Below are 57671 nucleotides of genomic sequence, written 5' to 3' on the forward strand. Positions count from 1 at the left end.
GGACTGAACAAGTTCGAAAGTGAAATGAAATACGAATATGTACCGGGTGTGGCTGATTTTATGAAGGAACTTCGCAATAATGGTGTCAAGATAGCCATTGTGACAAGCTCAAACGAAAAGAAGATGGCGAATGTCTATTCAGCTCATCCGGAACTGAAGAGTCTGGTTGACAGGATCCTTACGGCAGAGATGTTTACCCGCTCTAAACCGGCACCTGACTGTTTCCTGCTTGGTGCGGAGGTTTTTGAAACAGTTCCTGCCAACTGTGTGGTTTTCGAAGATTCGTTCCATGGCTTGCAGGCAGGTACATCGGCACAAATGGCAGTTGTGGGATTGAGTACTACCAATCCTGCGGAAGCTATAAAGGACAAATGTAATCTGGTTATTCCTGACTTCACTGGTTTTACTTATCAGGACATGATTTCACTGCTTGAAAAGTGACATCAGCAAGTAAAATCACACTTAATTTGGTTAAATGATATAAAACATCTAATTTTGCCGAGTTTTTAAACTGACTTAAATTAAAAAGAAAGTATGGCAGGATATTTATCAGGTGATGTGCGTAAGGTTACCACACACCGTTTGACAGAAATGAAACAGAGAGGCGAGAAGATTTCTATGCTTACCTCATATGACTACACAATGGCACAGATTGTTGACGGTGCCGGAGTTGATGTTATCCTTGTGGGAGACTCTGCATCAAACGTAATGGCAGGAAACGTAACAACACTTCCTATCACAATAGAACAGATGATTTATCATGGCAAGTCTGTTATGAGAGGCGTAAAACGTGCCTTGGTGGTAGTGGATATGCCTTTCGGAACATATCAGGCAGATGCATACGACGGTGTGCGCAATGCTATCCGCATCATGAAGGAAACCCATGCTGATGCCTTGAAGCTGGAAGGTGGCGAAGAAATCATTGACACTGTAAAGAAGATTATCGGTGCCGGAATGCCAGTGATGGGACATCTGGGACTTATGCCTCAGTCTATCAACAAATACGGAACATATACAGTGCGTGCAAAGGAAGATGCAGAAGCTGAAAAGCTTATCCGCGACGCTCATCTTCTTGAAGAAGCAGGATGCTTCGCACTTGTACTTGAAAAAATTCCGGCTGAACTTGCCAAGAGAGTAGCTTCGGAACTTACAATTCCTGTAATCGGAATCGGTGCTGGAGGTGGAGTTGACGGACAGGTATTGGTAGTTACCGATATGCTTGGAATGACAAAAGGTTTCAGCCCTAAGTTCCTTCGCCGTTATGCCGACCTTCATACTGTCATGACAGATGCTATAGGTCAGTACGTAAGTGATGTGAAATCAAGTGATTTCCCTAATGAATCAGAACAATACTAATTCTAAAATATAAGAAAAGGACTAATAAATGAAGAACGTAAAGCCTTGTTTCAAAGGCCGGTATATCTTCATTTATTGGTCCTGTGTTTTTTCTATAAGATATAATGTATGTTTAGTACTTCTTACAATACTTCGGAACAGGTTTTCTGGAATAAGAACTTCATACTTCTTATTCTTTCCAATGTATTATTGTACATAAGCGTTTACATGCTCTTTCCGGTGTTGCAGACTTGGATTGTAGGCAAATGGGGATATTCTCCTACAGGTGCATCTTTGGTGTCATCTTTGTTCGGCATAGCATTGTTTTTACCAGGAGCAGTCAACAACTACCTTGTAGATACATTTAAGCGTAAAAGTGTATGTACAAGGAGCATAATGCTGTTTGCGCTTCTCGGATTGCTTTATCCGTACGCCAATCAGATATGGATGGTATATGCCTTGCGAGCCCTTCAGGGAGCATTGTTTGCCATAGCGCTTATGGTGACAGGAAGCACTCTGGTAATTGATGTCACACCTAGCTCGTTCAGAAGCAAGGCCAATTGGGTATTTGCCTTTTCGGGAGGAGTCGGTATGTTGCTGGGGTTGTCTGGAGGACTGTATCTGTCTTCCATTTTCTCGTTGAACAATATGATGTACATTTCGGCAGCCTTTGCCGGAGTGGCATTGTTTCTTGTGTCGATGATAGAAATCTGTTTCCGTGCCCCGCTTGAACCACCATTGTTTTCTTTCGACAGGTTTATCCTCTTCCGCAATATCCCTCCGGGAATAAATATGATGACTGTGCCTTTTGTTTTGGGAACGGTAGTTGCCGGTAAACCCGATTATTTTTTCTATCTTTGTATTGTTCTTGGGTTTGCAATCTTCTGGTTCATCCCCAAGCAGATAAAGAGGAAAGCCGATGATATAGTGCGGATTGTGACAGGATATATATTCATGACATTGTCAGTTTATCTGGTTTCGTCATATCAGCATCATATAGTCCTCTGTGCTGCCGGAGTAATGATGGGACTTGGTGTGGCTTCCGCCATGTGCCAGTACCTGAAGATAATGATAAAGTTGCCGAAACATTGCGAACGCGGTACGGGATATCACACATATCAGCTGATGTGGGAAATTGGCATAATGATGGGAGTAGCATTAGGATTTTTTGTATGCAGATATTATCAATCAGATCCGTTGACACTGGCAGGAGGAATATGTATGGCAGGTCTGTTAGGCTATCTTCTTTTTACACGCAGATATTATCAGAAAAGAACACTAAGCAATTCAACAATTAAATAAATAAAGAATATGGCAGACGACAAAAAAATTATCTTTTCAATGGTTGGAGTGAGCAAGTCATTCCAGAACAACAAGCAGGTATTGAAAGACATCTACCTATCCTTTTTCTATGGAGCCAAAATCGGTATCATAGGTTTGAACGGTTCCGGTAAGTCAACTTTGATGAAAATCATAGCCGGTATCGAGAAAAGCTACCAGGGCGAAGTGGTATTCTCTCCGGGATATTCAGTGGGATATCTTGCTCAGGAACCGCAGCTGGACGATACTAAGACAGTGAAAGAAGTAGTAATGGAAGGTGTTCAGCAGGTCGTAGATACACTGGCAGAGTATGAAGAAATCAACAATAAATTCGGTCTGCCGGAATATTACGAAGACCCTGAGAAGATGGATGCACTCTTTGCGCGCCAGGCAGAACTGCAGGATATTATCGATGCTACAGACGCATGGAACCTCGACAGCAAGCTGGAACGTGCCATGGACGCACTGCGCTGTCCACCTGAAGACCAGTTGGTGAAGAATCTCTCCGGAGGTGAACGCCGCCGTGTGGCATTGTGCCGTCTCCTTCTTCAGAAACCTGATATCCTCCTTCTTGACGAGCCTACCAACCACCTTGATGCTGAAAGTATCGACTGGTTGGAACAGCATTTGCAGCAGTATGAAGGTACTGTAATTGCCGTTACCCACGACCGTTACTTCCTCGACCACGTTGCAGGATGGATTCTGGAACTCGACCGTGGCGAAGGTATTCCATGGAAGGGTAACTATTCAAGCTGGCTTGAACAGAAGACAAAACGTATGGAGATGGAAGAAAAAACTGCCAGCAAGCGTCGCAAGACTCTAGAACGCGAGCTTGAATGGGTGCGCATGGCTCCTAAGGCACGTCAGGCCAAAGGTAAGGCACGTCTTAACTCATATGACAAGCTCCTCAACGAAGATGTCAAGGCTAAGGAAGAAAAACTTGAAATCTTCATACCTAACGGACCACGTCTCGGTAACAAGGTTATTGAAGCCAAGCACGTGGCTAAGGCATATGGCGACAAACTTCTGTTCGACGACCTCAACTTCATGCTTCCGCCTAACGGTATAGTAGGTGTCATCGGTCCTAACGGTGCCGGTAAGACAACCCTTTTCCGTCTGATTATGGGACTTGAAACTCCTGACAAGGGAGAATTCGAAGTAGGAGAGACTGTAAAAGTGGCATACGTTGACCAGCAGCACAAGGATATCGACCCTAACAAGACTGTATATCAGGTGATAAGCGGAGGAAACGAGCTTATCCGCATGGGTAACCGCGATGTCAATGCACGTGCATACCTAAGCCGCTTCAATTTCTCAGGTGCCGACCAGGAAAAACTATGCGGAATGCTTTCAGGTGGTGAGAGAAACCGTCTTCACCTTGCAATGGCACTGAAGGAAGAAGGCAACGTATTACTTCTCGACGAGCCTACCAACGATATCGACGTAAACACTCTTCGTGCCCTTGAAGAAGGTCTTGAGGATTTTGCAGGATGTGCCGTAGTAATCAGCCACGACCGTTGGTTCCTCGACCGTATCTGTACTCACATCCTTGCTTTCGAAGGTAATAGCGAAGTGTTCTACTTCGAAGGTTCATATACAGAATACGAAGAAAACAAGATGAAGCGCATGGGTAATGTAGAACCTAAGAGAGTACGTTACCGCAAGCTGATGGAAGATTGATAGATATAATGATAAATATGATTAAAGCCGTTGGAGATAGTTCTTCAGCGGCTTTAATTTTTTTATTTTGGTTTTAAGTTCAATAAAAGCTAATACTTTACAAGAGTCCTGCCATATAAACAGGAAGACATAATATATCTTTGTCTTTGCGTACATCTTTTGTATATAAAAGATAACGGTTCTTTATTCTGGACGAATATTTTTCCTGAAACTTATCTAATGATTTATGGGAATTGTAACCCGATGACTTGACTTCAATTGGGCAGATTTTATCTTTTCGGGATAATAAGAAATCTACTTCATAATTGCGTACAACAGGGTTGTCCTCTGCATTGACTTTTTCAACTTTTTCCTTAAAAGTATAATAGAATAATTCGTTTCCTGAACTTTTTAGGATTTGTGCAATAACATTTTCATAAACATATCCCAAATCTGTACTTAATTTATCGGAAAGTAATTTACGATATATGTCATTGTCGGTGTAGTCTTTATCCATAAATGCTAAAGTTACAAACAATCCTGTATCATTCAGGAACATCTTGAAACAATCATAGTCTGCATGAAGTGGTAAGCCTACACTTGGATCGTTAGCATGATATGCAAAATTCACAGTCATCGAATCCGCCATATCCATCAATAATTCTCCAAGGCGTGAAGCTGTGGCATTTTCTATTATGCTCCCGATCTTATAACGCATTGTGTTGCGTGATAATTCAGAAGGTATAGAAAGAAATAGTCGTGAGGCTTTACCTGTAGGGTCTATTTTTCGGAAATCATCCATATATAATTCCAGAATATTTCGTTTAATTGCATCTACAGTAGAGAAATCATTTGAGTTTAAATATTCATTCACAGCTTGTGGCATTCCTCCAATGAGCATGTATAAACGGAAATCTTTCATTAATTCCCTGTTTACAGCATCCCCCATTGATTTTAGATTGTTGAATGAATATTGTATAAGTTCGAATGTTGGAGCTTTATTTACTGCCCAAAGAAATTCCTCGTAATCCATTGGATACATTGATATTCTGGTTTCTTCGCTTGGTATCAGAATGCCTTTTACGTTCTTTTTGATTGAAAGTAGGGAACCGGTTTCTATATAATCGTATCTATGGTCTTTTACCAAGTGTTTTATTGCCTGTCTTGCCGGAGGGTAAAGTTGTACTTCATCAAAAATTATAACGGATTTTCTTTGATGCAAAGAGGTGTTGAATAGTGATTGTAGACGTAAAAAAAAGAAGTTAAGATCGGATAATTGATTAAACAATTCTTTTACGCTTTTGTCTGCTATTGAGAAATCAATCAGAATATATGATTCATATTCTTTGCGTGCAAATTCTTCAGCTATAGTTGATTTGCCGACACGTCGTGCTCCTTTTATTAAGAGAGCGGTATTACCATTGCTTTCTGCTTTCCATTTGATCATCCTATCATATATCTTTCTTTTGAATATTCTATCTACTGCCATGATAACTGATAATTATATTGTTATGTGTACTAAAATACTGTAAATTCATGATATGGCAAAATGTTTTAGCCCGTTTTTTGTCGTAAAATGGAAAATGTTTTAGACGTTTTTTGTCGTAAAATGGAAAATGTATGGTTGGCCTAATACCATATTTATAATAAAGATTCAAGTTACAAACCTGCAAATAACCTTACAAAATCTCTATCTACAACTTATATTTATAAAAACACAATTTGTATATATATAAATATAAGTTGTAGATACATATAAATAATCTATATTTATAGAAAATGTCGAATCAAAAATGTTTTATTTCATGCCCATGATAAGTTTTTCTTGAGTGTTTAATTCCTTCGATAACTTCCATAATAAATGTTAATCATTTTGTTTATTTGGAAAATAGTTGTTTCTTTACAAAAGTTTCCAATGGAAAATATTTAAAGCGGTGAATAAATAATAAAACAATAATACATTATGAAGTATCTTATAGTAGGAGGTGTGGCTGGAGGTGCTACTGCAGCGGCAAGAATTCGCAGAAATACGGAGAAGGCTGAGATTATCATGTTCGAGAAAGGGCAGTACATTTCGTATGCCAACTGTGGATTGCCATATTATATCGGCGGAGTGATAGACGACAGGAATAAACTTTTCGTTCAGACTCCGGAGGCTTTCGGCAAGAGATTCAATATCGACGTTAGAACAAATTCGGAAGTTGTATCGGTTGACGTGAAGAACAAAGCAGTTGCAGTACGTACCAAGGACGGCAGGGAATATACCGAGCAGTATGACAAACTTCTGTTGTCGCCGGGAGCATCGCCTGTGGTTCCGCCATTGCAGGGGATAGACAGCAAGGGTATATTCACACTGAGAAACGTAAACGATACTGACAAAATCAAAGAATATATCAGCAAGAACACTGTAAAGCGTGCCGTTATTGTTGGTGGCGGTTTTATCGGTCTTGAGATGGCTGAAAACCTCAAGCACGCCGGAATGGAAGTGGCTGTAGTGGAAATGGCAAATCAGGTGATGGGACCTATCGACTATTCCATGGCGGCACTCGTGCACGAACATCTGCAGCAGCAGGGCGTGAAGCTGTATCTTGAACAGGCTGTTGAGTCTTTCAAGGACAACGGCACTTCGCTAGATGTAAACTTCAAGTCCGGCATTTCGCTTACGGCCGAACTGGTGATACTCTCTATCGGTGTACGTGCTGAGACAAGACTTGCGGCAGAGGCAGGATTGAAACTGGGCGAGATGAAAGGTATTTATGTGAACGAGTATCTTCAAACATCGGATGCCGACGTATATGCGGTGGGCGATGCCATAGAGTTCCCTCATCCAGTAACAGGCAAGCCATGGCTTAACTTCCTTGCAGGACCGGCAAACCGTCAGGCAAGAATTGTGGCTGATAATATGGTGTTCGGCAACAAGGTGAAATACGAAGGTTCGATAGGAACAGCCATTGCCAAGGTGTTCGACCTTACTGTTGCTTCTACAGGCCTCCCTGCAAAGCGTCTGAAACAGATGGAGATACCGTATCTTTCGGCTACTATACATTCAGGTTCACACGCCGGTTATTATCCAGGAGCGTTGCAGATGGATATAAAGATTACTTTCTCTCCGGAGGACGGTCGTCTGTACGGAGCGCAGATTGTGGGTTATGATGGTGTGGACAAGCGTATAGACGAGTATGCTCTTGTAGTGAAGAACGGAGGTACGGTATATGACCTTACAAGACTGGAACATGCGTACGCTCCACCATTCTCGTCAGCCAAAGACCCTGTGGCTGTTTCAGGTTATGTGGCAGGAAACATCCTTTCGGGCAAGATGACTCCGCTTTACTGGCGTGAACTTCGTGATGCAGATCTTTCGAAAGTCACTCTTATAGACGTGAGAACTCCTGATGAATATTCTTTGGGCAATATCCACGGTTCGATAAATATCCCTCTTGACGATATGCGTGACAGAATGGGCGAGATACCGACAGACAAACCTGTGTTCCTCTATTGCGGAGTAGGGTTGAGAGGTTATCTTGCATCTAACATTCTGAAGGAAAACGGGTTCAAGGATGTGCGCAATCTGATAGGCGGTGTAAAGACATATAAGGCAGCCGTGACAAAAGTCTGCACTCCAGGTGATGATGCCATGAAGTGTGCTGCCGAAGCAAAAGAGGCATGTTCGTGTGTTGTGGAACAGAGCGAAGCAAAGACTATAAAAGTTGATGCCTGCGGTATGCAGTGCCCTGGTCCGATATTGAAACTGAAAAAGACAATGGAAGGACTTAAACCTGGAGAAAGACTTGAGATATCGGCTACAGATGCTGGTTTCCCTCGAGATACAGAATCATGGTGCCGCACTACGGGTAATAAGTTCATATCTTCTTCACCTTCTGCAGGTATATATAAGGTAGTAATCGAGAAGGCTACGGCATGTGCCGCAGAGGCAGTAAAGCAGCAATCTTCGGCAGACGGAAAGTCATTCATCCTTTTCAGCGATGACCTCGACAAGGCTCTTGCCACATTCGTACTGGCAAACGGAGCTGCTGCCACAGGAAAGAAGGTTACCATCTTCTTCACATTCTGGGGACTGAATGCCATCAAGAAGGAACGCAAACCGAGTGTTCAGAAAGATATCTTCGGCAAGATGTTCGGCATGATGCTGCCTTCAAGCTCGAAGAAACTCAAACTCTCGAAGATGAATATGGGCGGTATCGGCTCGAAGATGATGAGATACATCATGAAGAACAAGGGTATCGAATCGCTGGAATCCCTCAGACAACAGGCTATTGACAATGGTGTAGAATTCATAGCCTGTCAGATGTCGATGGACGTGATGGGAGTGAAGAAAGAGGAGTTGCTCGACAATGTAACGATAGGCGGAGTAGCTACATACATGGACCGAGCACAGGAGTCAAACGTAAATCTGTTTATCTGACGCATGGAGAAAATATCATGTATATGCAAGATGCGTGAACTTTATAAGGCTATCGCCGAACTGGAGGATAGCCTTATGGAGATTTACGGCATATCACTCAACGAGGCTATGGTGATGTGCAGCATTGGCAGCAGGAAAGTTGCCGCAGGAGAGATTTCACAAATCACTGGTTTCAAGTCGTCGCACCTCTCTAAAGTCCTTCGCTCGATAGAGGACAAGGGATTTCTGATAAGGGATTTCGGCGACAAAGACAAACGTCAGATTTATTTCTCACTCACAACGGAGGCCATGCAGTGTATGGAGAAACTGAAATGCGAAGGTCTGCCCGTACCGGAACTTTTGAGTGAGTTCTTCGCGTGCGGTCATGGAGAAAAAATGTAAGTATTATTTTAATTTTATAGATATATGAAGAAAATAGCATTACCGACAAGAAATGGCAATATTGACGACCATTTCGGACATTGTGCGTTCTACACGATTATAACTGTCAATGATAATAATGAAGTTGCAAAAACAGAAATCATGCCTTCGCCTGAAGGATGCGGTTGCAAGTCGAACATAGCATACCGGCTTCAGGAAGACGGCGTGACACTTATGCTTGCCGGCAATATGGGTATGGGTGCCCTCAACAAACTGTCATCTTGCGGAATCGAGGTAGTGAGAGGTTGCAGCGGTCCTGTGATGGATGTAGTTGAGGCTTATCTCAAAGGTGAGTTGAAAGACTCAGGCGAGGCATGCAGCCATCATGGTGAGGACGGACATGAGTGTCATAATCATTGATTTTTAATATTGCGGGATGTGCAAAATGAGCAACCGGAGCTGGGGCTTGGGTTGCTCATTTTGCGTAGGTAGGGGATAAAAAATGATTCTCGGTTTGCACGGAAAGAGTTCTTTTACTAATTTTGGAGATACATTGCATTTTAGTCATTTATAATGAGGAAATAAAAATGAATGGAAGAGAAGACAGTAAACAGAATGATTTGTTCTTTTTATGCAGCTTAATAGAATATATCGGAAGGCAAACAAAAAATGAACGTAGTGTCATTGTCAATGCTTTAGGTCGGAAAGGACTGGAGCATTATTATGAATTGGCAGAGGTATATCATTGCGAGAATATTGATAAGGTAACAGACGAAATTATTAATAAATATGGTATAGTTCTAGGACACTATGATAATGTATCTAAGGCTGAAGACGGTATTCCTACACATTGGGATATTGGTAAAGTACTACAACGTATTATCCTTAAATTTGCTGATAATTCGGATGGAGACATAATTAGTGCCCTTATAAAAGTCTATAATTCATGGATTATTACTAAAATTGATGACTATAATAGTTCTATGTATTATGAAAATACAAGTTATCAGTATGAATCGTTATTGGCGGGGAAGGCCTTATAAATAAATTTAAATATCAATACTATGAATAATTTAAAGTTGAAAGAACTAATACACGAGTACAAAGAAAAATTTAATGATACGATACCATATGAGATATACAAATGGAAGGCTGTAAAGTGCTTCCAGGATAATTGGGATATTGATGCTAAGGATTTTTCTTCAATGTTAAAATCGTCTTTATTAAGAACAAGGAATTTATTGGCATTCATGAATAATTTTCCAGGCAAAATGATAAGAAGCTATGCGGAATCTTATCCTGAAGAAGTACGTTTGTTGTTTAAAATGTTGTATGATGAAAGTCAAGACTTGGTTATACGAATAGAGTCATTTATAGAAGGAATTAAGTATATTCATTCAAAATGGGATATTGATGGAAATAAAAATCATTTTCAGAGTTATACTGTGATAAGTATATATTTATGGCTTCGTTTCCCTGATAAATATTATATATACAAGCCGGCTGTTGCGAAAAAAATATTCAAAGAAATTAATGGGAAAGAATTGTTTGCCAAGAAAGCGGAAGCTGTTATTATGGTATATAAGTTGTATGATGAAATATCCGAAATGTTGATGTACGATTCTGATTTGCGTCATATGCTTAAAAACGTAATGACAAGTGATTGTTATCCTGATCACTATATGAAAACTGCTACAGTCGATTTTGTATATTCCATTAGTAAGCCTATAAAGTTCTCAATAGCTGGCAAAAGTGAGAATAAGAAGATTTTTAATGTTGATAATTATAAAGTGATGGAATCTGTTCCCGTACCCATAAAAAACAAAAACTATTGGTGGCTTAATGCCAACCCTAAGGTCTGGAGTATGTCTGAATGGGTAGTTGGAGAGATTCAGGACTATACTTTATTTAATGATAACGGCAACAAGCGACGTATTTATCAGAATTTTATTGATGCCAAGGAAGGTGATATTGTAGTATGTTATGAATCAAATCCTACAAAACAGATTTTAGGACTTGCCGAAGTGGCAAAAGCCAATGATGGAGAAAAGATAATGTTCAGGAAAACAGAGACATTATCTTCACCTATAGACTTTTCTACTATTAAGGAAATAGCGGAACTGAGAAATATGGAATTCCTTGTTAATCCTAATGGTAGTTTCTTTAAATTGACTTGTGCTGAATATGAGATTATCATTGATCTTATCAGAGAAAGCAATAAGTTGCCGGATGTTGTGTCTTTGGAGAAATACAGTAAATCGGATTTCCTTAATGAAGTATTCATGGATGAAAAGGATTACGATAGACTATCTCACCAGTTGAAAGTAAAGAAGAATGTAATTCTACAAGGGGCGCCAGGTGTGGGAAAGACGTTCAGCGCTAAAAGATTGGCCTATTCTGTTATGGGAGTTAAAGATGACAGTCGTATATGCTTCATACAGTTTCACCAAAATTATTCGTATGAAGATTTTATAATGGGATACAGACCTGTAGAAGATAAGTTTATTCTTCGAAAAGGAATCTTCTATGATTTTTGCACCCTTGCAAAGAATAATAAGGATAAGGACTACTTCTTTATAATTGATGAAATAAATAGAGGTAATCTGTCAAAGATTTTCGGTGAACTGCTTATGCTTATTGAAAAAGATTATCGTGGCGAAAAGAATAAGATGACACTGGCTTATACAGGTGAAAAGTTCTATGTCCCGGAAAATCTATATATAATAGGTATGATGAACACAGCCGACAGAAGTCTAGCTATGATAGATTATGCTCTTCGCCGAAGATTCAGTTTCTTTAATATCAAACCAGGATTTGAAACAGAAGGTTTTAAGGAGAAATGTTCATCGGTAACGAATCCCAAACTCGATAAACTTGTCAGGAAGATAATAGAACTTAATAAAAAGATAATAGAGGATGATTCTTTAGGAAGCGGATTTGAAATAGGTCACAGCTATTTATGTTTTAAAAATCCTGTGGATGTTACTGATGATTTTTTAAGGGGAGTGGTAGAGTATGACATCATTCCAATGCTTGAAGAATATTGGTTCGATGATAAGAATAAAGTTAATGAATGGTCTGAAAAATTAAAATCAGCATTGAATGATTAAGGACAAAGGCATATTGATTCGCAATATTTATTATATGTTGACTTATGCTTTTCAGGAATTACGTAAGAACAACTATGATGATATTGCAAAGGAGGATTTCGAGCAGATATTGGAATTATTTGCTGAAATTCTGTATAAAGGTGTTTCGTTGCAGCTGAAACAAGGACTATATAAAGAATATGTAAATTGTCATGAAATATTACCTGTGTTGAAAGGACGTTTGGATATTGAAGATACTATCAACTGTATGATACAACATAAAAGTCTGTTGGGATGTGATTATGATGAGTTGTCAGAGGATAATATCTTCAATCAGATAATAAAAAGTACAATACTTTTATTGATTAGGAATAACAGTTTACGTCATAAATATAAAAAAGGCTTGCGTTCTATTTTGCCATTTTTTGGAAATGTTCATGAGTTAAATCTGATGACAGTAAAATGGAAATTACTGAAATTTCAGCGTAATAATCAGAATTACAGGATGCTGATGAATATATGCTATTTTATTGTTGATGGAGTTTTGATGACAACTCAGAAAGGCGAGTTTAAGATGGCTACATTTACTGATGAACACATGAACAAGCTTTTTGAACGTTTTGTGTTGGAGTATTACCGTAAGCATCACAAATATTTGAAGGCAAATTCGGATATGGTTGAATGGGATATTTATGATACAGAAAGCGCTGTTGTTGATTTTTTGCCTTCAATGAAAACAGATATATCATTACATAATGGAGATAAGATACTTATAATTGACACCAAGTATTATGGTAGTATGACTCAAACCCAGTTTGGTAAATCTACTATTCATTCTGGAAATATGTATCAGATTTTTACTTATGTTAAGAATAAGGATTGTGATAATTCCGGTAATGTTTCGGGCATGTTGTTGTACGCAAAAACGGAAGAGGAAACGGTTCCTGAACTTGATGTTGTTATAGGTAAAAACCGATTTCTTGTTAAAACCCTTGATTTGAACCAACGATTTGATGAAATATCCAAACAGTTGGATTTAATTGTATCTTTATATTTTACTTGAAATTAAGTAAAAATATACTTAAGACATTCTAATAAGTATTTGAATAAGTGATTTATTTAAATACTTATTATTTTTTTCCATCTTCTCTGTTACAAAACCAATATCTTTACGTTTACCTTTTTGAAAACGAATAGTACGGACCCGATAAAAAGCATGAGTAAAGAAACACTGACATTGACTTTTACAGAACTGAGGAAGAATTTTCTCAGGCTTGCAATGCGTTTCCTCCCCAATAAGGAGGATGCCGACGATGCACTTCAGGAGGCTTTCTTCCGGTTGTGGCGACATGCTGACCAGATCGGTTCGCGCGAAGAAGCAGAAGCACTTACGGTAGTGACGGTGAAAAATCTGTGTATTGACACACTGCGCAAGAGGAACAATATTCCTACTGTAGAGTTGGATGAGAACAGGGATGAATCCGTTTGTGACCAGGCGGATGAGAGTATTGAAAGAGAAGAGCGTTTCCGCATGTTGGAACGTATCATTGAGCTAAGGCTGACACCTCTGCAACAACAGATTTTACGGATGAAAGAGTATGAAGGAAAAAAGTATGATGAAATAGCTGAAATACTCGGAATGCAGGAACCGGCTGTGCGGATGCAACTGTCGAGAGCAAGAAAAGAAATCAGGGATTGTTATTTAAAACAGATGGAACGATGAAAGAAAACGAACGAACTTATCAGCAGTGGAAAGAGTTGGCGGAACGCTACTTTGAAGCCCAGACAACAGATGTTGAAGAAGAAGCATTGGCACGTTTTCTCGCCACACCGGCTTCGCAAGGGAAGGAGTTCGACGAAGTTCGTGCCGTTATGGGATTTGTCGCTACAGGACGTGCAATACATAACAGGCAGCGTACGCGTAGAGTACGGTTGAGATATTATGCGGCAGCCGCAGCTATTACGGGTGTGTTGGCCTTGACTGCTGTATGGCAGGTGGCAGAAAGGACTAACGTCTGTGTGGCCTATATCAACGGTGAGCGTTACACTGATAAGGAAATAGTTTTTTCGGAGGCTATGAAATCCATCGATAAAGTGCGACATGATTTGCCACAGGAAACAGTTCAGGAACAATTGTCGGACATCTTTCAGACAATTGGAACATCAGTTGAAAACTAAAAAATAATGAGATATGATAAGACGATTGATTATACTGGGAATTACCATGCTGGCTGTGCTGCCTATGTCGGCACAGAAGGGCATGCATGTGGAAACCTTGTTCGACGGTCGCTTCAAGTATGACAAGAGGGCGGTAGAGGTTCTTATCAAAGGTAAGGAACTGAAGAAATATCATCTGACGCTTTTCCGTAGTCTGACAGTAACAGATGCTCCGGCATTGTCGGATGAGATAGAGGCACTTGTTGTAAAGGATGCGGAAACGGCTGTTGACAAGGAAGTTGGGAAAATTGGTACACAGTTGTATTATGGTTTCTATTGTTTCCCGCCACAGGATGAAAGTTACCGATATCTGTTCTACAGAAATACCTCTGTGGTTTCTGACGGTACAAAGAAACCGGAAGTTACGGTGGTATATATGGAAGGACAGGTTACCCTGGAAGAACTGAAACAGATGTTTAAATAGGAAGAAACAAATAAAACATTATAAAGATATGAAGAAAATGATTTTGCTTGTAGCAACATTGCTGATTGCGGCAGGCGGGTATGCTGAAAGTAAAGACTCATTGAAGGTTGAGAATGTAATGAGTATTGATAACCCTGATAGGGTAACAATAACAGAGTCAAACAACCGCATGAAGGTAGAAATTGACGGAAAGAAAGACAATCCGGATTTCCGTTATGTCCGTGAGGTGGAAATATCCCCTTCGGATGTTTCGGTTACAAAAGAACGTAACAGTGACTGGGATTTCAATATCCCGTTCAGAAAGCATACAGAAGAACAGAAACGTAAACGGAATGCATTTGTGGTCAAGGACTTCAAAATAGGACTTTCCACAGTTCAGGGAGCTCCCGACAATATGGATGTAACCATGGGTTCTTCATGGGAAATTACTACTCCTTCATTTGGTTGGGAATATTATCCTTGGAAAACAAGGACTTCTCTTTCTATCGGAGTGGCTTGCAGTTGGCGCAATTACCGTATGACGGGCAAGCAGCGCTTTATAAAAGATCCTGGAAATGATATGTCTATCGGCGCTTATCCTGAAGGTGCAGATATTCAGTTTTCACGTATCAAGGTATTCAGTTGGTCTTTTCCTGTTATGTTTACTCATCAAACGAAAAATAATTTCAGCTTTAGTTTCGGGCCGATTATCAATTTCAATACGCATGCCAGTATGAAGACACGCTACAAGCTGAATGGAGAAAAGTTTAAACTGACGGATGATAATATTCATCAGACTCCAGTGACAGTTGATATTCAGGCTTCATTCGGTTTCAATACTTTAGGGTTCTATGTAAAGTATAGCCCATGTAAGGTGCTTGACACTACGTATGGTCCGGAGTTCTCGGCATTGTCTGTAGGAGTTGTCATATTCTGATATAAACGTAAAGAGCAACCAAGGTCTCAGGGCTTCGGTTGCTCTTTTTCGCTTTTTATAAAGGAATAAAATTTACTGTTTGCTTATATCACTATAAAGTACGGAAGTGTATTTCATGAGAGCTTTCTCGCATAAGGTATCTCCAATGTTATAATAACTCTCGGAAATTGTATTGAAACGTTCCATAATCTTGTCTGCCTTTTCACGGTCTTTATCATAAATCAGGGCAATGGCATATTGGATTCTTAATGCAGAAGGTCGGAATGTGGCATTCTGGTTCAAGTAAATCATAATATTTTTGTCATTGATAGCCTCTTCGATTTTGCTTTTATCACCATTGTCTATCAGATTGAGGAACAGACGTTCCATAGCTATTTCGTTTTTGTATATCTGAATTATTTCATTCCATCTTTCTTCGGCTAAGGCTATCAGATTATGTGCTTTATCGAAGTCCAGTCTGTCAAGTGCCACAGCCAGATCCATGGTAAGGGCGCAGACATGAAACGGAGACGACATGTCAAGCCGTTTATTGTCAGAATAATACTCTTCCATAGCTTCGTGAGGTCTTTTACCGCTTTGTGTTTTTGCCAGAAAACGGAGTGAATCCAGAAACACCTGTGTGGAGAACTTGTCTTCTCTGAGTCGCAATATATTGTAACCGTCGTTAGGGATACCTGAGAAAGTGGAAGGAATACCGTTTACCAGAAAAAAGCATATCCCTACACCAGAAAACAGCATCAGGAATATATTCAGATATGGGTTTAGCGATTCGTGGCATGTCCACAACAATATCCCGCTAATGACGGAAAACATCAGATTGAATATTACGCCTCCAAGATTGTAAAGCATAATCCCGAAATCCGAGTCTCCATTTTCGGGTGGGAGCAGAAGGCATTGCCCTCCGGCACCCGCAAGTTTCATGGTAGAGAGTCTGTAGTGCCCGTCACGCTTGGTCAGTATAAAACCGAATGCCATAAAGGAAATGAATTTCCATCCGCGCATCAGAGCTACAGTAAGATGTCCCGTTTCATGTATTATTATCTGCATGAAGATACATACAATCATTATCAGGAATGAAAGCAACAGATTTGTTATAAGAGAAACAAAACCTTGTTCCTTGCCGAAAAAAATTATTAATGAATATCCGATGCATCCTCCAAAAATCAATGACAATACTATAAACAGTATTACGGCAATGTTTTTCTTTAAAAAACCAATCATGCTAGTCCTGGAATTATTATTTGAAAATCATTGTAGCAAATTCAGACAGATATATTCTCCAGTTGCGCCAGATGTGTCCGCCGTCGCTTTCTCTATACACATATTTGTAGTTGTGTTTGTCAAGCAGCTTTCTGTACTCCACGTTGGCATTATACAGGAAGTCTGTCTTTCCAATTGCAATCCAGTAAAGTTTAGGGGCTTTGCTGAACTGTTTAGCCAGTTTTTCTTCCATGTTTTTATAGATATCTGAATCTTTTTCCTTATCGGGAAGTATTGCTGCAGAGAAAAGACCTACATAATCGAATTTGTCCGGATATTCTTTGGAAATATGAAGAGAATGATATCCACCCATTGAAAGGCCGGCTATGGCACGTCTGGATTTTTTATTCTCAACCCTGTAATTATTTTCGATGAATTTCATTATTTCAGGGAAGGTAGTCTCCATGGTGCCTTCCATTGTTCTTGGAAGATTCATTGTCGGTTTGTACATTCCTAAAGACGATTCTCCAGGAGCAGCTTCCTGATCTACATTTCCGTTTGGCATAACTACTATCATAGGTTCTGCCTTTCCCTGAGCTATAAGGTTATCCATTATCTGTGTAGTCCTTCCAAGGGTGGTCCAGGCATCTTCATCGCCACCCATACCGTGAAGCAGATAAAGCACAGGATAGCGCTTGGTGCTGTTTTCATAGCCTGCAGGGGTATAGACTGTCAGTCGGCGGTCATAGCCTAAGGCGTCGCTGTGATACCAGCGTTTCGTTACCGTTCCGTGAGGAACCTTGTTTACACTGTACAAGTCGCCAGGCTCTCCCTTTACTATGAATATATTGAAAACGGATGCTACATCGCGGCTCACATATACATTGTTCGGATCTGTCACTTTCAGACCGTCAACTATGAACGAATAATTGTAAAGCTCTGAAGCCAGAGGTTGTGGAGTGGTATATTCCCAAACACCGTTCTTGCCTTCTTTCAGCTCGGCGTCTCCCGGTGCATCTACCTTGCCGAACTGAGTATCCATTTTTACAGTAGGCAGGAAGTCGCCTGTAACCTTTACCTGAACAGCTTTGGGTGCATGAAAACGGAAAGTTACGGTATTGTTCGGGTGTATTTCAGGCGAAGTGATGTTCTGTCCACCCCATAATGATTCCTGAGCGGAACAAGTCAGACTTATAAATAAGGCCGATAATAAAAGATTTAATTTTTTCATGGTGTAATATTATTTCTTGTTTGAGTTATGTTTTTATGTTGATATGAATAATTTATTCAGGTTTGACTTTAAGGGATTCTTTACATATTCCGTTTAATCCACATTCCGAACATTTAGGCGAACGTGCAATGCAGACATATCTTCCGTGCAGTATCAGCCAGTGATGAGCTTTAGGAACAATATCCTTTGGAATATATTTCATCAGATAATTCTCAGTGGCAAGCGGAGTGGTGCATGATTTCGGTACCAGACCGATTCTGTGGCTCACGCGGAACACATGTGTATCTACTGCCATTGCTGCTTTATTGAATACCACGCTTTGTATTACATTGGCGGTCTTGCGGCCCACACCAGGTAGTTTCACAAGTTTTTCCAGTGTATCCGGCACAGTGCTGTTATATTCGCTTACGAGCATCTTTGCCATTCCGACGAGGTGCTTGGCCTTATTGTTGGGGTAGCTCACACTGCGGATATATTCGAATATCACTTCGGGAGTGCTTGCGGCAAGGGCTTCCGGAGTAGGGAAGTCGTGAAACAACGGTGGAGTTATCATGTTCACACGCTTGTCCGTACATTGCGCGCTAAGTATCACTGCAATGAGCAGTTCAAAAGGGTTTGAGTAATGTAGCTCGGTCTCTGCCACCGGCATTGCCTTCTCAAAATATTCTATAACCTTATTGTATAATTCCTGTTTACGCATAGTCTGTTACCATTTTTTGTGTCTGAAAAAGAAGAAAAGTGAGATACCCATAGTCAGCATCAGTGCCCATGCGAAAAGGTATCCGTATTCCCAGTGCAGTTCGGGCATCCATTCGAAGTTCATTCCCCATATTCCGGCAAGGAATGTCAGAGGGATGAAGATAGTGGAAACGATGGTGAGCTGTTTCATTATGTCGTTCAGACGTTGGTCGTTTCTTGAAATGTATAGGTCAACGATGGCTGTTATAAGGTCACGACAGCTTTCCATTGTCTGAAGTACGAATTGCAGGTGGTCGTTCACATCGTTGAAGAACGGACGTTGCTGTTCGTTCAGCAGTTCGTTGTCGGCATGAAACAGTTTGTTGATGTGTTCCTTCATCGGGAAGATACATTTCTTTATGATACGATAGTTTCTTCTGTATTTCTGTATATTCTCTATTCCCGGTGCGTCCGGATTGTGAGGCACGATTAAAGCTTCTTCCATATCCTCCAGCTCATCTTCCATGGTTGTGAGTACTGACATGAAGTTTGCCATGGAGCTGTTCAGTATTACACTTAGCAGATAGTCCGACTGGCGGTGACGGATCTTCAATGTGTTTTTGTTCAGAGCGGAAATAATCTCATTGAAGAAATCTGTTTCTTTTTCAACGAATGTGAGAACATATGATTTGCCTTGAATGATACATAGTTGCATCGATTCATAATCTCTATCCTTGTTCATCGTCAGGAGCTTGATGATTATTACATTGTAATCATCGTGTTCTTCCACTTTTGTGAGGTGTTCCGGATTAAGGATATCCTGAGTAGTCAGAAAATCGATGCAGAACATCTGGCATATATTTTTTATTTTATCAGTATCCTGCATACCGGTAATCTGTATCCAGTTTATTTCGTCCTCGTTCATTAATTCCTGAAGATGCTCTAGTTCTATATCCTTGTGATACGTGATGGAGTCTTTCTTATAAGAACACAGATTTATTTTGGTAGGACATATGTTCTCGCCTGTATATCTCAGTTGTTCTGTAAGTAGGTTATTTTTGGTCATGGTGGAAACTCTTTTTTAATACAGCTTCAAAAGTAAAAATAATATGTGAGATTATAAATATTTGCTATTTGAATATTCCTGTTAAAATTCAAATATTTATCAGTTAATATTTTTGATTTAGTTTCTTTATTACTTTTTTCTGCAAGTTGAAAAATGTTGCATCTTTTTGAAATAACCTCTATTTTTGTGTTATAGTAGTGGAATTCATAAGAATCCTGAAGTATTGTAAGTATAATAAGAGAAACGGAAATGCAAAAACTGCGCTGTGTAGTAGAACGTATCACATACCAGAATCCTGAGAACGGATATTCGGTGATGAGGGTTAAGGTAAAAGGTTATGATGAACTGGTTACTCTGGTTGGAAATCTCCTGGAGGTACCGGCAGGGAGTGTGCTTTTGTGTGAGGGCGACTGGAAGGTTGACAAACGCTATGGCAGCCAGTTCGTGGCTCAGACATGGGAAGAGGTGATGCCTGCCACTCTTTACGGCATAGAAAAGTATCTGGGAAGCGGACTGGTGAAAGGTATCGGACCTAAGTTTGCACAGCTCATCGTGAACCGTTTCGGTCTTGATACTATCGAAATCATAGAGACAGATATAGAACGCCTCTATGAAGTGCCGGGAATAGGTCAGAAACGAGTAGAGAAAATAGCTGAAAGCTGGGAAAAACAGAAGGATATTAAGAATGTAATGCTCTTCCTGCAGGGATATGGAGTGAGTACCGCTTATGCCGCAAAAATTTACAGACAATATGGCAAGGAGAGTATCGACACAGTGAAAACCAATCCATATAAACTGGCAGATGATATTTGGGGAATAGGTTTCAAGACAGCCGACACTATTGCCTCTAAAATGGGTTATGAGAAGAATGACCTGCGCAGACTGAAAAGTGGAGTCACATACACACTGAGCCATATGGCTGAGGAAGGCAATGTCTATGCCGAGGAAGAGCAGCTTGTAAAATCTGCAATTGAACTTCTGGATGCCGATGAGACTCCCGTTCGTCAGGCTATATCCGAGATGCTGCAGAGTGAAGACCTCATAGCTGATGCCGAAGCCATATATATGCCACCGTTCTATTATGCCGAAGTCGGTACAGCGAATCGCCTGAACAAATTGCTGGACTGTGTGGAAGGCAGTCTGTTCAATATAATTCCTGATATTTCAGTTATATCAAAACAAACTGGTGTAGAGTACGACGAAGTGCAGGCAGAAGCCATTCGTGAGGCTGTATCTTCTAAAGTTATGGTGCTTACAGGAGGTCCCGGAACAGGAAAGACTACTACCACACAAGGTATTATAGCGGCCTTGAAAGCTATGGGCCTACGCATTCTGCTCGCAGCGCCGACCGGTCGTGCAGCCAAGCGCATGAGTGAGGCTACCGGGATGGAGGCCAAGACCATCCACCGTCTGTTGGAGTATAATCCTAAAGATGGATATAAACGTAATGATGATAATCCTTTGGAAGGAGATGCGCTCATTGTAGATGAATGTTCAATGATAGACCTCCTGCTGATGAACAATCTGATGAAGGCAATTCCGGCAGGTATGCGTCTGGTATTGGTAGGCGACATCGACCAGTTGCCAAGCGTTGGTGCCGGAAACGTGCTGCGTGACATCATCGACAGCAAGAGAATACCCGTCATCCGTCTGACACGTATTTTCCGCCAGGCACAGGAAAGCCGTATCGTCATGAGTGCGCATGCCATAAATAAAGGTGTATTCCCTGATACAAGCAACGGTAAAAACACTGATTTTTTCTTTATCCAACAGGAAGATCCGGAACAGGCAGTAGATACAATCGTGAAGTTGGTGAAGGAGCGTCTGCCTAATGCGTATAAGCGTCCGACAAGCGATATACAGGTCCTTACACCCATGCAGAGAGGGGTAGTGGGGGCCGCCAACCTGAACATGGCGTTACAGACTGTCTTGAACCCGGGGCAGGTGTCATTGAACCGCAGTGGATATTCATTCCGTCAAGGAGACCGTGTAATGCAGCTGCGTAATAATTATGATAAAGAGGTTTTCAACGGTGATTTGGGCTATATAGAGAGAGTAGATATGGAAGACAGAACATTGTTTGTCTGCTTCGACGGAAGAACGGTGGAATATGATGTCTCTGAACTGGACGAGCTGACACTAGCTTATGCTACTACCATCCATAAGTCGCAAGGCTCCGAGTATCCCATTGTAGTAATGCCTGTGCTGATGACTCACTATGTAATGCTCCAGCGCAATCTGATTTATACCGGAATTACACGTGCTAAAAAAATCTGTGTGCTGGTAGGTACAAAAAAAGCATTGAGCTTTGCTATACGTAATTTGTCGGTGCTGAAACGAAATACAAAGTTGAAGGAACGCTTGAATGCGCTTGAAAGTCAATCTGCACAAATATCTATGGCTGCTGAATCGGATACAAGCTACGGAAAGAAAACGTAACTGTTCAGAGGCAGGACACTTAACTGAAAGTCAAAACGATGAATTTTGAGGTAGTCAAGTAATTTTAGTTATAACAACTGAAGATAATATTAAGAAACTCTGTATAGTTCCAATGGGTTATACAGAGTTTTTTGTTTTTATATTGCTTTTACAAAATATGGCATAACTGGTTCCTCCAATCTCCATGTTACATTCATTGGAAAATCTCCATGAGAGGATACATAATTAACTAAACCAAAACAGTGAAAAGGACTGGTATTACCATAGCCGTCTTTCTTGTTTTCACGAACGAACAGTAAAATTTTACGTTGGGTTTCCATTTGGTGGGTATATCGTTTTCCTCCATCATTCTGATGAGAGTCAAAATTCCAAGATTGCCAATGAAACAGATTCTCATTTATTACATAATCATCGTATTGTGTGGTCGGAGAAAAATCTTTATCAGATTTATTCAAAGTTACAAATAACAAAGAGGCATTATGCTCCGGCAAATGAAAAGCTCCGGTTGCTGTACCTTGCATTCTCTTTATCGCAGTCTGACGTCCAACCAACATAAAAACCTCCTCACGTGTATAGCAGCCATATACCTCCATTTGTGGACAGAACAGGTTCTGCAACGGAATAGTCTTTATTTGTAAATGTTCCAGCAAATAAGATGCTATTTCTTTTATCTCCTGATTGAAGTACTTGTATTTATCCGTTTGGAGTAAAGAAAGTGCTTCATATATGCTATTAAAGCCTGATTTATCCAACCTATCAGAAAACAAAGCATAATATAACATTAATGCATAAGTTTCATTTTCTTCTTTAAGAAACTCGCTGTTACCATTTACGAATCTTTGAACAAAATGCAGGAAGTTAGCCGTATTGTGATGTATCAAATTTGAAACTCCTTTCTCCAAACGTTTAGTTATATGATCATCAATATAGTTAATCTTTCCAGCAGCACGTTTTAATGATGTCCAACAATTTGAACCTTGATATAATATACGAATGTCCTGGCCATTATTATCAAGAAATTGTGAGATTGTCGGTATGATTTCGCTATAACTGTTTATTTCACGTATTATTCTCGTCTTATTGTAAATTGCACTTTGAATATTATTCAAAACATATTGACGAGCCAATTTCTCCATAATAATGCTACACCCATTAGGCAGCATTGTAAAACCATCTTCTATCTGCTTCCTTATGTTTTTATCAGAATTAAGTGTCAAAGCTCTGAAGCGACTAGCAAAATCATATTTACGATTTACCTGTGCCACAAAATCCAGTACTGTAAGCTCTGTCTTGCCTACAGACAGACGTAATCCTCGTCCCAACTGCTGTAAGAATATTGTTAAACTATCCGTAGGACGCAAGAATAGCACAGTATCCACTTCTGGAATATCAATACCTTCATTGAAAACATCAACAACACATAAATAGTGAATATTCCCTTCACGCAAATCTTTCGTCAGTTTTCTACGTACATCATTGGGGGTATCTGAAGTAAGACTATGTGCGTTAAAACCATATAGAGATAATTGCTTAGCCATAAATTCCGCATGTTTCTTGTTTACACAAAAACAAAGTGCACGACATGTATATTCATCAGCCAAGTATTTATGTAATGCATCTACTATTCTGCCTACACGCTCTTTATTACATAACCTGTCAGACAATCTTTCCACGTTATATTTATTTCCACTCCACAATGAATCATCAGAAAGATCTGTATTGTCGGTTATACATAAATACTGGAATGGGGTCAACAATCCTGCCTGCAAAGCTTGGGGAAGACGTATCTCAGCGCTGATATGTCCTCCGAAATCAGGACGCAAATCACGACCATCCATACGCTCAGGGGTAGCTGTAAGGCCGATTAATATTTGTGGATTAAAGTGAGTTAATAATTTCCTATAACTATCAGCCTGACTATGATGAGCCTCATCTATGACTATGTAATCGTAATAATCTTTATTAAGTAAAGAGAAAAATTCATCATATTTTGAGTTGAACATTGAAATGGAGACAAATAAATTTTCGTATTCATCTTCATTCTGCGGACGATATCCTCCAACCCACAAAGAGCCAAAGTTTGTATCTCTCAAAACACTCCTGTAAGTATTCAATGCCTGACAAAGGATTTCCTCTCTGTGTGCCGTAAACAAAATACGGCTACGCGAATGTGTCCTTACAAAATTTTGATAATCAAAGGCTGAGATGACTGTTTTTCCAGTACCGGTAGCTGCGACTATAAGATTTCTATAGTTATGATTTTCGTCTCTTTCTACACTAAGCTTATCTAGAATCTGCTTCTGATGTGGAAGTAATGTAAAACGGTGATATACATTCTCTTCGCTACGGTTTCTAAATAAATTACGGTTTATCTCTTTATTAAATTTATCTATACCTCCAATTCTAATATCTTCAAAATTTGGACTGTTCCAATACATATCAAAAGTAGCTAAAGCCGTCTTGATTATGTGTGGATTTTCTATATTTGTTACACGAATATTCCATTCCAAACCATCAGTCTGGGCTGATTTAGATAAGTTTGATGAACCTATATATGCCGTATTCATGCCAGAATTTCTTAAAAATATATATGACTTAGCATGAAGACGTTCTATATCTGTATTATAAGAAATACGAATCTCTGTATTGGGAAGTTCTAACAGTTGTTCAATTGCTTTAGACTGAGTAACTCCGCAGTAAGTAGTAGTGATAATTCTTAAACGACTTCCTTCTTTTTGAGTAAATTTCTTCAAGTCGTCCATTAAAATACGTATCCCTGAAACTTTCAAAAAAGAAACTATAAAACAGATTTCATCAGCACTGGCTATCTCCCGACGAATTTCTTCTCCCAATGATAATGCACTTCCACCACCAGTAAAAAGATTACTCACACGAAAACCACTAATCGGTCTAATTGTTTGCGATCTACTTTGGCTTTGAAAAAGATACTGCTGATGCGTCATAACTTCAGTCAATAGATTCTCATAATCGACTATCTGCATTTCTTCCAATAAACCGGCTTCTGATAAAATTTTGTTTATCATATTTACACGGTCTTGTTGATCCTCTATTTCTTCCAGTTTATTACGAATCACCTTTGCCAAATAATCAGCCAATATCTTAGGAGATTCTGCAGTATCAATATCATTTTTCAAACAAACCAGATTTTCTGCTTCTGATTGTTTAATTTCTCCCCTTATCTCGTTATTAATAATATGTTCGTATATTCCTTTTTTCAGCATAATATAGTTTTAAATTATAAACCTACTCAGGTTTTATTACAATACGCCAATAGCCGCCAAAGTCAGCACCTTCACGAGATAAAATACCCATAGATCGTAACTTTGCGATTTGCTTTTCTACGGCACGAGAACTAATTCCAATTTTATAAGCCATGACTTCAGCTGATATCGAGGGATCGGAAATGACGAAATCAATAATTTTCTGTGCTGTTTTTCCAATATTTTTAGGCTTACCCACAGTCTCTCCGAACTTACTCTCCGAACTTTTTGAATTGTCTCCGAACCTTTTCTCCGAACTTTTTGAATTGTCTCCGAACCTTTTCTCCGAACTTTTTGAATTGTCTCCGAACTTTTCCTCCGAACCACTCACTCTTGTCGCCACTTCCTCTATAGGTATTCTTCCGTTCTCTCCCCAATTCAGATTATAGAATGTGGTATAGAAAGATATCGCTTCCGTTTGATATTGTGGTTCTTTGCCAGGCAGGAAATTAGGCAGTTTCTCTGTAAGTTCCCGCATTTTCCGTAAACCAGAGCCACGTTTCTCCATATAGTCCAATTGGGTAAACATATCTGCAATGACAGGGTTACGGCGCATGGACGGTACTTTGTATATGTCTCGGTCTTGGATTTGTGTGCCATCAAGCATTGCACCGGGTGATACCAATTCTACCCGGTCATCATAGATATCAATATGTACTTCACCACCCATTACAGTGTAATCTCTATGGATAAGATGGTTTACTAACCCTTCAAAGATAGCGCGGTCGGAATAGTCAGGGAGGTTCAGGCGATAGTTAGGCATCTTCACCCATCCGCTCATTGTATAATTCTTGATGAAGTCCATACCATATTTCAAAAGCAATACTAAATTTGCCCGATGCTCTACGGAACTGATAGCATCGTCTTTATAGAGTCCCGTCCAACGGGTGCAGAAAATACGTGATTGGAACACAGTGCAATTGTCCACAAACAGCAATCCGGCATTAGTCAGTTTACCGTCAGATGTGACAAGTCCGAATGATTCCAAATATTTATCATTCCATTCCTGATGGGTTTGCTCGCGGAAGGTGTTGGCTAAGATAACGAAAGAATGTTTGTTGGCATCCACTTGTGTTGGTAACGAATCCCAGGTCATGTGCGTACCTTTTAAAACCAATGAAAGAAGTTGTTGCGAATTGCATTCCACACTTTCATTGCCAACTCGTGTATAAGCTGTACGTGTTCCGTCTTGAAAATAATAATAAGGTGTCAGCGTTCCTGCTTTTACTTTCACTTCAAGCAGGGTACGTCCTTCGTGTTCAATTGGGATAAGCTGTACTTCAGGGACTGGGTCAAGTCTTGCCTTTATCATTTCACTGATAAAATCGGCATCTGATTGCGGATTCTCCAAACCAACAATTACTCCGTCATCGTTTACCCCATAGAACAAGCTGCCACCGTCCGTATTGGCAAAAGCTGATACTGATTTGAGCCATGACTTTACTTTCTTACGCTCCAGCATTTCCTTGAAATCGTAAGACGAGCATTCTGCTATCAATGTATTGTTATGAATTTGCATCGTTTCCTTTTTGTTGTTCGGGTATAAATCTCAGGTTATATATACAAAGGTAATGATAAAACCGGATATTCTGTTAAAATTACTTCATTGATTTGATTATTATGTGTTTGTATCACGATATTTATACAGTTATTCCAGGTTTTATACTCATATTCATTCACAAATATAACTTTTCCTTGCATATATCGTAAATACTCAGTACTTTTGCGCTCGAATTAAAAACAGAGATCATTAACATGCGATGCCGTGAATAGCGGCCGTGTATTCTAGAACACCACGTAAAAAACAGGAACGATGAAAAAAGAAAATCTCGTATCAGTACCTTTCATGGTCTTGGGTATTGTGTTTTGTGTCTGCCTCGTGGCAGCCAATCTTTTAGAGGCCAAAGTCGTACAATTCGGTCCGATTTCCGTAACTGCCGGATTGATAGTTTTTCCAATCTCTTACATTATCAATGACTGTATTGCCGAAGTCTGGGGCTTCCGCAAGGCGCGTCTTATCATCTGGATGGGTTTCCTTATGAACTTTATGGTAGTAGCCTTAGGTAAAGTGGCAGTGGCTCTTCCTGCGGCTCCTTTCTGGGAAGGCGAACAGGCATTCGATTTCGTGTTCGGTCTTGCTCCGCGCATCGCGGCTGCCAGCTTGACAGCTTTCCTTGTAGGTTCATTCATCAATGCTTTCGTTATGAGTAAGATGAAGATTGCTTCGCACGGAAAGAACTTTTCTGCCCGTGCCATTGTTTCAACTTTGGCTGGTGAAGGTGCCGATTCAATCATTTTCTTCCCGTTGGCTTTCGGTGGACTGATGCCTGTGAACGAGTTGTTGAAGATGATGGTTGTGCAGGTTGTTCTGAAAACGCTTTATGAAATCATCATTCTCCCTGTGACTATCAGGGTGGTGAACTACATCAAGCGTGTAGATGATTGCGATGTGTATGATGAGAACATCTCATATAATGTATTGAAGATTAAGGAGATTTGATTATGACTATGAATAATGAGGCCGCACTGGTAGTGTTCAGTGGCGGCCAGGATTCTACTACTTGCCTGTTTTGGGCAAAGAAACATTTCAAGGAAGTTTATGCGCTTAGTTTCATCTATGGTCAGAAACATGTAAAGGAGGTGGAACTGGCGAGAGGAATTGCCGAAAGGGCAGGAGTGCATTTTCACGCAATGGATGTATCGTTCATCGGTCATCTTGGCAAGAATTCTCTTACTGATACTTCCATCGTGATGGACGAGGAGAAGCCTGAAGATTCTTTTCCAAATACTTTCGTGCCGGGAAGAAACCTGTTCTTCCTCAGTATAGCTGCCGTTTATGCGCGTGAGCATGACATCAGTCATCTGGTTACAGGAGTTTCGCAGACAGACTTCAGCGGTTATCCCGACTGCAGGGATTCGTTTATCAAGTCGCTCAATGTCACTCTTAACCTTGCAATGGACGAGCAGTTCGTGATTCACACTCCGCTGATGTGGATAGACAAGGCTCAGACATGGGCTTTGGCAGACGAGCTTGGAGTGCTTGATCTGATAAGAAACGAAACTCTGACATGCTACAACGGGGTGCAGGGCGACGGATGCGGACATTGCCCGGCGTGTAAGTTACGTCGCGAGGGACTTGAAAAGTATTTGAGCTCGAAAAACAAATAACTTGCCTTTTATTGCAGTTTTCAGATAAAGGATATTTATCTCCACACGTACGTGATGAGATCTCCACACGGCCGTGTCGAGTTCTCCACACGAGCGTGTCAAGTACTCCACACGAACGTGTGGAGATAATTGTTTACGGACATTATATCGAATAAAAAGAAAAATTATATATACAATGGAAAGAAAAGAAGAACTGACATTGCTTGGCGGTAGTACTGTCTATCGTCAGGACTATGCTCCGGAGGTACTTGAGGCTTTTGTAAACAAGCATCCGGAGAATGATTATTGGGTACGTTTCAACTGCCCTGAGTTTACAAGTCTTTGTCCTATCACCGGACAGCCTGACTTTGCTGAAATCCGTATAAGCTATCTGCCTGACGTGAAGATGGTGGAAAGCAAGAGTCTGAAACTCTATCTGTTCAGCTTCAGAAATCACGGAGATTTCCATGAGGACTGTGTGAATATAATCATGAAGGATCTTATCAAACTGATGGATCCTAAGTATATCGAGGTGACAGGTATATTCACTCCGCGTGGAGGTATCTCTATTTATCCTTATTGCAACTACGGACGTCCTGGAACGAAATATGAGGAATTGGCTGAGTATCGTATGCGCAATCACGATTTATAATTTTATAGCATAAACCAAAAAGAAACAGCTTCATAAACTATCAATATGAATTGAGTGTTTATGAAGCTGTTTCGCTTTTATAAATGTTTTTTATGATAACTCCAGTCCAAATTCTTCTTTCAGTTTCAGCAGATTAGGGTTTTTCTTGCTCATCATCTGGAAACGTTCCACATGGCTGTAAGCTCTGATATTCTCATCGGTTGCACTTACGCGTACAGTCATCTTGATTTTTCTGTTGTGAAGCTGTTCCCTCAAGTGATTCTCTATCTGTGGTGCCAGCTGCAGCATATATTTCTGAACCATTTCGTTATCTACCGCCACTTCGAATGTAGTCTGGTCGTCAAGAAGTTTGGGCGACATGTTCATCATTCGTCCTGCATTAGCAGCTTCTTCTTTTGGAAGACGGGTTGCAAATTCCCTCCAGTAGTAGTTCAGGTCCTTTTCATACACATCGTAGTCTTCCCATTCCTTTTCTACCTGCTGGACTTGTGCTGCAGGTTTCTGTGCGGCAGCTTCCTCCTGATGCTGTGGCCTTTTCTTTATTGACGGTCCGAGTATTCCCGCTTTTACTACAGGTATTTTCTTCTCTTGGGTAACTTTTAGTCCGTCGGGTAGCTTATGTACCTGCTGTTGTGCAGGGTTATTGCCGTATTGTGGTTGAGATTCTGAAGTGCTTTGCTGTACCTGTTGTTGTACGTTCTGAACTTGTACCGGTTGCTGGGCTACAGGTTGTTGCTGCGTTGCTACCGGAGCAGTCTGCTGGTTGAAGATAGGTTTTATCACTTTAGGGCTACGCCCATTGCTGATATCGTCTTCTTCGGATGTTATCTGTGCCAGTTGTATCAGTGTCAGCTCTACCAGAAGTCGCTTGTTCTTGCTCTGTCTGTAGTTCAGGTCGCAGTCGTTACACAGCTTCATTGCCTTGTAGAGGAACTTCTGTTCGCATTTCTGTGCCTGAGTCTTGTATCTTTCTCTTATTGAGGCACCTACTTCCAGAAGCTGCAGTGTCTGTTCGTCGCGGCTCACCAGGAGGTCGCGGAAGTGTGAACTCAATCCGGTGATGAAGTGATTACCGTCGAATCCTTTCTTCAATACCTCGTTGAACAGAAGCATGCATTCCGAAACCTTGTTTTCCAGAATATAGTCTGTCAGTTTGAAATAATATTCGTAGTCAAGTACGTTGAGGTTTTCAATGACACTCTTGTAGGTGATATGCCCGTTTGAGAAACTTGTCACCTGGTCGAAGATTGATAAGGCGTCGCGCATACCTCCGTCTGCCTTCTGTGCTATTACGGTCAGCGCTTCAGGTTCAACGTCTATACCTTCTTTCTGTGCCACTCCCTGAAGATGTTCCACTGTATCAGTAACGCTGATACGGCTGAAGTCATATATCTGACATCGGCTCAGGATGGTAGGCAGAATCTTATGTTTCTCTGTTGTGGCAAGGATGAATATGGCATGATGAGGCGGCTCTTCAAGTGTTTTCAGAAAAGCATTGAAGGCAGCCGTTGACAGCATGTGTACCTCGTCGATGATATATACCTTGTATTTGCCTATCTGTGGCGGGATACGTACCTGCTCTATCAGCGAGCGGATATCTTCCACAGAGTTGTTAGAGGCGGCATCCAGCTCATGGATATTGTATGAACGCTGTTCGTTGAATGCCTTACATGATTCACATTCGTTGCAAGCCTCGCCGTCAGGTTTCGGTGACAGACAGTTTATGGTTTTTGCAAAAATACGTGCGCATGTGGTTTTTCCTACTCCTCGCGGTCCGCAGAAAAGATAGGCGTGGGCCAGCTTGTTGTTGGCAATGGCATTCTTCAGAGTCGTTGTGAGTGCACGCTGTCCTACTACGGTGTCGAATGTGGCAGGGCGGTATTTACGTGCTGATACAATATAGTTGTCCATAATCAGGATTGGTTTTTCTTGTTTTGTTAAGTTATGACAAAGATAATGCAAACCGAGTGAAGTACAAAGTGAAAACAATGTTTTCAACTTTTAATTCTTGGCTAATGTGTTAATTGTATCCAATGCCGTTTCTAAATCTATATTCCGTCGTTCCATTAACAATAGACAAAAGCTTCTGACCATATATTCAGTCATATATTCAATATCTGACATAACCTTTCCAGGAGTTAATTGTACGTTCTATTCCAAAGAAATGTTATTTGATTTTTCATATTGCTGTTGTTGAAGATATTTATTTTTCACCAAAATCCTAAAATATGGACATTTACCATTTATGCATAAATCTTTTCCATCGTCACCTTTTCTGAATTTAACAATCTCAAACTGAGCAGGGTTATATTTATGTAAGAAAGTAATTGGTACACCCATAAGTCCGGTATAATCTTTTGGGATGTCTTGTGTTCTATTAACATTGATTCCATTACAATTATCGTATTTGGGATAATCTTTTTCATTTCCGTAATACATTTTGGTTAAGACTATATCTTCATGACGTTGATTCAACTCGAGATTTGTCAGCCATAGGCACCCATTTGTGGATATTATTTTTTGGCCATTCTCATTAATCCGAACCTCTGTACCATATTGTTCGTAATGCTCAGGTACTATGAAACCAGAAATACCACGTCCAAGGTTTACTCCAAGCCAAATCTTGTTATTTTGAATTAAATCGAATATTTCTTTGTATGTTATTGCGTTTACATTACCTATAATGAGAAATTCTTTATTGTATTTGACAATTTGTGAAACAAACTCTCTAAAGAGAGAAAATGGAGGATTGGTCACAACGACATCAGCTTGTTTGAGCAGTTTTATACATTCTGCACTTCTAAAATCACCATCTCCCTTAAATGATATAACTTGCATGGGGATTTTTTCACCCTCATATATACAATAGTATGCTTTCACATTTTTTTTAACTTCAAAAAGGTCTTGGTTTGTTTTTTTATAACAGGATGCAATAAGTTTTCGAAGTCCTAATTTTTGGAAATTGTCCTTGAAGAAACGAAAGAAATTACTTGTTTGTGAATCATCGCAGTTGCAATACACAACTTTATTTACAAAACTATCAGGGTAGTATTGTAATTCACGTTCTATATCACATAACTGTGTGTAGAACTCATCACTCTTTGATTTCTTTGCTTTGCGAAGGTGTTTGTTTGTTGCTTGTCTTGTCATTAATTAGCCATTAATCTGATTCCACAAATCTCTACCGAGCATCTGAAGTGATGTCTCAGCTATCTCAAACATGATTTCAAACATTTTCTGTTTATCCCAACTTCTACCATCTCCTTGTGTATAAATTGAAGTAGCTTGTAACATAATAGTCTTGTCTTCATGTTTTACAAATCTGTTTTTGCAAAGGTTTGTATTTATAGGCATTCCATAATTTGCAGCTGTCAACCGGTCTAATCTGTTTAGCATACCGGAGTTATACTCCAATGTAACGACTCTTCCATCAGGTCGAATTACTTCAATAGTTTCTGTTAAAAAATTCGAACCTTCAAGGAATAAAACATAAGGGAAATGAGATTCAGCAAGCATCATATTTGCTATCTCTGATATATTTTTATGAGAACGTTCAATTGCATTACCTGCTGCCATAAGGTCTTGATTTTTCATTTTGCCAACAAGTTCACCTTTTTCTATATTCTCAATATCTTTTCCTTGGTGTTTCGCTTCAGAAACAAGAATAATCCGCCAGTTTCCATTATCATCTTGGACTTCGATAATTCCACCATCAGGTATAATACTTGCATTATCGACAAACAATGTTTGTCCTAGGTAAGGGTCTATTTTTTTTAGTGCTTCGTTGATTTCTTTCTTTTCAACGCTTTGTCGATATCTAAAGTTTAATTGTGTGTACTTTTTCTTTAATTCATATAAAACTGCATGTTGGATGAATCCTGTTGCCTTATCATGCTCTTTAGCCTCTGTACCAAAGATACCAATAACACCATGGTTTTCTCTATGTTGTTTTGTAAGCCTGGATGACTGATTCTTTTTTGCCATAATTATTTAATTAAAAAATGATACTTAATATTAACATAAATCTAAGAAGTCGCTAAGAGGTCTTATTCTAGCCCGATAGGTATTAATCTTTTCTTTAAGATTATACGAGACTTTAAATTTTGATTTATTTATATTGTTAAATTGTAAAACAATGTAATATGTAGCATGAGAAGGTGAAAATCCATGTAGTTCTAATGTTTCTTTTGTCCATATTTGGAAACATCCCTTCTTTTTCAATTTAAACAGTTGACAGTCTTCTCCGCCAGTATGAAGAAGTACGTATTCCAAGCGCTCAAACCCTGGAGTCACACACAATGATCCTTGCGAATCGCCAGCACGAAGGTAGCATATACCTGTTTCTATCATTTTTGCTTTTGTTTCACGTCTAGCATGGTTGACCAAAACTGTTACTTCTTCTGGATTTTCTGCAATATGCTTTTGCATTATGTCTAAACGATAAGGATCTTCTATATCTAGTTTCCTTTTTATACCTAAATTAAGATAATCTTGGCTTTGGTCAATCCCAATAAATTTTCTTCCAAGTAGATTAGCTGCTATACCAGTCGTGCAACTTCCAGCAAATGGATCTAAAATAATATCCCCAGCCCTGGTTGAGGCTAAGATTATTCTATACAATAAACGGAGAGGTTTTTGTGTTGGATGTTTACCACACGTTTTTTCCCACATACCTACCGTTGGCAATTTCCAAACATCAGGCATCGGGACTCCCCCGTTTAATTGTTTCATTAATTCAAAATTAAAATAATGTTTTGACTTAGGATTCTTTCTTGCCCAAATTATATATTCTGAGGAAAAATTAAAATGTAGTTCTCCCCAGGTTGGAGTAGGATCTGATTTTTGCCAAGTTATTATATTGATTATATGAAATCCAGCCGTTTTTAAACATTTCTCAACAGAGTAAATATTATGAAAAGTTCCACAAATCCAAATCGTACCGTTATCTTTCAATAATGGTTTACATGAATTTATCCATTCTTGATTAAACTTATCAATATATTCAACAGAAATAGCTTTATCCCAATCACCTTTATCAACAGAAACTATTCGTTTACCTTGAATTTTCTTTCCACCGTTGGATAGAAAATATGGAGGGTCAACAAATATCATGTCAACTTGTTCCTTTATTTGACCTAATATTTGCAAAGAATTTCCATTGTACAAACAAAATTGGTTGTCGTCTGAATAATAAAACATGTTATGTTAAGTTTTAATTGTATTAAGAAAATCTTCGATGGAAATATTTTCAAATAATTCAAATGGTTTTGATTTAGACAAATCTGCTTTTTGAAGATGCTTGTAGAAAAACATTTTAGTAGATGAATCTGAATCAACCATAATGGAATGACGGTTTTCTTCAATGCATACCCTTCCTGTCGTACCTGAACCAGCAAAAAAATCCAAGACTAATGAACCTTCATAAGAAAGAGCTTTTACAAATCTTCTAATTATTTCAACTGGCTTTTGAGTAGGATGACCAACACGCTCTGATGAATTGCCGTTAAGACGCCCTATTTCCCATACATTTGTTGGGTTCTTTCCCTTATCAATATTTTCCGGAATAAGACGTTTATCTCTTAATGCAGCCTTTTTTGATATTTCATCATATGGAACTCTTACTGCATCAAGGTCGAAGAAATATTTCTTGGTTTTTGACAGCCAAATTGCTTCTTCGTGTCGATTGGCAAAATATCGATGAGCACTCATGCCGTTTTTATAATACCAAATAATTAAGTTTATAAATCTCAATTTTGTGTTATGACGCACATAATGAAGTATCTCTAAAAGATCACCTTTTTTTAAGTCTTGAAATTGAAACCCTCCAAAGATTACACAATTCCCATTATCGGTCATGATACGATATATTTCATCAATCCACTGCTTGGCCCATTCTAAATAATCAGGATATATATCCCATGACTCTAATTCAAGATTATATGGTGGATCAATCAGAATTAATTGTACTGAAGAGTCTGGCAGTGTTTTTAAAAACTGAACAGCATCTTGTATAAACAATGAATGGTAGGTCTTTTCGAAGTTCTGAATATAAACAGCCGTACTATGCTTAACACCGTCTCTACTTTGCTGAACAAGTGTACGTAAAGCACTATTAAAATGAGATTTATTTGGCATACTATACATATTATCATGAAACTTTGATTTTTGCAAGTCCTCCAATAAAGACTGGTTCATTGGTACAAACGCAATCTTCATTAGTGACTCTAAAAGGGGAGGCATTATTAAACCACATATTAATGTTTTTTACTCCAACCAAGTTTTTCTGTAAGCCACCTGTTTGTAAGTTTTTTTAACTGAAAGAACTTTTACTAGATTGACTTTCCTATTGAATATAAAATTTACTGATACAAATATACTACTTTTTGAGAAATTTATTTCTGTTTATTATAATAATAGGTTTGTTTTGAAATATATTTAAATGAGTTTTTTCATTCTTTTAGACATACTTGGTCGCATTATGATTGCTGATATTGTGTTTGACTGATTTCACTTTACTGTGGATTTTTGTCATTCATATACTATTTAGTATAAAAACAGATTAGTATTGGTATATATTATTAGTGTTATGGCATATTGGGGTATTCACTCAATTTGTTTAACAGATTTGCAAATCAAATAATTTGCCTATTCTATGCTTTTTAGTTGGCTCCTCAAATAATTCTTCTTTAAATCCATCAGTTATCGAACGAGTTTCGCTATATTTGCACCAATAAATATTCTTTGTCATGAGAGAGAAGTTGGAAAATATATGGAATTTTGTGCGACTTCACAAATACGGTGTCACATTGGCTGTATTTGTGCTGATAATTGGTGTTCTGGATGAGAATAGCTGGATCCGCCGTTTGGAACATCGCGCTGAAATAAACAGACTGAATACGGAAATCAGGCATTATAGAAAGCAGTTTGAAGAGGACAGCAAGTTGCTGAAGGAAATATCTACCAATCCGGAGGCACTGGAGAAGGTGGCGCGCGAAAAATACATGATGAAGAAGGAAAACGAAGATATATTTATTTTTGAGCAGGATTTGGAAGATGAATAAACTGGATAATATAATTGCTGTAGCTGGTGCGGTAGTGTTATTTGTTGGACTGATATTGCAGTTCGTGAAGTTTGAATATGCACCGTATATTTACATTGTCGGGGCACTGATGTTCGGGTGGATCCAGACAAAGACAGGAAGATACTTCGGTAAGAATATAGTTCTAAAACGACTGAAACGTCAGCAGTTGATAGGGGCTATGCTGCTTGTTATAGCGGGTGTGATGATGATTGTGTGGCATCATAACGAATGGATTTTATGTCTGAGTGTAGCAGCAGTGCTTGAACTATATACAGCATATCGTATCCCGTACGAGGAGAAGAAAGAAGAATAACATGACATTCAGAAAATATTAAAGAGCCGTTCTATGCAAGTATTGTGTAGAGCGGCTCTCGAATTTTATATCAGTTTGTTGCCTTGAATATAGGGATACCTCCCTGTTCGTCAGGATTGAAGGCATACCATATATAATGGTCGTTATCATTAACAGGCAGTTTGCACAGACGCAGATGTTCGTCGTATGTTCCGTAGGCGACTTCCCATGAATCTGGCGGTGTGACATGTTTTGTTCTTATCGCTTCTGCAGGTTCTTTCTTGAGCGACATTCCTGCTTCTATCCATGCCTGAGTGGCATCCAATGTGTATTTAGGATAATTATTCTTACAGAATTTGTAAAGAATAATTCCTCTTCTTTCCAGTCCCATAGGCTGGTCTATCACTCCGATGTTTGTGAGATGTTCAAGGAAGCGATACAGGAAGTCTTCGTTCTCTACTATCAGTCGGCGTGTAAGTCCCTGCCATGCCTTGGCATTGTAGAAACCGTCCAAAAGTCGTGAAAGGAGTCTGGCTGTCTGTAGTTCGTCAGATGTAATATCGTTCGTCTCGAGTACTTCGTATGGTGGCAGGGGAGAATATCTTATTCCTAGCTCTTCAGCTCTTTTTCTCATTTCAGTTCCCGGAAGCAGTTTCAGTGATTCCAGCTGAATCTCTCCTGCATTAAGTCCTGCAAGTGTGAGTACGTCTTCGAAAATCTCATTCAGATGATAGTGAGGCAATCCTGCGATAAGGTCTGCATGAGTTTCCATATTCTCTAGTGAACACAGAAATTTCAGTCCTTTCATCGCATCTTCAAGTTTTCCGGCACGTCGGCTTGTGGTAAGCACTATTTCCCTCAGACTTTGTATTCCTGCTTCCAGATGCAGAAGTCCTTTAGGCATTGACATCAATTCTGCTTTCAGTTCTTCTGACAGTAATGCCGGATGGATTTCAAGATGGAAATTCATGTCCGGATACTCACGAAATAGAGCAAGAAGTTCTTTCGCGTATCTGGTATTGTAATTGAAAGTACGGTCAAGCACCCTTATGTTTTTAATGCCGTGACTATGAATGATTTCTATCCTTTCTCTGATTGTGTCTATGCTTAGGTTTCTTACAGGTTTGTCGCCTCCACTGACGCAAAAGGCACAAGTGTTGAAACATCCTCTGGTTGTCTCCAGTTGTACGAATGGTTTGTCCCAGTTGAACAGTTCGCTCCTTTCAGGATATTCCAGTGCAGTGAAGTCCGTTACCCTTGCCATACCGTTGTCGTGGTATTCTCCATTATCATCCATATAGCACAGTCCGGCAATGTCCTTCCATTCCTCCTTATTGTCGAAATGCTTCATCCACTGCTTGAATCCGGTTTCACCTTCACCCCTGAAAACTGCCTCAACAAAATCGTTAGTTATCAGGAATTTCTTATTGTCTCCCAGAAACTCAGGACCTCCAAAGATTATTCTGCATTGTGGCAGCAGCGATTTCACCCGGCATGTGATATGCATTAGCGCTTCGTGGTTGAAGAGCCAGCATGTGGATGCAACGATATCAGGCTTGTGTTTATAGATCTGTTCTGCTACCATTCCCGGATTTTCGTTTATAGTAGCCGAAACCTTAATCCAAACGATGCTTTTATCGTCTGCCATCTGGGCGTGCAGAGCCGGCAGAGCAAGTGATGAATGTGCATACGAACTGTTTAAATCCAACCAGAGTAATTTCATATATCAAAGAATGAGAGTAAGAATATATTACAAAAGAAAGCGAAGAACCACAATAAGCCGTTTTATAAGGCTTTATGATTCTTCGCTTTATATTTTTTTATCGTGCGAAATATTAAGGAATCAAGTATTGTGAGCTGATTGATTCGTTAGTCATCACACGACGGATAGTTTCAGCAAACATGTCTGCAATTGAAAGCTGTTTAACCTTAGCGCAACGGTTTGCGTAAGGGATACTGTCTGTAAATACGATTTCTTCCAACTGAGAGTTCTGTACACGTTCAGAAGCAGGACCTGACATAACGCAGTGTGAAGCGATAGCTCTAACTGAATTTGCTCCGGCTTCTTTCATGATGTCAGCAGCTTTTGTAATAGTACCTGCTGTATCAACCATATCGTCAACAAGAACGACATCTTTTCCTTTTACGTCACCGATAATCTGCATAGAAGCTACAACGTTTGCTTTTTCACGAGTCTTGTGGCAAAGAACCAAAGGAACATCGAGGAATTTAGCATATGTGCTTGCACGCTTAGAACCACCAACGTCAGGAGTAGCAATTACAAGGTTTTCCAAATTCAAAGACTGGATATATGGAGCAAATATTGTAGATGCATACAAGTGGTCAACAGGAATATCGAAAAATCCCTGTATCTGGTCTGCATGAAGGTCCATTGTAATCAGACGGTCGATACCTGCTACACTAAGAAGATTTGCTACAAGTTTAGCACCAATGGAAACACGTGGTTTGTCCTTGCGGTCCTGGCGAGCCCATCCGAAATAAGGAATAACAGCGATAATGCTCTTTGCAGAAGCACGCTTAGCAGCATCAATCATAAGGAGCAATTCCATAAGATTGTCTGAATTAGGGAATGTTGACTGAACGAGGAACACGTGCTGACCACGGATTGACTCTTCATAAGAAACTGCAAATTCTCCATCTGCGAAATGTGTAATGTTCATGTTACCAAGTTCGCATCCTAAACTGTTGCAGATTTTTTCTGCCAAGTATCTCGAGTTTGTACCTGAGAATACTTTAAAAGGTGATTGTACGTTCATTGTAAATAGATATATTGCCTTGATTTGTTTGCAAAGTTATACCATTTATATAAGTAAGGCAAACGTTTTGCAGGAAAAATACAATAAGTATTAATCTGCAAGGCGTTTCAATTTCCTGAAATGGTCTATAAGTTCTTGATAATTGTTGTCAAAGTTATGATTGAATTTCGACCAAAGTCCACCCAAAATAGCAGCTCCTCCAAATCCGAAATCCTTAACTCTTAGGATATTTTCCTCGTCTATACCTCCTAAAGCAATGACTTTCTTGTCAATGATGTCAGCTTTAACAGCTTCACGTATTGCTTCCGGTGTAAATTTAGATGAATATCCTTCTTTTGAAATACTGTCGAATATCGGGCTAAGGAACACGTAGTCGCAAGTCTTTTTGTCTTCCTGTACTTCTTCAAGAGTATGACAGGAAGCACTTATATGTCCTGAATAATTGTCCGGGGCAATAGGATTGCGGCTGTTCAGATGAATACCTTTCAACTTATATTCGTTGCATAAGTAGAAATGGTCGTGTATAACTATTTTCTTATGATATTTTTCCGGGATGAGTGTAAGCAGTCTTTCTGCGTAAACCGCTTCTGTTCCGGGTTTGCGAAGATGTAATATGTCTAACCCTTCTTCGAAGAGTGCATTTAGTATTTGGTCCTCCTCTACAAAATATTCTGGAGTAGTTATCAATATCAGTTTCATGTGTGTACCACTAAATCTGAGTGCAAAGTTAGTAACCAAAATGAAATATTCCTAATCTTTATAGTAAAATCGTATTTGTTTGCAGTGTTTTCAGGTCAATAAACCATAGTTTACCCGAAAGAATTTCGCCAAAACCGCAGATTATCTTGATTACTTCGTTTGCCTGCACGCAGCCGACCAGGCCAGGAGTTACTCCGATCACTCCTTTGGGAGGGGCTGGCATCGACAGCATTTCTTCTTCATCGGGAAACAGGTCTCTATAGTTTCTCCCACCCTGGTAGTTGAACACGGATACCTGCCCGTCAAAAGCTCTAATAGCACCATAGACGTATGTTTTCCCAAGCTTGACGCAAGTGTCATTTATGATGTATCTGGTTTTGAAATTATCACATCCGTCAACCACTATATCGTATTTGCCGATTATCTCTTCGGCATTTTCTTTTGTCAGACGTGTGTTGTATGCATCTATTTTTATCTGACTGTTCAGAGCATTCAGTCTTTTCTGTGCCTGAATGGCTTTCGGCGTTCCTACTTCGGCTTCGGAATACAGGACTTGTCTTTGCAGGTTGCTCTCGCTTACCACATCATCGTCTATCAGACCTATGTTTCCCACTCCTGCACCTGTAAGATATAATGCTATAGGCGAACCAAGACCACCAACACCTACAATAAGTACCTTGGCATTTTTTAGTTTCTCTTGCCCGCTTTCTCCTAATTCCGGTAGAATGATTTGTCTGTTGTATCTTTCCATCTTTATATTAAAGTAAAAAAATACCGGCGGCATCGGATATATTATATCGAAGCCGTCGGTACTGAATTTGCGTAATCAGACAGCCTTTCCTGTCTTTATGCAGTCGAACGATGCATCCCAGTCCTTCCATACCGGTTCACGTCCCAATGCTTTTAAAGCTTTGTCTATTTCTACGGCTGTGCGTTCGTCGCTTACATGGAATTGCTCAAGTGCCTGAGGATATGTGTAGTAACCTCCAGGTTCGGTCTTGCTTTCTGCACTCATGGTTGTAACACCTAGCGAAGCCATGTTGTCGCGGATATGTGCCGGCTCGCGTGTAGAGTAGGAGATATCTACATCGTGGTCGAATATACGCATGGCGAAAGTAACCTGGGCCAGCTCCTTGTCACTCATGATGACATTAGGCTGGAAACCTTCGTTTTCTGCCGGACGCATACGCGGGAAGTTCACGCTGTATTTTGTCTTCCAGTAATGTTTCTGCAGATAGCGTAGGTGATATGCCATCATGGTTACGTCTGTACGCCAGTCTTCCAGTCCGATAAGTACACCCATACCGATGGAGTGAACACCTGCCTGTCCCATACGGTCAAAACCGTTTACACGCCATTCGAATTTCGATTTCATACCTCTTGGATGGTAGATATTGTATCTGGCTTTGTTGTATGTTTCCTGGAAACAGATAACTCCGTTCAATCCGTGTGTTACCAGCTCGGCATATTCTTCAGCCTTTAGAGGCATCACCTCTATTTTAAGATTAGAGAAATAAGGTTTAGCCAGGTCAAGTGCTTTGGCTATGTATGGTACACCTGCTTTTGCCGGATTTTCACCTGTTACGATAAGCAGATTTTCGAACGGGCCTAGTTTCTTTATGGCTTTATATTCGTTCTCAATTTCTTCAGGTGTAAGTATGGTACGTGCCATCGGGTTACTGATGTGGAATCCGCAATACACGCATGAGTTTGTACATGAATTTGTTATATACAATGGTATAAACATAGACATTGTACGTCCGAAACGTTCCTCAGTGTATTTTTTACTGAGTCGCGCCATCGGTTCAAGAAATTTTTCTGCAGCCGGAGAGATGAGTGCCATAAAGTCATCTACATCGCAGCGGCTTTTACCGAGGGCACGTATCACGTCTGCCTCGGTTTTGGAGTAGATGGCTTTGGTTGTTTCCTCCCAGCTTATTTTTTCAAGTTCGTCACTAAACATGTTGGATAATTAATAATTAAAAATTAATAATTAAGAATTAAATGTTGTTGTCAGTCAAATTATTGTTTTTGATGTTTGACTTACAGGATTTTATTATGCTTACCAACAATTTGATAATTTCATTACAATCTGCATCTATTGATAAATATGAAGCTTTGTCAATGTAGTTAGACTCAGATAGTAGCAGGAGCCAATAGCTTGTTTCGTTAGCTTCTTTCAGCGCAATATGCAGTTTGTGAATGAAGTCATTTTTACTTTCAGCAAATTCGGCTTCTTTTATTAACGCTCCTATTGCCGTACCACTGCGTAACAACTGCTTGGACATTACCAGCTCTTTCTTTTCAGTAGAGAGAAATTGGTATGCTTTTATTATTCTTAAAGCAAATTGTACAGATTTATTATCAATTAAATTGTCAGTACTCATATTTGTTTGTGATAATATGGATGAATATTATTCTAATGAAAATATGATACATTATGTAAACATCCACCCATTATTAATTTTTAATTCTTAACTTTTAATTGATTTAAGATCGCGGCTAAGCTTCATTGCACAGAAATTAGGACCGCACATTGTACAGTATTCACCGTCAGTGTGGCGTCCTTCGTTGAAATATTCAAGAGCACGGTCAGGGTCCAAAGAAAGATGGAACTGGTCGCGCCAGCGGAATTCGTAGCGGGCCTTGCTGAGGGCGTTGTCGCGAATCTGTGCTCCCGGATGTCCTTTTGCAAGGTCGGCAGCATGAGCGGCAATCTTGTATGTGATGACACCTGTGCGTACATCCTCGCGGTTAGGCAAGCCGAGGTGTTCCTTAGGAGTCACATAGCAGAGCATTGCAGTGCCTAGCCATCCTATCTGGGCTGCACCGATCGCCGATGTTATGTGGTCGTAACCCGGAGCGATATCAGTTACAAGCGGACCGAGTGTGTAGAACGGAGCATTGTGGCATGACTTGATCTGGCGTTCCATATTTTCCTGTATCTTGTGCAAAGGTACATGTCCAGGTCCTTCGATGAATGCCTGAACATTCTTGTTCCATGCGCGGAGTACGAGTTCTCCCAGTGTGTCAAGTTCTGCGAACTGTGCTTCGTCGTTGGCATCATAGATTGAGCCGGGACGAAGACCGTCACCCAATGAAACTGCTACGTCATACTGTGCAAGGATATCGCAAATCTCGTCGAAATGTTCATAAAGGAAAGACTCCTTATTATATATCTTGCACCACTTGCTCATGATACTTCCGCCACGGCTCACGATACCGCACAGACGCTTGTCGGCAAGATGTACATTGTGCAGACGAATTCCGGCATGGATAGTGAAGTAGTCAACACCCTGTTCGCACTGTTCTATCAGTGTATCCTTATATATCTCCCAATTGAGGTCTTCCACCTTACCGTTTACTTTCTCCAAAGCCTGATAGATAGGCACAGTACCTACAGGAACAGGGCAGTTGCGTACAATCCATTCGCGGGTTTCGTGGATGTTTGCACCTGTAGAAAGATCCATCAGTGTGTCGCCACCCCATTTGCAGCTCCATACAGCCTTATCTACTTCTTCGTCGATACTTGAGGTAGTGGCAGAGTTACCGATGTTGGTATTGATTTTCACAAGGAAGTTACGTCCTATAATCATAGGTTCCGATTCCGGGTGATTGATGTTGGCAGGCAATACAGCACGTCCGGCAGCAATCTCGTCGCGTACAAATTCCGGAGTGATATATGTTTCGATACCAAGTTCGCGGCAGTTCATGTTCTCGCGTATGGCAACGTATTCCATCTCCGGAGTTACGATACCCTGCTTTGCATAGTACATCTGAGTACAGCACTTACCTTCCTTTGCACGGTATGGCAATGCGATGTGTTCGAAGCGGAGATGATCGAGCGACTTGTCGTCACGGCGCATCTTTCCGTATTCTGAAGTGATTGATGGCAACTGCTCCACATCACCACGTGATGTAATCCAGCTCTCACGCATACGTGGCAATCCTTTCTTCAGGTCAATCTCGATATTAGGATCGCTGAAAGGTCCGCTTGTATCATATATATATACAGGAGCGTTCGGTGTCATCACTTTCTCGCCGTCAACGATGTTGACAGTAGGAGTGAGGTTTACTTTCTGCATACCTACTTTTATGAAAGGGAACATTGTACCTTGCATGTAGGCCTTTTCTGCATGGGCGTATGCTTTTTTATCTTTTTCGTTGTCCATGTGAATTGTAAAGTTTATTCGTTTAAGAATGAAGTTAGAGGAGATGAAGCAGAAGCTACGAGGTTGTCAGCCTGGATACCCAATCCTGCTTCATAAGCGCGACGACCGGCAATGACAGCTTCCTTGAATGCTATAGCCATTTCCACTGGGTTACCTGCAACGGCGATTGCTGTGTTTACAAGGCAAGCTGCCGCACCCATTTCCATAGCTTCGGCAGCATGGCTCGGAGCACCGATACCGGCATCAACTACTACAGGAACATTGCTCTGTTCGATGATGATGCGAAGGAAATCGCGAGTCTGCAATCCCTTGTTTGTACCTATAGGGGCTGCAAGAGGCATCACAGTAGCCGCACCAGCTTCTTCCAGACGCTTGCAGAGTGTAGGGTCGGCCTGGCAGTAAGGAAGGACTACGAAACCAAGTTTCACCAGTTCCTCTGTCGCTTTAAGTGTTTCTGTTGAGTCCGGCAACAGATAGCGAGGGTCCGGATGAATTTCCAGTTTCAGCCAGTTTGTGCCGAATGCCTCACGTGCCATTTGTGCGGCGAAGACAGCTTCTTCCGCTGTACGTACTCCCGAAGTGTTTGGCAACAGTTGTATATGCGGATGAACGATATGGCGCAACATATCGTCTTCCTTGTCTTCAAGTTCGATACGTTTCATGGCTACAGTTACCATTTCTGTGCCGGATGCCAGGATGGCTTCTTCCATCTGCTGGTTTGAGTTGAATTTCCCTGTTCCCAGGAAAAGGCGGGATTCGAATTCACGACCCGCAATAATAAGTTTTTCCATATATGTTATGAGTTTTTGAGTTCTTAAGTTAAGAAATGAGTTGACAAGTTGACGAGTTGACAAGGTTACCATCCGGATGGCTCTAACAACTAACAACCAACAACTAACAACTACTTCTTTCCACCATTTCTACAATCCTACTCGTTTCTTCTGCCGGATTTTCAGCCCTGAGTATAGTTCCGCTCAGTGCAATGCCTGTCACACCGGTTTGCATTATTTCCGGAATGTCATCTATCGTGATACCTCCTATAGCTACTATCGGCAGGTTGATGTCTTCCTCTTTCATCTTTTGGATGATGGAACGGTAGCCTTCAAGCCCCAATATCGGACTTAATTTCTTCTTGGTAGTAGTGAAACGGAACGGACCGCAGCCAATATAGTTGGCACCTGAAGTGTAATGTGCCTTTACATCGTCGAAAGTATTTGCTGTTCCACCTATTATGAAATCATCTCCCAATATTTTTCTTGCTTCAGCTATAGGCATATCATTCTTTCCGAGATGCACACCGTCGGCTTTCAGCTTTTTTACGAGTTCTACACGGTCGTCTATGATGAATGTAGCGCCATGTTGTTTGCACAGTTCCTGAACCTTTATGGCAATGGCTTCCACCTCCTCGTCGGAAGCGTCCTTCATGCGCAGCTGAACCCAACGGCAACCGCCTTCAAGAGCCATACGTGCCGAGTCTAAATAAGAATACTGTTCGGTGAAATGAGTGATGAACTGAAGTTTGAATGCTTTTATATCCATGTCATTATCCTCCGCAAGCTGCTTTTATTATAACAAGACTGTCGCCTTCCTTGATTTCCTGCTCAGCCCACTGGCTGCGTGGAATCATACGGTTGTTAAGAGCAACTGCCACTCCCTGCAGTGGAAGTTCAAGCTGTAGTGCAAGCGATGCAATATTATTGCCTAGAGTGAGTTCTGTCTCTTTGTTGTTTACTTTTATTTTCATAAGTGATAGGTATTATAGTGTTTTGCAAAGCAAACACAAAGAGAATACTGGAAAACAGTTTGAGAGAATATCTTATGACGGATGTCTTTTTTGAGGACAATCCCTTCGTCGGTATTAACCGCATCAGGTTCATAGGGTATAATCTCAGCCCGGGTTTTATTCTTTGGGCACCCCTTTGTCTTTACTTCGGACGCAAAGTTAAACAAAAGATTGAAAAAGCGGATAATAATTTATATTTTTCTGTCCAATTTTACTTCTAACTCAAGTTAAACTTCGTTGATCATTGGTCCAGTTCTTAAAATAATAAAGTTTTATCATATTGTCAAAATGATAACTCAAGTATGCGACAATGATAAAATACGAACCCGATGCCAAGTCTGATTGAAAAATCCTCATTCTTGTTGCGGTTTGAAAATGCAGAATGAAACGAATTTATTGCATATACGGTATATATGGTATATATAATGGCAAATAAATAACGAATTGATATAAATTAATTAAATATTTCGATATAATGATACGTATAAAAATTCCAGTTTCAAAGTAAATGTAGAGTCAAAAAACATCATTTCCAACCTTATTTGTGCCTAATATAACAAATGAGTAAACCTTTAATAAAATGACAAGGCATTTCAATTAAGATTTCAGCACGTTTTTAATGAAATGACAGGTCATTTTTCATCGTCACAGTCCTTAATAAACAATGTAATTTTAACGATTTCGTAATATTTAATTGTGATATTAACAACCTAAAGCGAATGTAAAATTAACTTTTTATTCTGTTTCGACAAAATCACTCAACTGGTAAAATAGGAAAAGCATCATAAATCAATCATTTTTATATAAAACAAGCGGATATACTTTCTTTTTGTACAAAAAACTATTCATTGTATAATTCAATAGATATTAAAGCGATAAAGACGAATAATTAATAAATCGTTATTTGACATATATATATGAAAAATAAGGGGGCAGATGATAAAAAAACTCTGATTGGGGACTTGATACAAACGGATTTTTTTTAAATTTGCAAAATTCTTAGAAATTTGAAATGATAATACAAGGTTTTGAAATATACTATGCGGCGGCATGTCTGATTATGGTATGCTCGTCGTTGTTCTGTGCCATGGTGCGTTATTTCCACATGTGTCGTCCTTTCGATGAGCATGAGGAATATTTCTATCCTGCCCGCAAGCTGATAACGTTTGTCTATACATGTTTTGCCATGCCCGCAGTATGGCTTTTCCGCATGGACAGTCCTGACGCGTGGTTTTTCGTACAGGTCTTCTTGGTTCTGTTCCTGCCCGGTGCCGCCATCCTTTCCTTTCGCCGTTTCTTCTTTTTTGAAATGAGCCATCGTTTGCCTGTGTTTATCTTTGCCGGTGTCTTGCCGTTTCTGTTCATCACAGTGCTGTGGATTTTTGCTTGGATGGGCGGCGATGTACTCTATAGCCATCGTGGGGTGCTTATGCCTGCAATTGGCGTTTACTCCATATTTATATTGTTCGAGTTGTTTCATGTCACCATGTGGCTTTATCGTCAGGTCAGGAAACGTAACATGGAGGAATATTCCAGCGAGGATGATTTCCCGGTGCGTTTTGCTGGTTTTGTTATGTTTCTTCCATTATTCTTTATTATAGTCTCTTGGGGGCTTTTCATTTCCGGGAGCCGCTGTTACAACATGTTTCTGCAGATTTTTATATCAGTCACTAATCTTGTAATCCTGCTTAAGATACTTCATCCCCAACGCAGCGGACTCAGGAATGTGGTCGAGGATGCCGGGCAGGTGATAGCTGAGAAAATGGAAGATATGGTTTCACCAGTGCAGGAAGATGGCTGTACGGACGATGGCGTAATACCGGCGGTTGTGAAAGATGAGTTGGAGAAGAAAATCCGTACCATACTTGTAGGGCAGAAACTTTACCTTAATCCCAACCTGAAGTTGGCGGATATTGCCGACGCAGTGGAAAGCAACAGGAAATATGTGTCCGTTGTGATGAACGAACGTTTCGGTTCGTTCTATGCCGAGGTTAACCGTCTTCGCATAGAGGCAGCCATCAGATATAAAGAGCGGCATCCGTCGGCAAGTCGTGAGGAAATTGCCGTGAACAGCGGTTTCTCGAATGTCAAGACTTATAGCCGTAATTTGAAGCTGTATTCCAAAAAGATTTAAGATTTAGGCGGGATATTTATAGCTTTTCCTTAAATTGTCCCTCCGATTTTCACAGATTGTCCCTTCTGTATCATAAAAAGGCTCTATTTTTGTACGGATTTTCTGATAATAAAAAGACATGTTATTTCCGTACATACTAAATATAACTTCGTCATTCATAGTAAGCGTACTGCTTTCTGTGGTGTTTCTCGTGTGCGTAATCATGTCTGCCTTGTTCTTTTTGATTGTGAAAAATCTGAAAAAGTGTGTCGGATATTTGGAGAAGTGTGATTTTTGTATAAACACACACAATTCTTACCTTATTATAAAAATAAAGTCAATACACATACTTTGTGTGTTGTCTTTTTCCGTGCGGTTGCGGCAAAGGGTTTACCATCCTTTGCCGCAACCGCTTTTTTGTTTTTCCCCGACTGTTAATCATTTAAATATATTTTGTTATGCAGAAAGAAAATGACGGATTCCAGAATGGTATGGCTTATGAAGCCCCCAAGTGTGAGATTATTGAAGTACAGAACGAAGGCTTGCTGTGCCAGAGCAGCTACGGTGCCGGACATGACGGCTTTGGAGAACAGGACTGGGGAGGCTCCTGGGATTAACTAAAAGAACGAATGAAGCAATGAAGACAATGAGACATCTTTTCCGGGTGCTGCCGCTGTGGGCGCTGCTGCTCGGGGTCGCTTCGTGCGACAAGGAAGACATCGTGACAGGTGGAAACGGCGCGGAGGCATCCGGCGAACGGGTGCCGATGACCTTCACCGCCCTGGCACCGCAGACGGGACAAGCGCAGACACGTACCGAACTGCAACCGGGGGAGGTTGGTGAAAACGGACAGACGACGTATGCCGTCTATTGGAACGCCGGAGACCAGATAGGCATCTACGACGGCCAGTCGTTCCAGCCTTTCACCATCGACCTGCAAGAAGGGGAAACGGCGGCTACCGCCAACTTCAGCGGAGAAGCCTTGCCGGGGACTGGGAGCTATCTGGCTTTCTATCCTTACAGTGAGGGGCTGACCTGTACGGACGGCGCCGTTGGTTTCACCCTTCCCGTCACTCAGACGGCACAGGCCGGGAGCTTTGCCTCCGGCGTGAATCCCGCATGGGCGCAGACCACCGAAGCGGGCGGGCAACTGACTTTCCACAACGCGGCCGCGCTGGTGAAGTTCGCCCTGACGGCGGAGGACGCCGCGCAGGTGTCGAACGCCGTGCTGACCGATATGCAGGGCAAGCCGCTGGCCGGTGGCTTCAGCCTGTCTGTTGCCGATGGTGGAGCTACCCTGACGGGCAATAGCGGAAACACTTTTGCTTCCGTCAAGCTGGAGGGTCCCTTCGGAATGAAGGCAGCGGACGACCCGACCGCCGATTATCTCTTTGTGGTGGCATGTGGAGAAAAGCAGTTGGAGAGCGGCTTTACCCTGGCCTTCAACCTGACGAACGGCGGGCAGAAGACCCTGACGGCTTCCGGCGGCCTCGGCGCGGGGCAATCGCTGGCGGCAGGCGTGATAACCAATTTAGGCGAAATACCGCTGGACGGTGTGCCGGTGACCGGTGTTCCCATCAGCTACGGCGGCGAATCTTCCACCATCACCACTACAGGAGAAATCTGGGCAGACTGACCTGCTTGAAACGTAACGCATTGAACCAACAAAAACGAAATGACAAATGAAAACAAGAAACAAAATATACGATAAGAGCCGGCTGCGCCTCCTTTGTCTGCTGACAGCGTTGCTCGGCCTATTCGGCGCCGGACAGGCATGGGCTCAGACGCAACCCTCTGGCGCGGGCACCCAAGCAAGCCCCTATCAAATCGGCACCGCGGACGAGCTGCGCTGGTTCGCCAATCAGGTCAATAGCGGCAACACCGCCGCCTGGGCCGTGCTGACCACGAGCATCAATCTGGGCGGAGAGGCCTGGACCCCCATCGGCACCAGTATCAGCAACAGGTACACCGGCACCTTTGACGGTGCGGGCCACACCATTGACGGCATGACCATCCAATCGACCGGCTACTATATGGGCTTTGTGGGTTACTTGTACACGAACGGTGTCATCCAGAACCTGACCTTAGGCGAGAATTGCTCCGTCTCCTGTGATGGCAATTATGTGGGCGGCATCTGCGGTTACAACTACGGTGGCACCATCACCGGCTGCACCAACCACGGCACGGTCAACAACACGGGCACCGGCGACAAATATACGGGCGGCATCTGCGCCTACAACAGAAGTGGCAGCACCGTCACCGGTTGCACCAACACCGGCACGGTCTCCGGTAGCAGCAAAAACGTGGGCGGAGTCTGCGGTTGCACCAGCGGCAGCGGCACCGTCACCAACAGCACCCATACAGGCACGGTCTCCGGCACGGGCACATACGTGGGCGGCATCTGCGCCTACAACAACAGAAGCACCGTCGACAACTGCTACTGGCTGGAAGGCACCTGCGATAAGGGCATCGGCGGCAGCGCCAGCGGCGGCACCACCAATGCGGAAGAGAAGACCGCCACAGAGTTCGCCTCCGGCGAGGTGGCTTTCCTGCTCAACGGCTCCAGTTCGGACAGCCCCGTCTGGTACCAGAACCTGGGCGAAGGCGGCGACCCGTATCCCGTGCCGGACAGCAGCCACGGCATCGTCTATGCCGAACAGTACTGCGACGGTACGGCCACCGGCAACTATGGCAACAGCCCAATCATTCATGCCAATTATGCGAACGGCTTCTGCACCGGCTGCGGCAAGTACCAGCCCGCCGAACTGAATGGGGCCGTATATGAAATCTCCAACGCCGGGCAGCTGTTCTGGTTTGCGGGGCTGGTGAACGGCACGCTGGAGGGCACGACACAGAACGTCGCCGCCAACGCGGTGCTGCTGAACAACATCACCATTCCCGCCGACATGACCTGGACACCGATAGGCAACGCATCGACCATCTACACCGGCACTTTTGACGGCGCGGGCTATACCATCAGCGGCATGAAGATTGACGACGCCACCGGCTACTCCGGCCTGTTCGGCAACGTCACCGGCACCGTCCGGGACTTCACCGTGACCGGCAGCATCACCATTACCGGCAGCGAGGCCGTCTCCAAAGTAGGCGGCGCAGTCGGTTCCCTGGGCATTAAAACGGCGGGCGGCACCGTCAGCGGCGTGACCAGCGATGTGGATATCACCGTCAGTGCCGGCAACGACCACATCGGCGGTGTGGTAGGCTCCATGCCTGAGAACAGTAGCCCTACGGTGGAAAGCTGCGTCTATACGGGCAACATCACCGTTACGGTGGAGGCAGGCAGCGTGGCCGGCGTGGTGGGCTATATCCGCACCGGCACTATCCAGAATTGCGCCAACCAGGGCGGCATCAGCATCAATACGGGTGGCAACGGCAGTGTGGGCGGCATCTTAGGTTATTGCAACAACGGCAAGATATACATTCGCAACTGTTATAACAGCGGCAGCATCGCGGCTGAAGGCACTGCCAACGTGGGCGCCATCGTAGGCCAGAACAATAAAACTCAGGCCACCGTCAGCAACTGCTATTACCTGACCGGCAGCGCCGACAAGGGACAGGGTCAGCTCGACACCGATGCCGTGGGCACCGTGGTCAAAGACGACAATGCGTTCACCTCCGGCGAGGTAGCCTGCCTGCTGCAAGGCGACCAGACAGTACAGGTTTGGGGCCAGACCCTCGGCACGGACAACTATCCCGTGTTGACCACCGACGAGGCGAAGCGCGTCTATGCCGCCAAGCTATATCAAGGTTCTGCCGACAAGGTATCCGAACTTTATGCCAACACGCCGAACTTCAGCAGTCCCGAGGAGGCGAACGCCCTCCTCGTGATAGAAGACGCGGCAACAGCTCCGGCAGGCACGAACGTCGTGGTGAAGAGCGGCGATGCCTATACCTGCGCCAACTTGGAACTGACCGACGGCGCCGACTTCTACACGCCGGTAGCCTTCACCGCCGCGCAGGCCACCTACAGCCGACTGTTGGCGGAAGGCACGCAGTGGGGCACCGTGGCCCTGCCGTTCGACGCCACCAGTGTGACCGGTGCCGAACTGTTCCGGGTGGCCCGTCAGGACGGTGATGCGCTGTATGTGGACGAAACGAGCAGGATGGCAGACGGTGAGCCGCTGGTGTTCCGTGCGAATGCGGAGGTGGCGAAGGTGGACTTCACGGGTGCAAATGTGACTGTCCGTGCCACCACGGACGCGGCAACGGGCAGCACCGTGCTGAAAGGCACGTCGCAGACTGTCAACCCACTGGCCGCAGGCGCCTATTTCATCTACGGCGACAAGTTCTATCAGGTCGCATCGGGCAGTCAGATAGGCGTGAAGCCTTTCCGCGCCTACATTCCGGCTGCTTCCGGAGCCTCCACCCGCTCGGCGGGCGCGGCGTCGCAACTGCGGATTATCTTTAATGCTGGCAAGTAACATATTTTTCATTGGAACGTATTTCCATATATAAAAACAAAAGGGCAAAAATTTCTTTTTGCCCTTTTGTTTTTATAGCTGTTTTCGTATCTTTGTTCCAAACGTGCATCGGCTTCGTCCTTAAATTTTAATTATTAATTCTTAATTATTAATTGAATAACATGAAATACCCAATAGGAATCCAGAGTTTTGAACGTATAATCGAAGACGGTTATGTCTATATCGACAAGACCGACATGATATACAGTCTTACCCACGGGGGTAGTATTTATTTCCTCAGCCGTCCGCGGCGTTTCGGTAAAAGCCTTCTTGTCTCCACGCTGAAGAACTATTACTTGGGGCATAAGGAACTGTTCAAGGGACTGAAGATAGACAGCCTGGAGAAGGACTGGAATGTGCATCCTGTGTTTCATGTGGATTTCAACGGTTCCAACTTCTTGGATGAAGGCGTTCTGGAGAAACGCCTGTACGCTTATGTGAGGGATTGGGAAAGGCAGTATGGTCTTGTTTCGGATGCTGACAGCCTTGATTTGGGAGGACGTTTTATGGAAGTCCTTCGTGTCGCTCATGAGCAGACAGGCCGTCGTGCCGTAGTCCTGATAGACGAGTACGACAAGCCTATCTTGGATGTTCTGGATACAGATTCCGGTCTTGAAGACCGACACCGTAACGTCCTGAAAGGATTCTATTCCGTGTTCAAGGTGGCGGACAGTCATCTACAGTTCGTGCTTCTTACGGGGGTTACCAAATTTTCTCAGGTTAGCGTGTTCAGCGGTTTCAACCAGCCTGACGACATCAGCATGGACGGGCGTTACGAGACCCTTTGCGGCATTACGCAGGATGAGCTCCGGACTTATTTCTCCGAGCCTGTCAGGGATATGGCGGCCGTTTACCATTGCACGGAGGAAGAGATGATGCAAAGGCTTAAAAATCAATACGACGGCTATCATTTCAGCGACAGCCTGACCGATGTCTATAATCCTTTCAGCCTGCTCAATGCTTTCAACAAGAAAAGTATCCGTGACTATTGGTTCAGTTCGGGCACCCCGACGTACCTTATCCGTCTGCTTGCCCATTTCAAGGAGAACATGAACGAACTGACAGGCAAGTATTATCGTACGGAAGAGTTCATCGATTACAAGGCTGATGTGGAACAGCCTTTGCCCATGATTTACCAGAGCGGTTACCTTACCATCAAGGATTACGACATGGAGTTCAATACTTTCCTGCTTGATTTTCCGAACAATGAGGTCAAGAACGGTTTCCTTACCGCAGTGGCTTCCTCGTATCTTAAGCCATCGGAGGAGACTGGCGGATGGATACGCGATGTTGTCCGTACGTTGCGTGCAGGCGATACCGACAGACTGTGCGGTCTTTTTACTTCATTTCTTTCGAGCATCCCCTATACTATGCGCCGCAAGGACAACGAGAGGGAGCGCGAACGCTATTTCCAATATACGTTTTATCTTATTCTCCGGCTGATAAGCGTCTATACCGTTTATGTTGAGAAGCAGCAGAGCCACGGCCGTGTGGACTGCGTGCTTGAAACGCCTCAATACGTGTATATCTTCGAGTTCAAGCTTGACGGTACGGCAGACGAGGCACTGTGTCAGATAGAAGAGAAAGGTTATGCCCGTGAGTATGCTTCTGATGCACGCACCCTTTATAAGATAGGTGCGAGTTTCTCTTCCGAAACTGGAACGATAGGAGAGTGGAAAACAGTCTGATGCGATAAAAACGCATTAGTGCCCGGTAACATCATACAGACACCGCAGCCCGCTACCGCAAGGTAAACGAGCTGCATTGCGTAAGAGAAGATATTATAAATAGCCTGCATTGTAATACGTCTATAATTTTGCATATTTATGTAACTTTTTGTACTTTAACCATAGGGAATCATATCTTTTATCAATTAAATATGGTATATAGCTTGCATATATCAATTAAAATGCCGAATATTGCGTAAATTTTATCAGAGACCGGATATTTATGGATTTTTGATAGTTAAATTTAAAGGATAAAGAATAGGCAATTAATAATAAAAAGTATTTATACAATAAATAGGGTTTAGTTACTATGATGTATGATTTGGAAATGATGAAACAGTTTTATGTTTCATATAACGGTAAAGTACAGGATACACGAAAAAAATTAGGTAGGGCATTGACTTTGGCAGAAAAGATTTTGTATAGTCATCTCTACGATGCTAATTCCATCAAGTGTTTTGAGAGAGGTGTGGACTATGTGAATTTTCGTCCTGACAGAGTTGCAATGCAGGATGCCACCGCGCAAATGGCATTGCTTCAGTTTATGAATGCCGGTAAGAATGTTTCTGCTGTACCAGCAACTGTACATTGCGATCATCTTATACAGGCATATAAAGGCGCTTCTGTTGATTTGCCTGTAGCACAGACAACCAACAAGGAAGTATATGATTTTCTGAAGAGTGTAGCATCGAAATATGGAATCGGTTTTTGGAAGCCGGGAGCAGGAATCATACATCAGGTCGTTTTGGAAAATTATGCTTTCCCGGGAGGAATGATGGTAGGTACGGATTCACATACACCGAATGCCGGTGGTCTTGGAATGATTGCCATTGGTGTCGGAGGTGCCGATGCCGTTGACGTGATGACCGGTATGGAATGGGAATTGAAGATGCCGAGAATAATAGGTGTACATCTTAAAGGAAAACTGAACGGATGGGCAGCACCAAAGGATGTTATTCTAAAGCTGGCCGGCATACTGACTGTCAAGGGTGGTACAAACGCCATAATAGAGTACTTCGGGGAAGGTACTTCTTCAATTTCGGCTACTGGAAAGGCTACTATCTGTAATATGGGAGCCGAGGTAGGAGCGACTACATCTGTTTTTCCTTTCGATTATGAAATAGTTGAATATCTCAAAGCTACAGGACGTGAGGAAGTAGCCGATATGGCTCTAAAAGTAGCTGACGACCTGAAAGCAGATAATGAGGTTCTGTCATCGCCTGAAAAGTATTATGATAAGGTAATTGAAATAGATTTGTCTGCATTGGAACCGTATCTTAATGGGCCGTTTACACCGGATGCGGCGTGTCCGTTATCTGAGTTCAAGGACAAGGTCATTGCAAACGGTTATCCTCAACGTATGGAAGTAGGACTTATCGGTTCATGTACCAACTCTTCATATCAGGATTTGGGAAGGGCTGCTTCGTTAGTTAGACAGTTGAAGGACAAAGGTCTGAAGATGGCATCACCATTGTTGGTCAATCCTGGTTCGGAACTAGTGTACTGTACATCAAAGCGTGACGGTATGATTGCTGATTTTGAGGAAGCAGGTGCCGTGATAATGACAAATGCCTGCGGTCCTTGCATCGGTCAGTGGAAACGTGAGACAGATGATCCTACAAGACCGAATTCCATTGTGACTTCGTTCAACAGAAACTTTGCGAAGCGTGCCGACGGCAATCCTAATACACACGCTTTCGTTGCATCGCCGGAGATTGCTACAGCATTTGCTATAGCAGGAGACCTGTGCTTTAATCCTATGACAGATACTCTGATAAACGATAAAGGCGAGCAGGTGAAACTGGATGCCCCTACTGGTGACAAGCTCCCTGTGAAAGGATTTACAGTTGATGATAATGGTTATGTAGCTCCTTCGGCTGACGGATGTAATATTGAAGTTATCATTGATTCGAAATCAGAACGCCTGCAGAAACTTCAGCCGTTTGCTCCATGGGATGGTAAGGATTTATTGGATATGCCTCTGCTTATCAAGACCAAAGGCAAGTGTACCACAGACCATATCTCAATGGCAGGTCCATGGCTTCGATTCCGCGGACATCTGGAAAATATCTCCAAGAATATGCTGATGGGAGCTGTGAATGCATTCAATGGTGAGACGAATAAGGTTTGGAACTCAGCTGATGGCAGTTATGGCGAAGTGTCGGCTGTAGCCGGCGGATATAAGGCTAAAGGCATTTCATCAATTGTAGTGGCAGAAGAAAACTATGGTGAAGGTTCAAGCCGTGAACATGCTGCCATGGAACCTCGATTCCTTAACGTAAAGGTTATCCTTGCAAAGAGTTTCGCACGTATCCACGAAACAAATCTGAAGAAACAAGGTATGCTTGCGCTGACTTTTGCCGATAAGGATGACTATGACAAAGTGCAGGAACATGACAGGATTTCAATCGTTGGGCTTGAATCATTCGCGCCTGGACGTAATCTGAAAGTGGTATTAACTCATGAAGACGGTACTCAGGATTCTTTCGAGGCTGTACATACATATAATGAAATGCAGATTGAATGGTTCAAGGCCGGTTCTGCGCTTAATACATTTAGAAAATAACAATCAATATACAACTAATATAGGAGAAACTGGACGATGAGTAAAGTACGTATGGAAGAAGGTAAACTTGTTGTACCTTCAAATGTTACTATACCTTTTATTGAGGGAGATGGTGTAGGAGCTGAGATAACTCCGGCTTGCCAGAAAATTGTAAACGAAGCAGTGAAATTAGCTTATAAAGATGAACGCTCTATAGAATGGATGGAAGTCCTGGCCGGTGAAAAGGCTTATAAACAGGTGGGAGAGTGGCTTCCGCAATCTACAATGGATGTATTCAGAGAATATCTTATAGGAATCAAAGGTCCGCTTACAACACCTGTAGGAGGTGGAATACGTTCACTCAACGTGGCATTGCGCCAGACATTGGACTTGTATGTTTGTCTGCGTCCTGTAAGATGGTTTAAGGGTGTAGTATCTCCTTTGAAAGAGCCTCAGAAAGTTGATATGTGTATTTTCAGAGAGAATACAGAAGATATATATGCTGGAATAGAATGGGAACAGGGTACTCCTGAAGCAAAGAAATTCTATGATTTCCTTTACAATGA

The 57671-nt window shown here is 41.7% G+C and carries 49 protein-coding genes and 1 riboswitch (2 of these 50 running past the window's edge); of the genes, 27 read left to right on the top strand and 22 right to left on the bottom strand.

The features are described 5' to 3' along the window. The 4 genes from NW213_RS02265 to ettA form a co-directional block, all read left to right on the top strand. Positions 1-441 carry the 3' portion of an HAD family phosphatase gene (locus tag NW213_RS02265; protein ID WP_258321712.1) on the top strand. It extends 213 nt beyond the left edge of the window, so only the last 441 of its 654 coding nucleotides appear in the window; its start codon lies off the left edge, out of view; it ends in the stop codon at positions 439-441. Between the two features lie 93 nt (positions 442-534). Further along, the gene (gene panB / locus NW213_RS02270) at positions 535-1356 is read left to right on the top strand and encodes a 3-methyl-2-oxobutanoate hydroxymethyltransferase (RefSeq protein WP_204445734.1); all 822 of its coding nucleotides are present in this window, start codon (positions 535-537) and stop codon (positions 1354-1356) included. A 108-nt stretch (positions 1357-1464) separates the two neighbouring features. Beyond that, positions 1465-2637, top strand: coding sequence for an MFS transporter (locus NW213_RS02275; RefSeq protein WP_204392690.1), 1173 nt, complete (start codon positions 1465-1467; stop codon positions 2635-2637). Positions 2638-2646: 9 nt separating this feature from the next. Further along, entirely contained in the window at positions 2647-4335 is a 1689-nt protein-coding gene (ettA, locus tag NW213_RS02280) for an energy-dependent translational throttle protein EttA (protein WP_235340211.1), read from the top strand. 97 nt (positions 4336-4432) lie between these two features. On the opposite strand, the gene NW213_RS02285 is transcribed toward ettA, so the two are convergent. Beyond that, positions 4433-5803, bottom strand: a complete 1371-nt coding sequence (locus NW213_RS02285; RefSeq protein WP_204507602.1) for an ATP-binding protein — start codon at positions 5801-5803, stop codon at positions 4433-4435. Positions 5804-6277: 474 nt separating this feature from the next. On the opposite strand from NW213_RS02285, the gene NW213_RS02290 reads away from it, so the two are divergent. The 10 genes from NW213_RS02290 to NW213_RS02335 all read left to right on the top strand — a co-directional run bounded on the left by NW213_RS02290 (position 6278) and on the right by NW213_RS02335 (position 15743). Beyond that, complete coding sequence (locus NW213_RS02290; RefSeq protein ID WP_258321713.1) at positions 6278-8737, top strand: DsrE/DsrF/DrsH-like family protein; 2460 nt, start codon at positions 6278-6280, stop codon at positions 8735-8737. Between the two features lie 3 nt (positions 8738-8740). Next, positions 8741-9118, top strand: a complete 378-nt coding sequence (locus NW213_RS02295) for a MarR family winged helix-turn-helix transcriptional regulator (protein WP_258321714.1) — start codon at positions 8741-8743, stop codon at positions 9116-9118. 24 nt (positions 9119-9142) lie between these two features. Next, the gene (locus tag NW213_RS02300; protein WP_258321715.1) at positions 9143-9517 is read left to right on the top strand and encodes a NifB/NifX family molybdenum-iron cluster-binding protein; all 375 of its coding nucleotides are present in this window, start codon (positions 9143-9145) and stop codon (positions 9515-9517) included. A gap of 167 nt (positions 9518-9684) precedes the next feature. Then, complete coding sequence (locus NW213_RS02305) at positions 9685-10140, top strand: hypothetical protein (protein WP_258321716.1); 456 nt, start codon at positions 9685-9687, stop codon at positions 10138-10140. A 21-nt stretch (positions 10141-10161) separates the two neighbouring features. Continuing rightward, the gene (locus tag NW213_RS02310; RefSeq protein ID WP_258321717.1) at positions 10162-12207 is read left to right on the top strand and encodes an AAA family ATPase; all 2046 of its coding nucleotides are present in this window, start codon (positions 10162-10164) and stop codon (positions 12205-12207) included. Beyond that, entirely contained in the window at positions 12200-13249 is a 1050-nt protein-coding gene (gene mcrC, locus NW213_RS02315) for a 5-methylcytosine-specific restriction endonuclease system specificity protein McrC (protein ID WP_258321718.1), read from the top strand. The genes NW213_RS02310 and mcrC overlap by 8 nt, the downstream gene beginning before the upstream one ends. Before the next feature lie 153 nt (positions 13250-13402). After that, positions 13403-13909: an RNA polymerase sigma factor gene (locus NW213_RS02320; RefSeq protein WP_258321719.1), complete on the top strand. Its 507-nt coding sequence runs from the start codon at positions 13403-13405 to the stop codon at positions 13907-13909. Next, the gene (locus NW213_RS02325) at positions 13906-14364 is read left to right on the top strand and encodes a hypothetical protein (protein ID WP_258321720.1); all 459 of its coding nucleotides are present in this window, start codon (positions 13906-13908) and stop codon (positions 14362-14364) included. The genes NW213_RS02320 and NW213_RS02325 overlap by 4 nt, the downstream gene beginning before the upstream one ends. A 13-nt stretch (positions 14365-14377) precedes the next feature. Next, the gene (locus NW213_RS02330) at positions 14378-14827 is read left to right on the top strand and encodes a DUF6108 family protein (protein ID WP_235339203.1); all 450 of its coding nucleotides are present in this window, start codon (positions 14378-14380) and stop codon (positions 14825-14827) included. Positions 14828-14855: 28 nt separating this feature from the next. Continuing rightward, on the top strand, positions 14856-15743 hold the full coding sequence (locus NW213_RS02335) for a hypothetical protein (RefSeq protein ID WP_235339204.1): 888 nt from the start codon (positions 14856-14858) through the stop codon (positions 15741-15743). A 72-nt stretch (positions 15744-15815) separates the two neighbouring features. On the opposite strand, the gene NW213_RS02340 is transcribed toward NW213_RS02335, so the two are convergent. From NW213_RS02340 to corA, 4 genes are read right to left on the bottom strand one after another with little or no spacing between them, the layout of a single operon-like run. After that, positions 15816-16964, bottom strand: a complete 1149-nt coding sequence (locus tag NW213_RS02340; protein WP_204392667.1) for a site-2 protease family protein — start codon at positions 16962-16964, stop codon at positions 15816-15818. Positions 16965-16980: 16 nt separating this feature from the next. Further along, positions 16981-18174 carry an esterase gene (locus NW213_RS02345; RefSeq protein WP_258321721.1) on the bottom strand — a complete coding sequence of 398 codons (1194 nt, stop codon included), beginning with the start codon at positions 18172-18174 and terminating at the stop codon, positions 16981-16983. A 52-nt stretch (positions 18175-18226) separates the two neighbouring features. After that, positions 18227-18874, bottom strand: a complete 648-nt coding sequence (nth, locus tag NW213_RS02350; protein ID WP_154044580.1) for an endonuclease III — start codon at positions 18872-18874, stop codon at positions 18227-18229. 6 nt (positions 18875-18880) lie between these two features. Beyond that, positions 18881-19918, bottom strand: coding sequence for a magnesium/cobalt transporter CorA (gene corA, locus NW213_RS02355; RefSeq protein WP_258321722.1), 1038 nt, complete (start codon positions 19916-19918; stop codon positions 18881-18883). A 249-nt stretch (positions 19919-20167) separates the two neighbouring features. On the opposite strand from corA, the gene NW213_RS02360 reads away from it, so the two are divergent. Beyond that, the gene (locus NW213_RS02360; protein ID WP_258321723.1) at positions 20168-22357 is read left to right on the top strand and encodes an ATP-dependent RecD-like DNA helicase; all 2190 of its coding nucleotides are present in this window, start codon (positions 20168-20170) and stop codon (positions 22355-22357) included. Between the two features lie 137 nt (positions 22358-22494). On the opposite strand, the gene NW213_RS02365 is transcribed toward NW213_RS02360, so the two are convergent. Together NW213_RS02365 and NW213_RS02370 are read right to left on the bottom strand one after the other, a co-directional pair. Beyond that, positions 22495-25599 (bottom strand): DUF3427 domain-containing protein, encoded by a 3105-nt coding sequence (locus NW213_RS02365; protein ID WP_258321724.1) that lies wholly within the window; start codon positions 25597-25599, stop codon positions 22495-22497. A gap of 22 nt (positions 25600-25621) precedes the next feature. Beyond that, positions 25622-27157 (bottom strand): ATP-binding protein, encoded by a 1536-nt coding sequence (locus tag NW213_RS02370; protein WP_258321725.1) that lies wholly within the window; start codon positions 27155-27157, stop codon positions 25622-25624. A gap of 294 nt (positions 27158-27451) precedes the next feature. Between NW213_RS02370 and NW213_RS02375 the strand changes: the two genes are divergently transcribed. From NW213_RS02375 to queF, 3 genes are all read left to right on the top strand, one after another. Continuing rightward, complete coding sequence (locus NW213_RS02375) at positions 27452-28138, top strand: queuosine precursor transporter (RefSeq protein WP_204390879.1); 687 nt, start codon at positions 27452-27454, stop codon at positions 28136-28138. Positions 28139-28146: 8 nt separating this feature from the next. Next, positions 28147-28806, top strand: a complete 660-nt coding sequence (gene queC / locus NW213_RS02380; RefSeq protein ID WP_258321794.1) for a 7-cyano-7-deazaguanine synthase QueC — start codon at positions 28147-28149, stop codon at positions 28804-28806. Positions 28807-28981: 175 nt separating this feature from the next. Beyond that, entirely contained in the window at positions 28982-29437 is a 456-nt protein-coding gene (gene queF / locus NW213_RS02385) for a preQ(1) synthase (RefSeq protein WP_204390877.1), read from the top strand. A 90-nt stretch (positions 29438-29527) separates the two neighbouring features. On the opposite strand, the gene NW213_RS02390 is transcribed toward queF, so the two are convergent. The 5 genes from NW213_RS02390 to NW213_RS02410 all read right to left on the bottom strand — a co-directional run bounded on the left by NW213_RS02390 (position 29528) and on the right by NW213_RS02410 (position 35653). Continuing rightward, entirely contained in the window at positions 29528-31348 is a 1821-nt protein-coding gene (locus NW213_RS02390; RefSeq protein ID WP_258321726.1) for a DNA polymerase III subunit gamma/tau, read from the bottom strand. Positions 31349-31588: 240 nt separating this feature from the next. Continuing rightward, positions 31589-32587, bottom strand: a complete 999-nt coding sequence (locus NW213_RS02395; RefSeq protein ID WP_258321727.1) for an adenine-specific methyltransferase EcoRI family protein — start codon at positions 32585-32587, stop codon at positions 31589-31591. A 3-nt stretch (positions 32588-32590) separates the two neighbouring features. Next, positions 32591-33421, bottom strand: a complete 831-nt coding sequence (locus NW213_RS02400; protein WP_258321728.1) for an EcoRI family type II restriction endonuclease — start codon at positions 33419-33421, stop codon at positions 32591-32593. Between the two features lie 30 nt (positions 33422-33451). After that, on the bottom strand, positions 33452-34636 hold the full coding sequence (locus tag NW213_RS02405; protein ID WP_258321729.1) for a site-specific DNA-methyltransferase: 1185 nt from the start codon (positions 34634-34636) through the stop codon (positions 33452-33454). 6 nt (positions 34637-34642) lie between these two features. Further along, a complete protein-coding gene (locus tag NW213_RS02410) occupies positions 34643-35653 on the bottom strand; it encodes a site-specific DNA-methyltransferase (protein WP_258321730.1) in 1011 nt (336 codons plus the stop codon). 530 nt (positions 35654-36183) lie between these two features. Here NW213_RS02410 and NW213_RS02415 point away from each other — a divergent pair. Together NW213_RS02415 and NW213_RS02420 are read left to right on the top strand one after the other, a co-directional pair. Beyond that, a complete protein-coding gene (locus NW213_RS02415) occupies positions 36184-36498 on the top strand; it encodes a septum formation initiator family protein (protein WP_235339211.1) in 315 nt (104 codons plus the stop codon). Beyond that, the gene (locus NW213_RS02420; protein WP_204390869.1) at positions 36491-36832 is read left to right on the top strand and encodes a hypothetical protein; all 342 of its coding nucleotides are present in this window, start codon (positions 36491-36493) and stop codon (positions 36830-36832) included. The genes NW213_RS02415 and NW213_RS02420 overlap by 8 nt, the downstream gene beginning before the upstream one ends. Positions 36833-36902: 70 nt before the next feature. Here the strand turns inward: NW213_RS02420 and NW213_RS02425 are convergent, their stop codons facing one another. From NW213_RS02425 to thiS, 10 genes are all read right to left on the bottom strand, one after another. Next, positions 36903-38534, bottom strand: coding sequence for a B12-binding domain-containing radical SAM protein (locus tag NW213_RS02425; protein WP_258321731.1), 1632 nt, complete (start codon positions 38532-38534; stop codon positions 36903-36905). Positions 38535-38646: 112 nt separating this feature from the next. After that, positions 38647-39588: a ribose-phosphate pyrophosphokinase gene (locus NW213_RS02430; RefSeq protein ID WP_204390865.1), complete on the bottom strand. Its 942-nt coding sequence runs from the start codon at positions 39586-39588 to the stop codon at positions 38647-38649. A 90-nt stretch (positions 39589-39678) separates the two neighbouring features. Continuing rightward, on the bottom strand, positions 39679-40287 hold the full coding sequence (locus NW213_RS02435; protein WP_154044399.1) for a thiamine phosphate synthase: 609 nt from the start codon (positions 40285-40287) through the stop codon (positions 39679-39681). Between the two features lie 58 nt (positions 40288-40345). After that, complete coding sequence (locus tag NW213_RS02440; protein ID WP_258321732.1) at positions 40346-41038, bottom strand: HesA/MoeB/ThiF family protein; 693 nt, start codon at positions 41036-41038, stop codon at positions 40346-40348. A gap of 75 nt (positions 41039-41113) precedes the next feature. Further along, on the bottom strand, positions 41114-42250 hold the full coding sequence (thiH, locus tag NW213_RS02445; RefSeq protein WP_204390861.1) for a 2-iminoacetate synthase ThiH: 1137 nt from the start codon (positions 42248-42250) through the stop codon (positions 41114-41116). A 37-nt stretch (positions 42251-42287) separates the two neighbouring features. Next, the gene (locus NW213_RS02450; protein WP_258321733.1) at positions 42288-42674 is read right to left on the bottom strand and encodes a four helix bundle protein; all 387 of its coding nucleotides are present in this window, start codon (positions 42672-42674) and stop codon (positions 42288-42290) included. An 87-nt stretch (positions 42675-42761) separates the two neighbouring features. Then, entirely contained in the window at positions 42762-44459 is a 1698-nt protein-coding gene (thiC, locus tag NW213_RS02455) for a phosphomethylpyrimidine synthase ThiC (protein WP_204390860.1), read from the bottom strand. Between the two features lie 14 nt (positions 44460-44473). Then, positions 44474-45250 carry a thiazole synthase gene (locus NW213_RS02460; protein WP_154044404.1) on the bottom strand — a complete coding sequence of 259 codons (777 nt, stop codon included), beginning with the start codon at positions 45248-45250 and terminating at the stop codon, positions 44474-44476. Between the two features lie 103 nt (positions 45251-45353). Next, entirely contained in the window at positions 45354-45998 is a 645-nt protein-coding gene (locus NW213_RS02465; RefSeq protein WP_154044405.1) for a thiamine phosphate synthase, read from the bottom strand. A gap of 4 nt (positions 45999-46002) precedes the next feature. Then, the gene (thiS, locus tag NW213_RS02470) at positions 46003-46203 is read right to left on the bottom strand and encodes a sulfur carrier protein ThiS (RefSeq protein WP_154044406.1); all 201 of its coding nucleotides are present in this window, start codon (positions 46201-46203) and stop codon (positions 46003-46005) included. Positions 46204-46286: 83 nt separating this feature from the next. After that, a riboswitch (TPP riboswitch) is annotated at positions 46287-46388 on the bottom strand. A gap of 866 nt (positions 46389-47254) precedes the next feature. Here thiS and NW213_RS02475 point away from each other — a divergent pair. The 7 genes from NW213_RS02475 to icd all read left to right on the top strand — a co-directional run. Beyond that, positions 47255-48376, top strand: a complete 1122-nt coding sequence (locus NW213_RS02475) for a hypothetical protein (RefSeq protein ID WP_258321734.1) — start codon at positions 47255-47257, stop codon at positions 48374-48376. A 437-nt stretch (positions 48377-48813) separates the two neighbouring features. Next, a complete protein-coding gene (locus NW213_RS02480; RefSeq protein WP_258321735.1) occupies positions 48814-48972 on the top strand; it encodes a hypothetical protein in 159 nt (52 codons plus the stop codon). Between the two features lie 20 nt (positions 48973-48992). Beyond that, entirely contained in the window at positions 48993-49991 is a 999-nt protein-coding gene (locus tag NW213_RS02485) for a fimbrillin family protein (RefSeq protein ID WP_258321736.1), read from the top strand. Between the two features lie 46 nt (positions 49992-50037). Then, the gene (locus NW213_RS02490; protein WP_258321737.1) at positions 50038-52794 is read left to right on the top strand and encodes a GLUG motif-containing protein; all 2757 of its coding nucleotides are present in this window, start codon (positions 50038-50040) and stop codon (positions 52792-52794) included. 161 nt (positions 52795-52955) lie between these two features. Continuing rightward, positions 52956-54521: an ATP-binding protein gene (locus tag NW213_RS02495; protein ID WP_258321738.1), complete on the top strand. Its 1566-nt coding sequence runs from the start codon at positions 52956-52958 to the stop codon at positions 54519-54521. A gap of 349 nt (positions 54522-54870) precedes the next feature. Continuing rightward, a complete protein-coding gene (locus tag NW213_RS02500) occupies positions 54871-57126 on the top strand; it encodes an aconitate hydratase (RefSeq protein ID WP_258321739.1) in 2256 nt (751 codons plus the stop codon). A gap of 36 nt (positions 57127-57162) precedes the next feature. Beyond that, positions 57163-57671: the beginning of an NADP-dependent isocitrate dehydrogenase gene (gene icd / locus NW213_RS02505; RefSeq protein WP_204390846.1), read on the top strand. The gene runs 751 nt beyond the window's last position; only the first 509 of its 1260 coding nucleotides appear in the window; it begins with the start codon at positions 57163-57165; its stop codon lies beyond the right edge, outside the window.

The sequence above is a fragment of the Bacteroides sp. ET336 genome (assembly GCF_024733815.1).
Classification (GTDB): Bacteria; Bacteroidota; Bacteroidia; order Bacteroidales; family Bacteroidaceae; genus Phocaeicola; species Phocaeicola cellulolyticus.

Excerpts from the sequence above, each read along its gene's own strand:
- NW213_RS02295 (WP_258321714.1), top strand. The coding sequence starts at position 8,741 with ATGGAGAAAATATCATGTATATGCAAGATGCGTGAACTTTATAAGGCT.
- NW213_RS02390 (WP_258321726.1), bottom strand. The coding sequence starts at position 31,348 with ATGGACAACTATATTGTATCAGCACGTAAATACCGCCCTGCCACATTC.
- corA (WP_258321722.1), bottom strand. The coding sequence starts at position 19,918 with ATGACCAAAAATAACCTACTTACAGAACAACTGAGATATACAGGCGAG.
- NW213_RS02375 (WP_204390879.1), top strand. The coding sequence starts at position 27,452 with ATGAAAAAAGAAAATCTCGTATCAGTACCTTTCATGGTCTTGGGTATT.
- NW213_RS02480 (WP_258321735.1), top strand. The coding sequence starts at position 48,814 with ATGCAGAAAGAAAATGACGGATTCCAGAATGGTATGGCTTATGAAGCC.
- thiH (WP_204390861.1), bottom strand. The coding sequence starts at position 42,250 with ATGTTTAGTGACGAACTTGAAAAAATAAGCTGGGAGGAAACAACCAAA.
- NW213_RS02335 (WP_235339204.1), top strand. The coding sequence starts at position 14,856 with ATGAAGAAAATGATTTTGCTTGTAGCAACATTGCTGATTGCGGCAGGC.
- NW213_RS02310 (WP_258321717.1), top strand. The coding sequence starts at position 10,162 with ATGAATAATTTAAAGTTGAAAGAACTAATACACGAGTACAAAGAAAAA.
- NW213_RS02435 (WP_154044399.1), bottom strand. The coding sequence starts at position 40,287 with ATGAAACTGATATTGATAACTACTCCAGAATATTTTGTAGAGGAGGAC.
- nth (WP_154044580.1), bottom strand. The coding sequence starts at position 18,874 with ATGCGTAAACAGGAATTATACAATAAGGTTATAGAATATTTTGAGAAG.
- NW213_RS02345 (WP_258321721.1), bottom strand. The coding sequence starts at position 18,174 with ATGAAAAAATTAAATCTTTTATTATCGGCCTTATTTATAAGTCTGACT.
- NW213_RS02430 (WP_204390865.1), bottom strand. The coding sequence starts at position 39,588 with ATGAACGTACAATCACCTTTTAAAGTATTCTCAGGTACAAACTCGAGA.
- NW213_RS02320 (WP_258321719.1), top strand. The coding sequence starts at position 13,403 with ATGAGTAAAGAAACACTGACATTGACTTTTACAGAACTGAGGAAGAAT.
- NW213_RS02305 (WP_258321716.1), top strand. The coding sequence starts at position 9,685 with ATGAATGGAAGAGAAGACAGTAAACAGAATGATTTGTTCTTTTTATGC.
- NW213_RS02300 (WP_258321715.1), top strand. The coding sequence starts at position 9,143 with ATGAAGAAAATAGCATTACCGACAAGAAATGGCAATATTGACGACCAT.
- NW213_RS02275 (WP_204392690.1), top strand. The coding sequence starts at position 1,465 with ATGTTTAGTACTTCTTACAATACTTCGGAACAGGTTTTCTGGAATAAG.
- NW213_RS02500 (WP_258321739.1), top strand. The coding sequence starts at position 54,871 with ATGATGTATGATTTGGAAATGATGAAACAGTTTTATGTTTCATATAAC.
- NW213_RS02285 (WP_204507602.1), bottom strand. The coding sequence starts at position 5,803 with ATGGCAGTAGATAGAATATTCAAAAGAAAGATATATGATAGGATGATC.
- NW213_RS02325 (WP_258321720.1), top strand. The coding sequence starts at position 13,906 with ATGAAAGAAAACGAACGAACTTATCAGCAGTGGAAAGAGTTGGCGGAA.
- NW213_RS02365 (WP_258321724.1), bottom strand. The coding sequence starts at position 25,599 with ATGCTGAAAAAAGGAATATACGAACATATTATTAATAACGAGATAAGG.
- NW213_RS02290 (WP_258321713.1), top strand. The coding sequence starts at position 6,278 with ATGAAGTATCTTATAGTAGGAGGTGTGGCTGGAGGTGCTACTGCAGCG.
- NW213_RS02360 (WP_258321723.1), top strand. The coding sequence starts at position 20,168 with ATGCAAAAACTGCGCTGTGTAGTAGAACGTATCACATACCAGAATCCT.
- ettA (WP_235340211.1), top strand. The coding sequence starts at position 2,647 with ATGGCAGACGACAAAAAAATTATCTTTTCAATGGTTGGAGTGAGCAAG.
- queF (WP_204390877.1), top strand. The coding sequence starts at position 28,982 with ATGGAAAGAAAAGAAGAACTGACATTGCTTGGCGGTAGTACTGTCTAT.
- NW213_RS02340 (WP_204392667.1), bottom strand. The coding sequence starts at position 16,964 with ATGATTGGTTTTTTAAAGAAAAACATTGCCGTAATACTGTTTATAGTA.
- NW213_RS02330 (WP_235339203.1), top strand. The coding sequence starts at position 14,378 with ATGATAAGACGATTGATTATACTGGGAATTACCATGCTGGCTGTGCTG.
- panB (WP_204445734.1), top strand. The coding sequence starts at position 535 with ATGGCAGGATATTTATCAGGTGATGTGCGTAAGGTTACCACACACCGT.
- NW213_RS02495 (WP_258321738.1), top strand. The coding sequence starts at position 52,956 with ATGAAATACCCAATAGGAATCCAGAGTTTTGAACGTATAATCGAAGAC.
- NW213_RS02410 (WP_258321730.1), bottom strand. The coding sequence starts at position 35,653 with ATGAAGATTGCGTTTGTACCAATGAACCAGTCTTTATTGGAGGACTTG.
- thiC (WP_204390860.1), bottom strand. The coding sequence starts at position 44,459 with ATGGACAACGAAAAAGATAAAAAAGCATACGCCCATGCAGAAAAGGCC.
- NW213_RS02400 (WP_258321728.1), bottom strand. The coding sequence starts at position 33,421 with ATGGCAAAAAAGAATCAGTCATCCAGGCTTACAAAACAACATAGAGAA.
- NW213_RS02450 (WP_258321733.1), bottom strand. The coding sequence starts at position 42,674 with ATGAGTACTGACAATTTAATTGATAATAAATCTGTACAATTTGCTTTA.
- NW213_RS02460 (WP_154044404.1), bottom strand. The coding sequence starts at position 45,250 with ATGGAAAAACTTATTATTGCGGGTCGTGAATTCGAATCCCGCCTTTTC.
- NW213_RS02420 (WP_204390869.1), top strand. The coding sequence starts at position 36,491 with ATGAATAAACTGGATAATATAATTGCTGTAGCTGGTGCGGTAGTGTTA.
- NW213_RS02465 (WP_154044405.1), bottom strand. The coding sequence starts at position 45,998 with ATGGATATAAAAGCATTCAAACTTCAGTTCATCACTCATTTCACCGAA.
- NW213_RS02425 (WP_258321731.1), bottom strand. The coding sequence starts at position 38,534 with ATGAAATTACTCTGGTTGGATTTAAACAGTTCGTATGCACATTCATCA.
- NW213_RS02475 (WP_258321734.1), top strand. The coding sequence starts at position 47,255 with ATGATAATACAAGGTTTTGAAATATACTATGCGGCGGCATGTCTGATT.
- NW213_RS02395 (WP_258321727.1), bottom strand. The coding sequence starts at position 32,587 with ATGACAAGACAAGCAACAAACAAACACCTTCGCAAAGCAAAGAAATCA.
- NW213_RS02405 (WP_258321729.1), bottom strand. The coding sequence starts at position 34,636 with ATGTTTTATTATTCAGACGACAACCAATTTTGTTTGTACAATGGAAAT.
- mcrC (WP_258321718.1), top strand. The coding sequence starts at position 12,200 with ATGATTAAGGACAAAGGCATATTGATTCGCAATATTTATTATATGTTG.
- NW213_RS02370 (WP_258321725.1), bottom strand. The coding sequence starts at position 27,157 with ATGCAAATTCATAACAATACATTGATAGCAGAATGCTCGTCTTACGAT.
- NW213_RS02440 (WP_258321732.1), bottom strand. The coding sequence starts at position 41,038 with ATGGAAAGATACAACAGACAAATCATTCTACCGGAATTAGGAGAAAGC.
- thiS (WP_154044406.1), bottom strand. The coding sequence starts at position 46,203 with ATGAAAATAAAAGTAAACAACAAAGAGACAGAACTCACTCTAGGCAAT.
- NW213_RS02415 (WP_235339211.1), top strand. The coding sequence starts at position 36,184 with ATGAGAGAGAAGTTGGAAAATATATGGAATTTTGTGCGACTTCACAAA.
- NW213_RS02485 (WP_258321736.1), top strand. The coding sequence starts at position 48,993 with ATGAAGACAATGAGACATCTTTTCCGGGTGCTGCCGCTGTGGGCGCTG.
- queC (WP_258321794.1), top strand. The coding sequence starts at position 28,147 with ATGAATAATGAGGCCGCACTGGTAGTGTTCAGTGGCGGCCAGGATTCT.
- NW213_RS02490 (WP_258321737.1), top strand. The coding sequence starts at position 50,038 with ATGAAAACAAGAAACAAAATATACGATAAGAGCCGGCTGCGCCTCCTT.